45 protein-coding genes (1 of these 45 running past the window's edge) are annotated in these 51763 nt (G+C 42.6%); 23 read left to right on the forward strand and 22 right to left on the reverse strand.

Annotated features, from left to right (window positions below):
- Together NAF19_RS19435 and NAF19_RS19440 are read left to right on the forward strand one after the other, a co-directional pair.
- Window positions 1-400, forward strand: partial view of a DEAD/DEAH box helicase gene (locus NAF19_RS19435; RefSeq protein ID WP_252791998.1) — the 3' end only. Its footprint begins 902 nt before the window's first position; the window shows 400 of its 1302 coding nt (coding positions 903-1302); its start codon lies beyond the left edge, outside the window; the stop codon is at window positions 398-400.
- Window positions 401-420: 20 nt separating this feature from the next.
- The gene (locus NAF19_RS19440) at window positions 421-654 is read left to right on the forward strand and encodes a DUF1456 family protein (RefSeq protein ID WP_252791999.1); all 234 of its coding nucleotides are present in this window, start codon (window positions 421-423) and stop codon (window positions 652-654) included.
- A gap of 72 nt (window positions 655-726) precedes the next feature.
- On the opposite strand, the gene NAF19_RS19445 is transcribed toward NAF19_RS19440, so the two are convergent.
- The 11 genes from NAF19_RS19445 to spt all read right to left on the reverse strand — a co-directional run bounded on the left by NAF19_RS19445 (window position 727) and on the right by spt (window position 13611).
- Window positions 727-1278, reverse strand: a complete 552-nt coding sequence (locus NAF19_RS19445) for a CAP domain-containing protein (protein ID WP_252792000.1) — start codon at window positions 1276-1278, stop codon at window positions 727-729.
- 151 nt (window positions 1279-1429) lie between these two features.
- Entirely contained in the window at window positions 1430-2635 is a 1206-nt protein-coding gene (locus NAF19_RS19450; protein WP_252792001.1) for a hypothetical protein, read from the reverse strand.
- 251 nt (window positions 2636-2886) lie between these two features.
- Window positions 2887-3822 (reverse strand): phosphatase PAP2 family protein, encoded by a 936-nt coding sequence (locus NAF19_RS19455; protein ID WP_252792002.1) that lies wholly within the window; start codon window positions 3820-3822, stop codon window positions 2887-2889.
- A 1-nt stretch (window position 3823) separates the two neighbouring features.
- Window positions 3824-4444 (reverse strand): sterol desaturase family protein, encoded by a 621-nt coding sequence (locus NAF19_RS19460; protein ID WP_252792003.1) that lies wholly within the window; start codon window positions 4442-4444, stop codon window positions 3824-3826.
- A 188-nt stretch (window positions 4445-4632) separates the two neighbouring features.
- Window positions 4633-5343 carry a CDP-alcohol phosphatidyltransferase family protein gene (locus NAF19_RS19465; RefSeq protein WP_252792004.1) on the reverse strand — a complete coding sequence of 237 codons (711 nt, stop codon included), beginning with the start codon at window positions 5341-5343 and terminating at the stop codon, window positions 4633-4635.
- Window positions 5344-5361: 18 nt separating this feature from the next.
- The gene (locus NAF19_RS19470; RefSeq protein WP_252792005.1) at window positions 5362-7923 is read right to left on the reverse strand and encodes a DUF5686 and carboxypeptidase-like regulatory domain-containing protein; all 2562 of its coding nucleotides are present in this window, start codon (window positions 7921-7923) and stop codon (window positions 5362-5364) included.
- A 335-nt stretch (window positions 7924-8258) separates the two neighbouring features.
- Window positions 8259-8711, reverse strand: a complete 453-nt coding sequence (locus NAF19_RS19475) for a phosphatidylglycerophosphatase A family protein (protein WP_252792006.1) — start codon at window positions 8709-8711, stop codon at window positions 8259-8261.
- 130 nt (window positions 8712-8841) lie between these two features.
- Window positions 8842-10164 carry an inositol-3-phosphate synthase gene (locus NAF19_RS19480; protein ID WP_252792007.1) on the reverse strand — a complete coding sequence of 441 codons (1323 nt, stop codon included), beginning with the start codon at window positions 10162-10164 and terminating at the stop codon, window positions 8842-8844.
- Window positions 10165-10193: 29 nt separating this feature from the next.
- Window positions 10194-11180: an NAD-dependent epimerase/dehydratase family protein gene (locus NAF19_RS19485; RefSeq protein WP_252792008.1), complete on the reverse strand. Its 987-nt coding sequence runs from the start codon at window positions 11178-11180 to the stop codon at window positions 10194-10196.
- The gene (locus NAF19_RS19490; protein WP_252792009.1) at window positions 11177-12295 is read right to left on the reverse strand and encodes a GNAT family N-acetyltransferase; all 1119 of its coding nucleotides are present in this window, start codon (window positions 12293-12295) and stop codon (window positions 11177-11179) included. Before NAF19_RS19490 ends, NAF19_RS19485 begins: the two co-directional genes overlap by 4 nt.
- Before the next feature lie 110 nt (window positions 12296-12405).
- Window positions 12406-13611 carry a serine palmitoyltransferase gene (gene spt / locus NAF19_RS19495; protein ID WP_252792010.1) on the reverse strand — a complete coding sequence of 402 codons (1206 nt, stop codon included), beginning with the start codon at window positions 13609-13611 and terminating at the stop codon, window positions 12406-12408.
- 270 nt (window positions 13612-13881) lie between these two features.
- On the opposite strand from spt, the gene NAF19_RS19500 reads away from it, so the two are divergent.
- The 4 genes from NAF19_RS19500 to NAF19_RS19515 all read left to right on the forward strand — a co-directional run bounded on the left by NAF19_RS19500 (window position 13882) and on the right by NAF19_RS19515 (window position 20649).
- The gene (locus tag NAF19_RS19500; protein ID WP_252792011.1) at window positions 13882-15285 is read left to right on the forward strand and encodes a TolC family protein; all 1404 of its coding nucleotides are present in this window, start codon (window positions 13882-13884) and stop codon (window positions 15283-15285) included.
- 2 nt (window positions 15286-15287) lie between these two features.
- On the forward strand, window positions 15288-16439 hold the full coding sequence (locus tag NAF19_RS19505; RefSeq protein WP_252792012.1) for an efflux RND transporter periplasmic adaptor subunit: 1152 nt from the start codon (window positions 15288-15290) through the stop codon (window positions 16437-16439).
- 55 nt (window positions 16440-16494) lie between these two features.
- Window positions 16495-19674: an efflux RND transporter permease subunit gene (locus tag NAF19_RS19510; RefSeq protein ID WP_252792013.1), complete on the forward strand. Its 3180-nt coding sequence runs from the start codon at window positions 16495-16497 to the stop codon at window positions 19672-19674.
- A 441-nt stretch (window positions 19675-20115) separates the two neighbouring features.
- Window positions 20116-20649 carry a hypothetical protein gene (locus NAF19_RS19515; RefSeq protein ID WP_252792014.1) on the forward strand — a complete coding sequence of 178 codons (534 nt, stop codon included), beginning with the start codon at window positions 20116-20118 and terminating at the stop codon, window positions 20647-20649.
- A 173-nt stretch (window positions 20650-20822) separates the two neighbouring features.
- Here the strand turns inward: NAF19_RS19515 and NAF19_RS19520 are convergent, their stop codons facing one another.
- The gene (locus NAF19_RS19520; RefSeq protein WP_252792015.1) at window positions 20823-22016 is read right to left on the reverse strand and encodes a pyridoxal phosphate-dependent aminotransferase; all 1194 of its coding nucleotides are present in this window, start codon (window positions 22014-22016) and stop codon (window positions 20823-20825) included.
- A gap of 464 nt (window positions 22017-22480) precedes the next feature.
- Between NAF19_RS19520 and NAF19_RS19525 the strand changes: the two genes are divergently transcribed.
- From NAF19_RS19525 to NAF19_RS19540, 4 genes are read left to right on the forward strand one after another with little or no spacing between them, the layout of a single operon-like run.
- The gene (locus NAF19_RS19525; protein WP_370362895.1) at window positions 22481-23473 is read left to right on the forward strand and encodes a cation diffusion facilitator family transporter; all 993 of its coding nucleotides are present in this window, start codon (window positions 22481-22483) and stop codon (window positions 23471-23473) included.
- The gene (locus NAF19_RS19530) at window positions 23473-23913 is read left to right on the forward strand and encodes an NUDIX domain-containing protein (protein ID WP_252792016.1); all 441 of its coding nucleotides are present in this window, start codon (window positions 23473-23475) and stop codon (window positions 23911-23913) included. Before NAF19_RS19525 ends, NAF19_RS19530 begins: the two co-directional genes overlap by 1 nt.
- Window positions 23910-25175 carry an adenosylmethionine--8-amino-7-oxononanoate transaminase gene (bioA, locus tag NAF19_RS19535; protein WP_252792017.1) on the forward strand — a complete coding sequence of 422 codons (1266 nt, stop codon included), beginning with the start codon at window positions 23910-23912 and terminating at the stop codon, window positions 25173-25175. The genes NAF19_RS19530 and bioA overlap by 4 nt, the downstream gene beginning before the upstream one ends.
- Window positions 25176-25177: 2 nt before the next feature.
- A complete protein-coding gene (locus NAF19_RS19540; protein WP_252792018.1) occupies window positions 25178-25792 on the forward strand; it encodes a hypothetical protein in 615 nt (204 codons plus the stop codon).
- A 72-nt stretch (window positions 25793-25864) separates the two neighbouring features.
- Here NAF19_RS19540 and NAF19_RS19545 read toward each other — a convergent pair whose 3' ends face one another.
- The 3 genes from NAF19_RS19545 to NAF19_RS19555 all read right to left on the reverse strand — a co-directional run bounded on the left by NAF19_RS19545 (window position 25865) and on the right by NAF19_RS19555 (window position 29105).
- Window positions 25865-26500, reverse strand: coding sequence for a hypothetical protein (locus tag NAF19_RS19545; protein WP_252792019.1), 636 nt, complete (start codon window positions 26498-26500; stop codon window positions 25865-25867).
- 76 nt (window positions 26501-26576) lie between these two features.
- Window positions 26577-28676, reverse strand: coding sequence for a ComEC/Rec2 family competence protein (locus NAF19_RS19550; protein WP_252792020.1), 2100 nt, complete (start codon window positions 28674-28676; stop codon window positions 26577-26579).
- Between the two features lie 93 nt (window positions 28677-28769).
- Window positions 28770-29105: a MerR family transcriptional regulator gene (locus tag NAF19_RS19555; RefSeq protein ID WP_252792021.1), complete on the reverse strand. Its 336-nt coding sequence runs from the start codon at window positions 29103-29105 to the stop codon at window positions 28770-28772.
- A gap of 165 nt (window positions 29106-29270) precedes the next feature.
- Between NAF19_RS19555 and alaS the strand changes: the two genes are divergently transcribed.
- On the forward strand, window positions 29271-32012 hold the full coding sequence (alaS, locus tag NAF19_RS19560) for an alanine--tRNA ligase (RefSeq protein WP_252792022.1): 2742 nt from the start codon (window positions 29271-29273) through the stop codon (window positions 32010-32012).
- A gap of 55 nt (window positions 32013-32067) precedes the next feature.
- Here the strand turns inward: alaS and NAF19_RS19565 are convergent, their stop codons facing one another.
- Entirely contained in the window at window positions 32068-32697 is a 630-nt protein-coding gene (locus NAF19_RS19565; RefSeq protein WP_252792023.1) for a hypothetical protein, read from the reverse strand.
- Window positions 32698-32842: 145 nt separating this feature from the next.
- On the opposite strand from NAF19_RS19565, the gene gatB reads away from it, so the two are divergent.
- The 3 genes from gatB (at window position 32843) to NAF19_RS19580 (ending at window position 36340) form a co-directional block, all read left to right on the forward strand.
- Window positions 32843-34318 carry an Asp-tRNA(Asn)/Glu-tRNA(Gln) amidotransferase subunit GatB gene (gene gatB / locus NAF19_RS19570; protein ID WP_252792024.1) on the forward strand — a complete coding sequence of 492 codons (1476 nt, stop codon included), beginning with the start codon at window positions 32843-32845 and terminating at the stop codon, window positions 34316-34318.
- A gap of 91 nt (window positions 34319-34409) precedes the next feature.
- The gene (locus tag NAF19_RS19575; RefSeq protein WP_252792025.1) at window positions 34410-35564 is read left to right on the forward strand and encodes a redoxin domain-containing protein; all 1155 of its coding nucleotides are present in this window, start codon (window positions 34410-34412) and stop codon (window positions 35562-35564) included.
- Between the two features lie 83 nt (window positions 35565-35647).
- On the forward strand, window positions 35648-36340 hold the full coding sequence (locus tag NAF19_RS19580; RefSeq protein ID WP_252792026.1) for a response regulator transcription factor: 693 nt from the start codon (window positions 35648-35650) through the stop codon (window positions 36338-36340).
- A 78-nt stretch (window positions 36341-36418) separates the two neighbouring features.
- Here NAF19_RS19580 and NAF19_RS19585 read toward each other — a convergent pair whose 3' ends face one another.
- Complete coding sequence (locus NAF19_RS19585; protein ID WP_252792027.1) at window positions 36419-36904, reverse strand: hypothetical protein; 486 nt, start codon at window positions 36902-36904, stop codon at window positions 36419-36421.
- 270 nt (window positions 36905-37174) lie between these two features.
- Here NAF19_RS19585 and NAF19_RS19590 point away from each other — a divergent pair, with 270 nt between their 5' ends.
- The 5 genes from NAF19_RS19590 to NAF19_RS19610 all read left to right on the forward strand — a co-directional run bounded on the left by NAF19_RS19590 (window position 37175) and on the right by NAF19_RS19610 (window position 43589).
- A complete protein-coding gene (locus NAF19_RS19590) occupies window positions 37175-37492 on the forward strand; it encodes a hypothetical protein (protein WP_252792028.1) in 318 nt (105 codons plus the stop codon).
- A 98-nt stretch (window positions 37493-37590) separates the two neighbouring features.
- A complete protein-coding gene (locus NAF19_RS19595) occupies window positions 37591-38310 on the forward strand; it encodes an RluA family pseudouridine synthase (RefSeq protein ID WP_252792029.1) in 720 nt (239 codons plus the stop codon).
- 358 nt (window positions 38311-38668) lie between these two features.
- Window positions 38669-41326, forward strand: a complete 2658-nt coding sequence (locus NAF19_RS19600) for a DUF7133 domain-containing protein (protein WP_252792030.1) — start codon at window positions 38669-38671, stop codon at window positions 41324-41326.
- Between the two features lie 120 nt (window positions 41327-41446).
- Entirely contained in the window at window positions 41447-41938 is a 492-nt protein-coding gene (msrA, locus tag NAF19_RS19605; RefSeq protein WP_252792031.1) for a peptide-methionine (S)-S-oxide reductase MsrA, read from the forward strand.
- A 97-nt stretch (window positions 41939-42035) separates the two neighbouring features.
- Complete coding sequence (locus tag NAF19_RS19610) at window positions 42036-43589, forward strand: M81 family metallopeptidase (RefSeq protein WP_252792032.1); 1554 nt, start codon at window positions 42036-42038, stop codon at window positions 43587-43589.
- 71 nt (window positions 43590-43660) lie between these two features.
- Here the strand turns inward: NAF19_RS19610 and NAF19_RS19615 are convergent, their stop codons facing one another.
- Window positions 43661-44026: a hypothetical protein gene (locus NAF19_RS19615; protein WP_252792033.1), complete on the reverse strand. Its 366-nt coding sequence runs from the start codon at window positions 44024-44026 to the stop codon at window positions 43661-43663.
- Between the two features lie 289 nt (window positions 44027-44315).
- On the opposite strand from NAF19_RS19615, the gene NAF19_RS19620 reads away from it, so the two are divergent.
- Together NAF19_RS19620 and NAF19_RS19625 are read left to right on the forward strand one after the other, a co-directional pair.
- Window positions 44316-45041: a hypothetical protein gene (locus NAF19_RS19620; protein ID WP_252792034.1), complete on the forward strand. Its 726-nt coding sequence runs from the start codon at window positions 44316-44318 to the stop codon at window positions 45039-45041.
- A gap of 21 nt (window positions 45042-45062) precedes the next feature.
- Entirely contained in the window at window positions 45063-45785 is a 723-nt protein-coding gene (locus NAF19_RS19625; RefSeq protein WP_252792035.1) for a hypothetical protein, read from the forward strand.
- 187 nt (window positions 45786-45972) lie between these two features.
- Here NAF19_RS19625 and NAF19_RS19630 read toward each other — a convergent pair whose 3' ends face one another.
- On the reverse strand, window positions 45973-46473 hold the full coding sequence (locus NAF19_RS19630; RefSeq protein ID WP_252792036.1) for a lipocalin-like domain-containing protein: 501 nt from the start codon (window positions 46471-46473) through the stop codon (window positions 45973-45975).
- Window positions 46474-46695: 222 nt separating this feature from the next.
- On the opposite strand from NAF19_RS19630, the gene NAF19_RS19635 reads away from it, so the two are divergent.
- On the forward strand, window positions 46696-47712 hold the full coding sequence (locus NAF19_RS19635; protein WP_252792037.1) for a sensor histidine kinase: 1017 nt from the start codon (window positions 46696-46698) through the stop codon (window positions 47710-47712).
- Window positions 47712-48422, forward strand: coding sequence for a LytR/AlgR family response regulator transcription factor (locus tag NAF19_RS19640; RefSeq protein WP_252792038.1), 711 nt, complete (start codon window positions 47712-47714; stop codon window positions 48420-48422). The genes NAF19_RS19635 and NAF19_RS19640 overlap by 1 nt, the downstream gene beginning before the upstream one ends.
- A gap of 526 nt (window positions 48423-48948) precedes the next feature.
- Here the strand turns inward: NAF19_RS19640 and NAF19_RS19645 are convergent.
- The 3 genes from NAF19_RS19645 to NAF19_RS19655 form a co-directional block, all read right to left on the reverse strand.
- The gene (locus NAF19_RS19645) at window positions 48949-49875 is read right to left on the reverse strand and encodes an SIR2 family protein (RefSeq protein WP_252792039.1); all 927 of its coding nucleotides are present in this window, start codon (window positions 49873-49875) and stop codon (window positions 48949-48951) included.
- Complete coding sequence (locus NAF19_RS19650; RefSeq protein WP_252792040.1) at window positions 49865-50680, reverse strand: hypothetical protein; 816 nt, start codon at window positions 50678-50680, stop codon at window positions 49865-49867. The genes NAF19_RS19645 and NAF19_RS19650 overlap by 11 nt, the downstream gene beginning before the upstream one ends.
- Window positions 50677-51763, reverse strand: a 1087-nt coding sequence (locus NAF19_RS19655) for a hypothetical protein (protein WP_252792041.1), incomplete at its 5' end; no start/stop codon positions are given. The genes NAF19_RS19655 and NAF19_RS19650, both read right to left, overlap by 4 nt.

Raw genomic sequence — 51763 nt, forward strand, 5'->3', positions numbered from 1 at the left:
ACCGCATAACGAGGAAGCCTTTCTGCACCGTAACGGCCGTACAGCCCGTATGCATGCCAAAGGCACGGCCTATTTGATTTTAACTGAAGATGAAAAGCTGGGCTATATTGATAAAGCACCGGAGATTGAGGTATTGCCCGCTGATTTAAAAATCCCAGCCCCAACGCCCTGGGCCACCGTTTACATTGCCGCGGGTAAAAAGGATAAAGTTAATAAAGTGGATATCGTCGGGTTGTTGCTTCAAAAAGGCGAACTGGCAAAAGATGATTTGGGTTTAATTGAGGTGCTGGATTATTCATCGTATGCCGCCGTAAAACGCAACCGCATTGAGCGAACCGTTGACTTGCTAAAAGGCGAAAAAATTAAAAATAAAAAGGTTAAAATCGAAATTTCAGTATAATTACATCATAATAGAAAGATATGAGCAATAACGATATCATGAAAAAGCTGCGGGTAGCCATGCATTTTACCGATGATGATATTATAAAGGTACTGGAACTGGCCAATTTCCGCATCACTAAAACCGAACTGGGTGCTATCTTCCGCAAAGAAGACCACCCCAATTTTAAACCATGTGGTGACCAGATTTTACGGAACTTTTTAAACGGTCTGATAATTCACCAGCGCGGACCAAAAGAAGAAAAAAAGTCTTAAGTCGTGAGTTCTAAGTCTTAAGTCATAAACGGACATTAGACTCCCAACTTAAGACTTAGAACCTGAGACTTCCTAATTCTCTATCAACTTCGCTTTCCCGCTTTTCAATAGCTTTTGTTCTTCATCGCTAAACGGTATTCTGCCGCCAAAATCCTGTACCCAATAGTCGTTATATTTTGCTATGCCGACTTCTTTTAACTCGCGGTTCATCAAATTTTTGCAATGGCCGGGGCTTTTAAACCAACCGGCCATAACTTCGGCAATACTTATTTGCCCTTGCGCAATGTTTTCGCCAACGGCGAAACTTTTAAAGCCTTTGTAGGTATAACCAGCATTCACCATCCGTTTGTCAGAAGTGCGCCCATCGAGACTTGTGTGACTAAAATAATTGTGTTTGGACATATCCGCTGCATGCTTTAAAGCTGCAGTTGCCAAATCATCGTTCCAAACCAGCGGCGGTGCGGGCGGCATATAGGTTGCGCCGCAGTTGCAGCCCTTTTCCCGGGTGTGATTTATGTTTTCTAAAAATTCGCGTTTAAATTCAGGCGTTGCCTTCTGGGCAAATGTGGTTTGGTGAAATAATACGGACAGGATGATTAACACTACTCTAACTAAAATTCTCATGCTTATTTGACGACAGGAAAGCTTACAGGTTTAGTATCAGCGTAATAAAATAATTACCGCCTACGCCGGCGTATAATATGGCGCCAGCCACCTCTTTTGCGCTTGTAGACAAAAACAGCAATAACTATCAGCAGGATTGAGGAGGTAAGTATTATAATGTAACTACTTTCTTGCCTGATCCGTTTTTGGAGAGCTTCCTGGTATTTGAGGAGAATACTTTTTTTTTAACCTGCAGCGAGTCGGCTTTTTTCTTTTCTATCGAATCTTTGGTTGCCAGGGCGGCGGCCAATTTTGCCTCCTCCGCCTTATGAATGCTTTGTTCCAGCGAATCGCGTTTTTTTAACATTGCTTCCTCTTTCGGATAGTTTTTCATGCGGCTATACAAAAGCGCGTAATTTTTCAGCACATCGAGTTCAACTTTGCCATAATGGTTCTTCTCCGAAATTTGTATGGCTTCGTCTAAATCGCCCATTGCAAGCTTGTAGTCGGTTTGTTCGCTTTTTATTTTTGCCAGGGTTACCAGTGACGCAATAATATTTAGCTGATCGTTTTTAGCACGTGAGAGGGAGTTTGACTGGAGGATAAACCATTTTGCCTGGCTGAATTTTTTCTGAGCCATGTACACCTTGGCCAAATGGTCGAAAGTAATACGGAGCCCTGTTGTGTCGTTATAATAAGAGAACTGGTGCAATGCCAGCATAGTATAGTTTAGTGCTTTATTCTCGTAACTCGCACGCTGCATCTTGTTGCTTATGGTATCATAGTCAAGATAGCGATTGGCAATTTCGGTGTATATCTGGCCCTTGAACATATCAATGGCAGGATATTTCAACTGTAGTTTAAGACTGTCAAGGTTCATTACAGCCAGGCGTTGTTTCACGCTATCCTTATTTGCGCGGTATAGCGAAATTCTTATACTGTCCTGCCTTAACATGGCGGCTAAAAGCCTGAGGCTATCGGCATTTTTAATCCTTATTTTGTTGTTTAAATTTTCTGCCAGGTGCGAATCTGAAATGCTCAGGCTAACCGGCTTTTTTAGCAACGGCGCCAGGTTCATGCTGTCGGGATAGGTAACCGCAACCACATTAACATCTTCGTAACGTTTTGATTGTATTATTGCATTTAGTTCGCCAGGGTAATGGTTAATGGCTGCTACCCCGAAATTATTTTTATTGCTTGCTGCTATAGAAAAATCAGAAAGTGCCAAAGATTTAATATTATAAATGAGTGCAGGCGATCTAATAGTATCTTTAGCAGGGTCGGGCGGGCTAACCTTAATGGTATCAACAGACTGTATCGCGGCCGATAATTTAAGGCAGACAAGTAAAAAAATAAATAGCGTAAGTGTTTTTCTCATAAGCTATCCCGGCTCAGGGATTATAAATATACTCAGCTAATTCAAAAAACGTGCCTGTAATTTGATTTATGATGATATTCCGACTGTAATTTTCCTGGTAATAAATTTTTTATTCCCCTGTGAAAATGATAAACGCAATTTTTTGAAGTATCCGCTTGAAAACGCGCCAGCGATTGATGACCGATGCAATGCCATTTTTAAAAGTGATAAGTAATTAGTACAATTAATCCGGCTTAGCGGATTATTCCCCTTTAGCGAATGTATTGCTCGTACCGTTGGATAAACGTTTGGAAGAACGTTGTGCGGGCAAGGGCATTAAAAATTGTAATGCCAATAAATGCAGAGAGTATTCCCGCCAATACGTCAAGTATATAATGATGGCTTGCATAAACTGCGGTAAACCAAATGCCAAGCATTACTGCAACAAAAAATATATTAATCACACCCAGCCGATTTTTTAAACCATAATAAAGTACAACAACCGGGTACGATGAATGAAGTGACGGCATAGCAGCAAATACATTTGAACCTTTTGAATATATCGATTTAAAAATCCCTGCATTAAAAAAAGTATCGAACTTTGCCAGCCCTGCGGTGTTACCCGGAGTTTTTGCCTGAAATGCAAATCCATGATATTCAACATACCAGGGTGGGGCTGCAGGGTAAAGGTAATAAACCACAAAACCGATAAAGTTTATTAATACAAACGTAAGTGAGAAGTACAGGAATTGTTTCCTGTTTTTAAAAAACAGGTACCCGGCAAATGCTAGCGGTACAGGTATCCAGCACAGATAAAATATGCCCGCTGCCACGTCCATAAAAGTATTGCCGTTGGCGCGCCAGTATTCATTGGGGGTTAAAAGCTTACCGTTAAAATTTATGCCGAAGAGGTGTTTTTCAGCGTTGTATAAATCAGCAATGTGTACCGTGTTATAGTTATAGTTGGGGAATGCCTTCATATAATCGAAGATTATCCAGTAAACTATAAATATAGAAAAGCCAATAATAAATTTTCGGCTAATAGGCGACAGGAAAAATGCAGCGTTGAATATACCGGCCAAAAAAAGCTGGTCGGTTTTAAAGCCCACGAGCAATACCGAAACAAGCAGGTAAAATACGGTGATTAATAATACAATAGTTACAGACCGGGTGTTGATTTTAATCCCGTCATTAACAGCATTCGTCATGCTATTTTTTAATAAAATCTGAACGGAACACCTTATCCCAAAGCGGCGAACTTACGCCATAGCCTTTGGCCGGGTCCTGGTAGTGGTGCAGCATATGGTGCTGTTTTATTTTTTTCCAGATGTTGCCCTTAAAGTTAAAATGATGAATAGCGTAGTGCGATATATCATAAAACAGGTAGCCTAAAATAAAGGCCGGGAAAAAACCAAAAACGTAATTGGTTGGCAATATGGCATTAAATAAAAGATAAAAGCCCGTTGCCAAAGGTATGCTCATTGATGGCGGTAATACCAGGCGCTTTGCGTCACTTGGATAGTCGTGATGAACACCGTGAAACACAAAGTGCATGCGTTGTGCCCATGGCTTATCAGCGGGTTGGTAGTGAAATACAAAGCGGTGCATTATATATTCAACCAGCGTCCAGATAAAAAGGCCCGACACAAACAGTTCGGCAAAAAGCAAAGCACCCAAACCGGTTTGAGTGTATTTGTAAACACAAAAAGCGATAACGGGGACGAAAATATATAAAGGAACAGTAAAGTGAACTTTAGATAAGCCTTCTAAAAAATTACTTTTAAACATTCTCACAGACTCCTGTGAATTGGAAACATATTTCTTTTTCATAACTGATCAGGGTTTAAAATGTTTAAATTTCTCAGCCTGCTATTCGATTCCTGATTTTTTAATAATTATATCAATTTTAGCAAAGTTTTGGGAAACTGTAAACCATTTAATATAATTGTTACGAAGATATGATATTTTATATCTCCGCTCCGCAAATACTTTAAATTTTAACGTTTCCTGCTAAAATATTATTGCTGCTCCATGAGCGACTTTTTGGCATCCAGTAACCTTTTAAAGGCAGTAATATTTGTTAAAATTGCAAGTACTGCAATTGGAAAAGTAAATATGGTCATGGTTTCAAAGACGTGGAATTTAATACCAGGCACATAAAGCTTATAATCACCACCAATGTAAATTGATGCAAGGCCGCAGAGCATCGCACACAAACCTATAGTGACAACACGTTCAGGTCGCTGCATTAAACCACCTTTACACTCAATCCCCAATCCTTCAGCACGCGCCCTTACATAACTGACCATCATTGAACCTATTAAAGCTATAAATGCCGATATAGAACTTAAAAAGTAGTGGTGGCCTACGAGGTAATAGCAAATGCCCAAAAACATAATCAATTCACTGTAACGGTCGAGCACCGAATCATAAAGCGCTCCAAAGGTCGATTTCATATTGCCAAGCCTTGCCACCTGCCCGTCGAGCATATCAAACAGCCCCGCAAAAAGGATAAGCCCCCCGGCCCAGCCAACGTAACTTAAATCGCCGCGGTTACCTTCTTCGGCACCTAATATAAATATAATGGCAACCCCTACGTTTAGCACAAACCCAATTGATGTAACGGCGTTTGGTGTAAGCCCCAGTTTTATAAATACCTTAACAACAGGGTCAATTACTTTATAAATGCCCAGTTGTAAATTTGTACGTATTGATGTTTGTTGTTCCATTGTTATACTGCCGATATTTTAAAAATCAAACTTAACCCTTGCACGGATACCCCATTTTGAAACGTCAGGATGGTCTAAATACGTAAATCTTCTCACCAAGTCCACTCTCACAAATTTAAATATATTTTCAATACCCACACTACCCTCAACATAAGGGGTACTGCCTAGTCCATAAGTTATTGGCCTTCCGTCTGCCGCTACTGGAAATTGATACAATGATGGGTTAAGCGATGGATTGTTTTTATCGCTTAAGCCGCCATATATTGCTTTAACAGAAGCAACTTCGCGCCATTTTAGTTTTTTAAATAGTGGAATTTTATTGAAGAAAAATCCCACAAAGTGCTGGTCGATATTGATGCTGGCATAATGGTCGCCCACAAATTCCAAAAAGTTCATCAAGTTGTACGAATAAATATCGTAGGCATACGTTTGATTAGCCCTGAATATGTCAAGCAACGGATAAGGCACCTGCCCGAATGTTTTACCCCCTTCAATGGTAACGTCAGCATAACCTAAGATGGATAAGTAAAAACGCTTGTCCATTTGCACGTGCAGATTTTGGTAGCCATAATTACTGCTGCCAAGCACGTTTTTTAAACCGGCCGTATAATCAAGCGATAGCACAGGGTATTTGCTTGGTACAGGTACGCGGTATATTTTACCTTGGTAAAATTGTTCATTAGGCGCATAACGCAGCCTTAAGCCAACTTCGCTGGTAGTAAGGTCCTTAACAATATTTGCTGTATTATTGCCCACTGTGTTTAAGAAGTATAACGAACCTGCAGGCGCCTGTGTTAACCTTGCAAATTTAGCGTGATACGAAAAATGGTTTTCAAATTCGTGAACGTAATCAAAGTTGTAGCTCCTGTCATACAGGTATTTATCGTTTTCGCCCCGTTTAAACGACAGCAAAAAGTTGTCTTCCTGCACAAATTGCAGATTTGCGCCCGGTATATGTGTATCGTATTGGGTGCTCACCCTTAGGTAGTTCTGCGGAAACTTGTAGATAGATTTGTTATTGAGCGAATAAGTTGCACTTAAAAAGTACTTAAAACGTTCGTCCTTAAAGCCATATGCGCCGTAAGTTTCAAAATAATAACGTTTACTTAACTCGGGTGTGGTACGGCCACCAACACGTAACTTAAAGCCTTCAACAGGGTTAAAGCTGTAAAATGTATTGGCAGGGCCCAGCTCAAAACCGCCGAACCCTTTATAACCAGCCAGCAGCAATGTAGCAATATCAAGCGTACGCCTGAACGATGGCATATTACGTAGGCTATCCACGTTTTTATATACTTTCGATTCGGCGGTTGTCAGCGTATCCAAACGGTTTTCAACCCAAAACTTGTCGCTGCGATTCTGTACTTCGTCGCTTTCGGTATATTCCTTGTGCTGATAGGTACTATCCGGATGGGGTTTGTTTACAGTGTAGTTGCCATATGTAATGGTACGGATACCAAAAAGACCGCCTTTTTTGTTTTTTGTCAACCCGAAATCGGCTAGTGTGGTACTTTTGCTAACGTGAAAACGGCCATCCGAGTTTTGCTCAAACTCCTGGTTAACCCGCATGGAGTTAACAAAGTTAAGGTTGATGTTTTTGTTGATATTCAATTCAACCTTTTCAACAGCATAGTTGCCATCCAGCGTTATGTACAGTTTGCCCACAAAAAGCATATCGGTAGTATTGCGCGGTGTAAAGCTTAGCTCAACCAGCTTGGTGTTTTTATATGCAACGGTATCAGTAATAAAAAACTTATAAAATGTAGGCGATGAACCAGCAATCGGGCTTAAAAAGCTGTTCGTCATCAAAAACACTGTATTGTCGTAAATATCAACCTTGTAATACATGTGCTTAAAATAAGCCCCAAGGCCTTCACTATCAACCGATCCGCCAAAGTTTACGTTCTTTTCGCCTAATACAACTGTCTTTTCTTTTTCGGGGTTTTTGCGGTAATAATATTGGGATACCTTTTCGTTCAGGAAAATCGGCAGCAATGATTTGCCCGGAACGGTAGTGCTGTCGCGGTTATCTATAACGAATGCATATTTGCGGAAGAACTTCTTCTCTGAAAGCTTTGGTGATACGTTTGCCAAAGAGAACTGCATTTTATCATACTCTTTATACTCTACGTAGTCATAAGCTTCCGGTCGGTTTTTCTCTTTGTTTTCAATAACCTTGCGTATCAACTCAACGGCCGGGTTATCTTTATTGCGGTATTTAGGCTTTTTACCCGATTTTACTACAACTTCATCAAGTTCATTTGCTGTAGCAACCAGCTTCACATTTACGGTTTGCGTCACTCCACGCTTAACGTTCATCAAAACATCTTTATAACCAAGAAACGAAATTTTGATTTGCTTAACAGGATTATCAGTGCTGATGGTGTATTTGCCGTCGTTGTTGGTAGGCCCGCCAATGGAAGTGCCGTTAAATTTAACCGACACAAAAGGCAACGGTTCATTTGTGCGGGAGTCAATAACGGTACCCGTAACAACTGTTGATTGTGCAAATACGGTAGTAGCAGCAAGTAAAAAGAAGCTCAACAAAACCAGCTTCCGGTATAAGTATGTATAGTTCATTTATTTTGTTGCCTTCTGCAAATTCAGTATTTTAATGATGTACGTAAATACCCGTTAAAACATTTGCAATTGATATTCTCTTTTTAAAATATTTGTTATCAGTGCGTTACAATAAACAGTCCAAAAGGTTATTTTACGTAAGTAATATTCAAAATCAAACCTTGTTATGACTATTCTGCATCGTGTCATGCCACCCGGCTGCAAAGCATTTAAAGGCATCCGGAGTCCGTTTTTGTCAAGTGCCAAAGGTAAAAAAAAACCTAACAGACTATTGTGGTCAAAAAGTCAAATATGAGTGCCGATAAGGGAACAATTTAGTAAACATTACAATAGGATTAATATAAATTAAACCCTACAACGGCCAACATCAATAGGTTAGTATAGGCCCCGGCGAGGATATCATCCATCATAATTCCCCATCCGGAAGGAAATCTTTCCATCTTACGGATGAATAACGGCTTTACAATATCAAAAAAGCGAAATAATACCAGGGCGGTAATTACATATTTGGGCTCTACGGGTATAAAAAGCAGGCTTATGCACATTCCTGCAACTTCGTCAATCACTACACGACTGGGATCTTTTCCCCAAATTTTCTCAACAATTCCTGATGACCACACACCTAACAATGTTGTTACAATTGTAATTGTCAATGATAAGACCAGTGGGGGAGTGGTTCCCATCCACGCCAGGTACCAGCAAATACAACAAAATACGGCCGCAATTGTGCCGCCGCCTTTAATGTAACCTATGCCAAAAGTTGAGGTGAATATTTTGTGGAAGAGCATGGTTATGTTGTAACGGTTTGCGGAAGTTTTAAAGGTTATAAAGTAGCAATCTTTAGTTTTAACAAAGGGCTGTAAATGCTAAAACCTGTTTAACATTTACAACCCTTACACCGTTTGCAACTTTTATAAATTACAATACATCCACCAGTTCCTGGTAATAGTCAAGACCCAGGTGGGTTATTAAATCTTCGCCCATTAAGTGGCGCAGGGTGTTTTGTAATTTTATCAGTTGTTTGAAAATATCATTTTCAGGTGGCAAACCTGCTGCAGTTTGCGGCGATTTTAAGTAGAACGATAACCATTCCTGTATACCGCTCATATTGGCACGTTTTGCAAGGTCGCTGAATAAGGCTAAATCCAATGCTATTGGCGCGGCCAAAATCGAGTCGCGGCAAAGGAAATTGATTTTAATCTGCATTTTGTAGCCTAACCAGCCAAAAATGTCGATGTTGTCCCAGCTTTCCTTGTTATCGCCATGAGGCGGATAATAGTCGATACGGATTTTGTGATATAAATCGCCGTATAATTCCGGATTGTCTTCAGGTTTAAAAATGTCTTCCAGCACACCCAGTTTCGAAACTTCTTTTGTTTTAAAGTTATCCGGATCGTCCAGTACCAAACCATCGCGGTTACCTAAAATGTTTGTCGAGAACCAGCCTTTAACACCTAACGAACGTGCGGCTAAACCAGGCGCCAAAATGGTTTTCATTAAAGTCTGGCCTGTTTTAAAATCTTTACCTGCAATGGGTGATTCGGTTAATTTTGCCAATTCAATCATCGCCGGGATGTCAACTGTTAAGTTAGGCGCACCGTTTGCAAACGGGATACCTAATTTTAAAGCTGCATATGCATAAATCATACTTGGTGAAATACGTTTGTCGTCATCAACCAAAGCCTGCTCAAATTTTGCAAGTGTTTGGTGTATTTCCGATGCTTCGTAGTATATCTCGGTCGAACCACACCAGATCAAAACTATACGATCGCAGCCATTTTTTTCTTTAAAGGTTGTAATGTCGTTCATTACTTCCTGCGCCATTTCATAACGGGTACCAGTTTTAACGTGTGTACCTATCAGATTCTTAGCGTAATTTTTATCAAAAGCCGCTTTCATCGGAACAACCACTTCAAGCTCAGCTTTTACTGATTTTAATAAGTCTGCTTCAAGTACTTTTGCTTTCGTGGCAGCTTCGTAAACGTTATCAGAGTATACATCCCATCCACCAAAAACAATATCTTCAAGCTTTGCCAGTGGCACAAAGTCTTTAACTTTTGGGTAACGGTTTTCAGTTCTTTTACCAAGGCGTATGCTGCCCATTTGGGTAAGTGAGCCAATTGGTTGTGATAAGCCTTTTTTTACCGCCTCAACGCCGGCAATCATTGTGGTAGCCACAGCTCCCAATCCCGGAATTAAGATGCCTAATTTACCATTAGCCGGTGTAATATTAGTTTTCATATTTATTTATTATAGTGTACACACATTTATTATAGCCATTTATTGGCCTTATACCAGTTTAACGTTTCGGTAACCCCGGCTTTCAAATCATAAGCTGGAGTAAATTCAAGGTCGGCTTTTGCCTGCGAAATATCGCAATTCCAGTTAACCGCCATCAACTCCTTTAGCTTCTCAACATTAAGCACCGAAGCCTTATTGCTCAAAGAACAAACTTTTTCGGATATGTTTGCAATTAATTTTACAAAGTTTACAGGCAAATGAAACTTAAAGGTTTTTAAATTTAACACTTGTCGTGTAAAATCGCCTAAAGCATAACGGCTATAATAGCCGCCGTCGCTTAAATTATATGCCTGTTTATTACCTGTATGCAATGCTTTAAAAGCAACTTTTGCTAAATCAGTAACATATATAAAGGTTAGCTTTTGGTCTATATTGCCAATATACGGTTCAATGCGATTGCTTAGTTGTTTAAAAAATATAAATATGTCCTTATCGCGCGGGCCGTAAACAGCTGTGGGTCTTAAAATGGTATAATTTAAACTGTCTATGCTCTTTAGTTTTTCTTCGGCAAGTATTTTACTTCTGCCGTATGCGGTTACCGGGGTGGGGGTAGTTTCCTCGGTTATTATCCCGTCCAAACTATTTAATGGGCCAACACCCGCCAGGCTGCTTATAAGCACAAATTTTTTCAAGCCGATATTACTTTCAGCTGCTGCTTTTGCCAGGTTATAAGTATAATCAGCATTTATATGCTCATATTCCTGTGCCGACCGAGCCGTTGTAACACCGGCAGCATGGATAATATAATCGTACTTGTTTTCGGTAATATTATCTTTTAGCGCTTGCACACTGTCAAAGTTGGGGTAGGTGAATTTAATATCAAGACCTGCCAGGTGGTCAATTTTGCTGCTTTTGCGTACTGCGGCAAAAATCTCCATATTGTTATTTAGTGCTTCTTCAATTAAATGGAACCCGACAAATCCGCTTGCACCGGTTATTAAAACCCGCTGCTTCATATTTCTTTTTCGTACAGCCTGTACGTTTTATAAGGATCGCCCTTAATAGCTTTTATAGCCTCATTTATCAATACATTGTTTTCCAGTGTCCAGCCGGCTTCTGCATGTTTAAGACCGCGTTCCCGGTATTCTTTTATGATTGAGCCGTACAAACAAGCCTCAATGCCCATTTTACGATAACCATCAATCACACCAAGGGCATAAATGCGGATGCTCTGTATTTTCTTTTTACCTAATAGTAATTTAAAGATGCCTGTAGGCAGCAAGCGCCCGCGTTTTATTTTCTTAAAAATCTCGTTATAATTTGGCAAAGCAAGCCCGAAACCTACAATCTTATTATTTTGTTCGGCTACATACACGAAGTTTTCGTCCAGTATCAGCTTTAAATCCTTTGCCAGCCAGTCGAATTCCGCATCGGTAAATGGCACAAAGCCGCTATTTTGATCCCAAGCAGAGTTGTATACCTCGCGTACTTTTTCAACCTCGCTTTTAAAGTTTTTAAGGTCTACCTTACGGATAACGATGTTATTGCGCTTAAGACGCTCCTGCAAGGCTCCCAATAAGCGAATCGATTTATCGTCGTAGCCATCACCGTCCCAGTGCCAGGCAATCAGGTCCATTTGTTTTTCGAACCCGTATTTTTCAATCAAATCGGCATAGTAAGGGAAATTATAGGTCATCATCAGCATTGGAGGGCTGTCAAAACCTTTAATTAATAACCCACACGCTTCATTAGTCGAAAAATTTACCGGGCCGATCGATTTTTGGTCAACGCCTTTATCTTTTAACCATTTGGTAGCTGTATCAAAAAGCATATTGGCGGTTTCCTGGTCGTTTATACAATCAAAAAACCCCCAGAAGCCATCGTTTCTTTTATTATGCTCGTTGTGTGCGTTATTTAAAATAGCGGCAATGCGACCGGTCACTTTATTGCCGTCATAAGCCAAAAAACATTGCAGCTCATTGTGTTTATGAAACGGGTGCTTTGTTAGCAGGTCGCGCTGTGCAATAAACAACTCCGGAACATAGTTGGGGTCATCTTTATAAAGGTCGTGCGGAAAATCAATGAACGTTCCAAGCTCTTTTTTGGAGTTAACCTGTACTATTTTCTTCATCAGGTATGCAATTCTGTTATTTTGTTAAATAATAAACAAGCATCGCCTACTGTTGTCTGCGATGCTTGCTTTATTGAATTAAACTATTGCCATTTACGGCGTAATCCGGTTTATATTTTTTCTTTAATTGATGTAACACCAACATCCTTAAAGGCTTTTGCGATTTTTTCAATGGCTTCTTCAATTTGCTCGAAGGTGTGGGTGGCCATTAACGAAAAACGTAGTAAAGATGAGTCGGAAGGAACAGCCGGCGATACAACCGGGTTAACAAATATACCTGTATCCTGTAAATGCCTGGTAACCTGAAAGGTTTTCATATTATCCCTTACGTATATTGGAAGGATAGGGCTTTCAGTTGGGCCCAAATCAAATCCTTCCTCTAACAAAAGTTTCATGGCATAGTTAGTATTGTCCCAAAGCTTAGCTATGAGCTCCGGCTCCGATTCAATAATATCAAGCGCTGCAATAACACTGGCAACCGACGCCGGAGGCATGCTGGCGCTAAACATTAATGCCCGTGCGCGGTGTTTCAAATAATCAATTGTTTCGGCGTCGGCAGCAATAAATCCTCCTAATGATGCTAACGATTTGCTGAACGTGCCCCCTATAAGGTCAACTTGGTCAGTAAGGCCAAAATGTGAGGCTGTACCTGCGCCGTTGTGGCCTATTACACCCAAACTGTGTGCATCATCAACCATTATGTTGGCGCCAAACTTATCAGCAATTTTTGTAATTTCAGGAAGTTTAACGATATCACCCTCCATACTGAATATGCCGTCAACGGCAATTAATTTGACAGCTTCTTCCGGCAAAATGCTCAGTTTGCGCTGCAAATCTTCCATGTCGTTATGGGCGTATTTGATAACTTTTGAGAATGATAACCTGCTGCCGTCAATTAACGAAGCGTGGTCATACTCATCCAATATCAAATAATCGTTACGGCCGGTAATGCACGATAGCACCCCCAGGTTAACCTGGAAGCCAGTGCTAAACAAAACAGCACCCTCTTTCCCAACATAATTTGACAGCCTTTTTTCAAGCTCTATGTGGATATCAAGCGTTCCGTTCAAAAATCGTGATCCTGCGCAGCCAGTTCCGTATTTTTCAATTGCCTTTTTAGATGCTTCCTTTATCTTAGGGTGGCTTGTTAACCCCAAATATGAATTGGAACCAAACATTAGTACACGTTTGCCATCAATAAATACTTCCGTATCCTGGCCAGACTCAATAGGCCTGAAATAAGGATATAGGCCCATTTCCCGGATTAGGTTGGCATCCTGGAACTGTGCAATCTTCTCATGTAGTCTTTTAACCATGTATTAACCCTGCTTAAATTTTTTGTAAAAATACCATGAATTAGGTTATATCTTATATTTAGTTGGTAACTTTTTTTCAATTACCATAAAAGCATAGTGCTCCCATTCGGCAAATTAATTAATTTTTTTAGTTATTCGGCGACACAATTTTTGATTTTTTTCTAAAAAATGCAAAAAAGCCCCCTATTGTAGTTTTAATGACATACTTGCGTAAAATTTTTGTTGTCTTTTTTTCAGGTTATTTAAATGTGTCCATATTAGCGTATCCTTATGAAAAATAAAATTTATTGGCAACCTTTGCCTTTAACTGTTGTTACTAACCGGATGCCGCACCGTAATATGAAAAAAACCGCCTCCCTATTCATTATAAATATAGCAATAATTTTTCCGGCCATTTTGTTTGCGCAAACTAGTACCGATACCATTGTAACTTTAAAACAGTGCGTCGAGTTTGCCCTGCGCAACCAACCTGTAGTGAGGCAAGCCTCAATTGACGAACAAATTAACGAACGTAATATAAAAATCAGTCTTGCTGATTGGCTACCGCAGGTTAATGGCTCTGGCGAATACCAGCATTATTTTAAGGGGAGCCCGGCAAGCAGTTCATCAACCAAAGCCAACCAGGCTGCGGGTACACGGAATGACGAGTTCTCGTTATTGGGTTTACAGGCCAGCCAGGTTATTTATAATAATGATGTATTACAGGCGGCCAAAGCAGCTAAATATTCGCGCCAATATTATAAGGAGAATATTTTTAGCAGCCAGGTGAATGTCGTTTCAGACGTTAGCAAGGCTTTTTTTGATGTACTGCTGTCGCAAAAACAATTGGATATTTTAAATGAAGACATTGCCCGGTTGCAGCGCAGCCAAAAGGACGCCTACAACAGGTACCAGGCCGGCGTGTCGGATAAAATTGATTACAAGCAGGCTACTATATCATTAAACAATTCAATTGCCAGCCGTAAGCAAACCGCCGAAGCTATCAATAGCAAGCAAGCTTACTTGAAACAAATAATGGGAATATCGGCGGGACATAACCTCGTATTGTTGTACGATTCGTCGCGTTATGAGCAGGCTGCAATTATCGATACCAATCAAAAGCTTGATGTAAATAATCGCATCGAATTCCAATTACTGCAAACACAGAAAAATCTAAAGAACGTTAATGTAAATTATTATAAGAATGGTTTTTTACCGTCTCTTTCTGCTGTAGGCAGCTATAATTGGATCTATTTGAGCGACAGGTTTGGCAGTTTATACAATAATTCATACCCAAGCGCGTACGCGGGACTGTCACTGGCGCTGCCTATTTTCCAGGGAGGGAAACGTCTGCAAAATTTAAGTAAGGCCCGTTTGCAGGTTACACGTGCTGATTTGGATATTGAGAATTCTGCAAATACCATCAACACCGAATATGTGCAGGCGCTTGCCGGATACAAAAGCAATTATACCAGCTGGCAACTGATAAAGCAAAACGTTGATCTCGCCAAGGATGTTTACAAGATTGTTAGCCTTCAATACCGCGAAGGCATTAAAACCTATCTTGATGTAATTGTGGCACAATCAGACCTGCGTACCGCTGAGCTGAATTATTATAATGCATTGTTCCAGTTATTATCGAGCAAAATAGACCTTCAGAAAGCATTGGGCACCCTTTCTGTACAACCAAATTGAATATGAAAACAAGAGATATACTTTTAGCCGGAACGGTTTGTATTTTAATGTGGTCGGCGTGCAAAAATAAAAAGGATGCAGCTAATGCTCCGCTGCCGCCAACCCCCGTTTATGTTGCCGATGTAAAAACTGCCGAAGCCGTGTATTATGACCAATACCAGGGCAATGTTATAGCTTTAAATACAGTTGAATTGCGCAGCCAGGTTACTGGTTTTATTACCGGCATATTTTTTAACGAAGGTGAAATAGTAACCAAAGGCAAGGCTTTGTACGAAATTGACAGGCGCAAATTTCTCGACGCTTATGCACAAGCCCAGGCAAATTTGGGAAGCGCCGAGGCAAATTTAATAAAAGCCCAAAAAGATATTGACAGGTACAACATGCTGCTCAAAAACGATGCTGTGGCTCGCCAAACGGTCGACCAGGCTGAAGCAACTTTCGAGACCAGCAAAAGCCAGGTTGCCGTAGCTAAAGCTGCTGTGGCATCTGCAAAAACCGATCTTTCGTACGCAACTATCGCTGCACCTTTTACTGGTCGCATAGGTATTTCACAAGTAAAGCTTGGTACCCAGGTGTCGCCGGGCAGCACCTTATTAAATACCATTTCGAGCGAACACCCTATCGGGGTTGATGTAGTAATTAACGAGCAGGATATTAGCCGTTTTTATGAGCTTCAAAAACACAATACCGATTCAACCTTTAAGCTGCAGTTGAGCGATGGTACTACTTATAACCAGGCTGGTAAAGTTCGCGCAATTGACCGTGGTGTAAACGCAACGACAGGTACCGTTAAAGTAAGAATTGAATTTTCGAACAATAATGATGTACTAAAAGATGGTATGAGCTGCGTACTGAAGGTGTTAAACAGCCAATCGGGCAACAGGCTGCAGATTCCGTCTAAAGCTGTTACCGAGCAAATGGGTGAGTTTTTTGTATTTACAGCCCTGGATACAATTGCAAAACAGATAAAAGTAAAGCTTGGGCCGCATATAGGCAACAATGTGGTTGTTATGGATGGGCTTAAACCAGGCGATAAGGTAATAACGGATGGTTTTCAGCGCTTGCGTGATGGAGGTAAAATCACACTTGGGCCACCGGCAGTAGCACCGGGTGCCGCGGGACAGGCGCCGGCAAAAGGCGGTGCGGCTAAATAAATTTGATTGCTTGTTTTAGGATTATTCGATTCCTGTTTCTCTAAAAAGATAAAGAATGATTGCAGATACTTTTATAAAACGACCGGTTACAGCTATCGTTATTTCGTTAGTGATAGTTATAGTTGGTATAATATGTATAATAAACCTGGCTGTAGGGCAATACCCCGAAATTGCGCCGCCAACAGTTAGCATAACCGGTACCTATATTGGGGCCGACGCGCTCACGGTTGAGCAAACCGTTGCCACGCCGGTTGAGGTACAGGTTAACGGCACCCCGGGCATGACCTATTTGCAAAGTAATAGTACCAGCAACGGCCAAATGAGCATGACAGTGAATTTTGAGGTTGGTACAGATATAAACATTGCCGCGCTTGATGTACAGAACCGTGTTGGTATAGCAACGCCAACTTTACCGCAGGAGGTGCAGCGTTTGGGTTTAATTACCCGCAAACGTAACCCCAGCATATTACTACTGGTGGCCATTTATGCCCCGAAAGGAACGCATGATGTTACCTTTTTAGATAACTACACCAACGTTTTTGTACGCGATGCGCTGTTACGCTCAAAAGGCGTAGGCGACGTAATCAGCCGTGCTGATGATTTTAGTATGCGTATCTGGCTTAAGCCGGATAAGCTTGCTGCCTTAGGAATGACAGCTAATGACGTTACGAGTGCATTGCAGGAGCAGAATGCCCAGGTGGCAGCGGGCTCGGTGGGCACAACCCCGCAGGAGCAGGTGCAAGCCTTTGAGTATACCATAATAGTTAAAGGCCGTTTAACTACTCCCGAGGAGTTTGGAAATATAATTGTACGCACGCAGCCAGGTAACGGCTCGGTTGTGCATTTGAGGGATGTAGCCAGGGTTGAGCTGGGTAAATTTAACTACGCTGGTAACTCGTTTGTTGATAATAAGCGCGCATCGTACCTGCTGGTTTACCAGGCGCCAAACAGTAACGCTATCGAAACTGCTGAAAATGTTTACGCTACAATGGAGCAGCTTAAAAAGAGCTTTCCAACCGATGTTGACTATGTAGTACCGTTCGAATCAATTACTGTTGTAAAGGTGTCTGTACGTGAGGTGATTGAAACGCTGGTAATAGCATTGTTCCTGGTTATTTTGGTGGTGTTTTTGTTCTTACAAAGCTGGCGGACAACCCTTATCCCGATTTTGGCAATCCCGGTATCAATTATTGGTACGTTCATATTCTTTATCCCGTTGCACTTCACCATAAATACGCTTACCTTATTCGGGTTTGTGCTGGCCATAGGTATTGTGGTAGATGATGCTATTGTGGTGGTTGAAGCCGTGCAGCATTATATGGACGAAAAGGGCATGTCGCCCAAAGAGGCTACCGCGCACGCCATGAAAGACATATCGGCGCCGGTAATAGCCATTGCCCTGATTTTGGCCGCGGTGTTTGTACCGGTTGGTTTTATACCGGGTATTGTAGGCAGGCTTTACCAGCAGTTTGCCATCACTATAGCTATATCCGTGTTAATATCGGCGTTTGTGGCTTTATCGTTAACGCCTGCGCTGTGTACGCTGATTCTGCGCCCGCACAAGATTGATGAGAAATCAAAAGGGTTGAACAAATTCTTTTTTTGGTTCAACAGTTGGTTTACCCGTGTTACCGGCAAGTATCGCAACGGCGTTCACCGGGGAATAAAAAATCCCGCCCTTATTGTAATTATACTTGTTTGTATTGTTGTGGGCACCATACTCCTTTTTAAAGAGAAACCAACCGGCTTTTTACCCACCGAGGATGAGGGACGTGTTTACATAACTTACGATTTACCCGAAGCTTCATCAACCAAGCGAACGGTTGATGTTCTGCACCATGTTATGAGCGCGCTCGACAGTATTCCCGAAGTTTATCACTACGCGGCGCTGGGCGGGTTAAACGTAATAAGTTTTGCCAGTAAATCAAACAGTGCAACCATATTTTGCCAGCTACGACCCTGGGACGAGCGAAAAGATAAATCGCAACAAGTGGAGGCTGTAATAGCAAAGATCCAGAAAAAGTTATCAGTTTATAAAGAAGCGAATGTCGTGGTGATTTCGCCTCCGGCTGTGCCTGGCTTAGGAACATCGGCAGGTTTTTCATTTATTTTGGAAGAGAAACAGGCCGGCGGCGACATCAAAAATTTTGAGAAAGTACTACAAAATTTTACGGCAGCTGTAAACAAACGGCCTGAAATTGCAAGGGCCTTCTCATTCTTTACTGCGCGCACCCCGGCATACCAGCTAACTATCGACAGGGAAAAGGCGAAAAAGCTTGGCGTATCCATATCCGATATAAGTACCGCATTGCAAACTTATATGGGTAGTGCGTTTGTGAACGACTTTACAGTTTATGGCCGTAATTTTCACGTAGTGGCCCAGGCTGATACAAATTACCGTACCAATATTGCCGATATAGGACAGTATTTTGTGCGTAACTCGGCGGGTGGAATGGTTCCGTTAAGCACGGTAACCAGCTATAAAGTAATCGAAAATGCGCCGCTGATATCGCACTTTAACTTGTTCCGGTCTGCCGAAATTGACGGTACTGCCAAACCCGGCTATAGTAGTGGTGATGCCATAAAAGCATTACAGGAAGTTGCTGCAGAAACATTACCGCAGGGCTTTGGCTACGAATTTGCCGGCCTAAGCCGCGAGGAGATTATATCAGGATCGAAAACAGTATACATCTTTATGTTATCTATCGGTTTCGTGTTCCTGTTCCTGGCAGCATTATACGAAAGCTGGTCGGTTCCGTTTTCAGTGCTGCTGGCAGTGCCGCTGGGTGCATTTGGCGCCATCTTGTTTTTATGGTTTAAACCCGGTCTGGATAACAATATCTATGCGCAGATAGGTTTAATTACATTGATAGGTTTGGCGGCAAAAAATGCCATCCTGATAGTGGAGTTCGCCAAAGAACGTGTTGACAGGGGTATGGAACTTGAAAAGGCCACACTCGAAGCTGTACGACTTCGCCTGAGGCCAATTATCATGACGTCGATGGCGTTTATATTAGGTGTAGGGCCGCTGCTGGTTGCCTCAGGTGCCGGTGCCAAGGCAAGACAGACCATCGGTTGGACAGTATTTGGCGGGATGCTAACCGCAACATCGCTGGCTATATTTATAGTGCCGGTACTGTTTTATCTGATAACCAAATTTGCCTATGGTAAAGAAAAACTGGCCGAATTGCAGAAAACCTATAAACCTGATCCTGAAGTTGATCCGCAGGCGTGATCAGATATCAGTTAATTTGAGATTAGAGCTTACGAGAAGAACGAATCCTTTGCATTTATACATGCAAGGGCTTTTTCTTTTCTACAAATCTCCAATTAACTAATCACCAATCTCTGCTTAAGTAACCTCTCGATAGTACAATTTCGACCTTTTTACCCTGCAAAAATACTGTTACAATGTCAGTGACAACGGTTAGACTGACAGGCTGGATTATGCCAATGTTAAAAAAATGACAACTATCACTCCTAACTATTGCAGTAAAAAAGTCAGCTGATTATCAATCTTCTAAGGATTTAACAATTGTTAATAAAACTTGTTAATTAGTACGTTAAAGGCTTGTTTACATAAATCAGACATTGGTTTTGGCACACTGGCAAAGTATTTGTTTAGGGGGGAGTGTATAGAATTATCTATCAGTTCACTTAAATGATAAACACAACAATGAAAAACTCAACAAAATGGATAGCTTCGGTAGCAACTGCTGCAGCTATATTTTTCTCAGTTAACGTAAAAGCCCAAACCACGGAAAAAAGCGCATGGCGCCTGGGCTTTGGAGTTGAAGCCGGCATACCAACTGGCGCGTTAAGCACCAGTCCTGCGTATTCAAAATTCGAACTTGGCGGTACTGCCCGTTTACAATATGGTATCGAAAAAAATCTTGCGTTAACTTTTACTTCAGGTTACTATAACTTCTTCGCTACCCAGGCTGCTAAAGACGTAGGCGGCGAAAGCTTTGGTGTTGTTCCTGTAAAACTTGGTATCAAAGGTTTCCTTACCGATAATATTTATTTAGGCGGTGAAGCCGGTGCCGGTTTCGAAACCAAATACGCTAAAAACACCAAATTGATTTTGTCACCTGCTGTAGGCTGGGCTAACAAATCATGGGATGTTGGCGTTCGTTACGAAAACTTCTCAGGCCAGAGCGATAGCTACGGAGTAGTAGCCCTGCGTTTAGCTTACGGTTTTGCACTGTAAGTGTTAGTAATTCAAGCAAAAAAACGAAAGCCCTTTATCAATGCGATAAAGGGCTTTTTTGTGGATTTTTTGTAGAGACGCAATATTTTGCGTCTCGGAGCAGTGCTGGAACTTCCTCGTATGGTTTACCTTCCTTTAAGTAGAAGACGCAAAATATTGCGTCTCTACGTAGATTAAACTAATTTTCCCAATGCCCCTTTAATGCGGCTCATTGCCTCAATCAACTTATCCTCGGCTGCGGCATAGCTTATGCGGATTGATTTTTTGTCGCCAAATGAATCACCGCCAACAGTTGCCACATGGGCTTCTTCTAACAAGAATATCGCAAGCTCATCGGCATCATTAATGGTTTTGCCATTATAGCTCTTGCCGAAGAATGAAGTAACATCCGGGAAGAAGTAAAACGCGCCCTCGGGCAGGTTAACTTTTATGCCGTCAATATCTTTCAATAAACCATAAACCAAATCGCGGCGTATTTTAAATTGCTTGCGCATTTCAAGAACCGACTCCAGGCCTCCTTCATAAGCAGCAACACCGGCACGCTGGGTAATTGAACAGGTACCTGATGTGATTTGTCCCTGCATTTTATCGCAGGCATTTGCAATTTCTTTGTTCGATGCGGTATACCCTATACGCCAGCCTGTCATAGCGAACGCCTTCGACCAGCCGTTGATGATAATTACACGATCTTTTATATAATCAAACTGTGCGATCGATTCATGCTTGTCAACGAAGTTGATGTGCTCATAAATCTCGTCAGACAGGATATAAACTTGAGGATATTTTTCAAATACTTTTGCCAAACCTTCCAACTCGTCTTTACTATAAACGCTGCCGGTAGGGTTGCATGGCGACGAAAACATAAACAGTTTTGTTTTTGGGGTGATGGCGGCTTCCAACTGTGCTGGGGTGATTTTAAAATCCTGCTCAACAGGGGCATCTATAAATACACTTACACCTTCAGCAAGTTTAACCACCTCGCTGTAAGATACCCAGTAGGGTGTAGGGATAATAACTTCTTCGCCTGGGTTTACCAAACATAGCACCGCGTTGGCAATAGCCTGCTTTGCGCCGGTTGAAACCACAATTTGGCTGAAATCGTAGTCAAGTCCGTTTTCGTTTTTTAATTTGGCAACTACCGCTTTTCTTAATTCAGGGTAACCCGATACCGGGGTATAATAAGTAAAGTTTTGGTCCATAGCCTTCTTGGCAGCTTCCTTAATATGCTCAGGGGTATGAAAATCCGGCTCGCCAAAGCTTAGGCTTATCACATCAACACCTTTTGCTGCAAGTTCGCGGCCCATTTTGGCCATCTTGATAGTAGCTGATTCCGACAGGTTATTTATCCTGTTACTTAATGTACTCATATTGTTTTTTGATTATTGCGCGGCAAATATAGAAAAAGTCTTAAGTCTGAAGTAATTAGTCTTGAGTCTGGCAGTTGTTTGTTACTGTTTTTTAACATTTCCTTAATCTGTATTTTGCAAAAAAAGTAATTTTAAACGTAGTTTATATTTATTGATTATGAACTTTAAAATCAACAGGACGAATTTTGCAAAAGTGATAAAACTAAAAAATATTTAAAAGCACCCCGTAGAGACGCGATGCTTCGCGTCTCCCGCTGACAGGTAAACCACATGTTGGTGAACAATTAATAATAGTACCTGGTTTTTAAAATGGAAAATATCAACCAAGCGCAGGCCTGTCCTTCGGGAGACGCGATGCATCACGTGTCTACGACGCCACCCAAAATGTCTATGCATCAATCCTTTCATTTCTTTTTTAATTCCCTGGCCTAAATCACATCCATTTCCTAATAAAAACCATATTTTTGCCGCAAATAAGGACGGTTTTGAAAGAACAGAAAAGGATAATACTGGTTGCGTTGATAGTGGGTGTAGTCCTGATGCTGGCAAAATTCGGGGCATATTTTTTAACTGCGTCAACCTTTGTACTTACTGATGCTACCGAAAGCATAGTAAACGTGCTGGCCAGTTCCTTTGCGTTTTTTAGTATTTACCTGGCAGCACAGCCACGCGACGAAAACCACCCTTACGGTCATGGTAAAGTAGAGTATTTCTCTGTTTTTATCGAAGGCTCGCTGATTGCCATTGCGGCCATTATCATCATTGTTAAAGCTGTTTATGGTATATTTTACCCCAATGCTATACACGATCTTATAACCGGCGCCATCATTATCGGAATAACCGGCGTGGTTAACGGCGGACTTGGCTATTTTATGATTAATAAAGGCAAGTCGCTCCATTCAATAACTATCGAAGCGGACGGCAGGCACCTTATGGCCGATATGGTTACCAGCGTTGGGCTGGTAGTTGGTTTACTGCTTATTCATTTTACAAAAATATTGTGGCTCGATAGTGGCTTGTCTATCTTAGTGGCAATCTACATTTTGTATAGCGGTTACCGCTTGGTACGCCGTTCGGTTTCAGGCCTGATGGATGAAGCCGATTTTGGGGTGGTAAATGAAATTGTATCGGTACTTAATGAAAAACGCCGCGACGAATGGATTGATATCCACAATTTTCGCGCGCAAAAATATGGTCACGAGCTGCATATCGATTGCCATTTAACGCTGCCTAATTATTTTGATTTAAATAGGGTGCACGCAGAAGTTAAGTTGGTTGACGAGCTAATAAATAATGAAGTTACCAAAACGGAACTTTTTATCCATGCCGATCCCTGTTTGCCGGAATGCTGTCACTACTGCAGCATGCCGAATTGTCCCATACGCAGCGAAGCAAAAAACGAAGATATTATTTGGACGATGGATAAAATTATCCGCAACAAAAAACACTTTGAATAATGTATCCATTTAACGTACGTGTTTACGGAATTTTAATTAACGACGCAGGCCAGGTGCTGATAAGTGATGAGCAGGAATACGGCATGCGCTTCACCAAATTCCCTGGCGGAGGGTTGGAGCCGGGTGAGGGTTTGATAGATGGCCTTAAGCGCGAGTTTGTTGAAGAATGCAACTTGAATGTGGAAGTGCTAAGCCATTTTTATACTACTGATTTTTATGTGAAATCGGCGTTTAATAATTCACAGGTTATCAGTATTTATTACCTTGTTAAAAACATCGACCCGATAAACCTTAATATTAAAACCGTTGTGTTTGATTTTGATAGCGAGGGCGACACGCTGCAGGCTTTCCGCTGGGTAAACCTCAGCGACATGCACCTCGAAGATTTTATCTTTCCTACAGATAAGCGCGTTGCCGAACTTTTAATTGAAACCATATGAGCCTTGTTGAACGCGATTTAAAGGTAATTTGGCACCCATATACCCAAATGCAAACTGCTCAGGCGCCGGTGCCAATTGTGCGCGGTGAGGGTGCTTGCCTGTTTGACGAAAGCGGAAAAAAATATATCGATGCGGTTTCATCATGGTGGGTAAATATACACGGGCATGCACATCCTTACATTGCCCAAAAAGTTGCCGAGCAGTTGCAAAAGTTGGAACACGTAATATTCGCCGGTTTCACGCACGAAGGTGCGGTGGAACTGGCCGAAAGGTTATTAAAGCTGTTACCCGGCAATCAACAAAAAGTATTTTATTCGGATAATGGCTCAACCGCCAACGAAGTGGCCATAAAAATGTGCCTGCAATACTGGCACAACAGTGGCGAGGCCCGTACAAAAATACTGGCCTTTAAAAATGCCTATCACGGCGATACTTTCGGGGCCATGGCTGTAAGTGGTCGCAGTGCCTTTACTGCTGCGTTTGATTCTCTCTTATTTGAGGTTGAGTTTATTGATTTGCCAACAGAAGAAAATATACAAAGTCTTAAATCTCAAATCTCAAGTCTCAAATCTGAATTAGCCTGCTTTATATTCGAACCTTTGGTGCAGGGAGCCGGTGGGATGATAATGTACGAAGCAAAATACCTTAATGAGCTGATGAAACATTGCCGAGAGGAGAATGTCCTGATGATCGACGATGAGGTGTTTACAGGGTTTGGCCGCACCGGGAAGAATTTTGCCTGTGATCATTTAACAGAGCAACCCGATATCATGTGTTTTTCCAAGGGGCTTACCGGTGGTACCATGGCACTGGGTGTAACTACCTGCAGCACGCAGATTTACGATGCGTTTTTATCTGACGACCGCCTGAAAACGCTTTTTCACGGGCATTCGTTCACCGCTAACCCGGTAGCCTGCGCAGCGGCGCTGGCCAGCATGGATTTGTTTATCGAACCATCAACCCGTCAAAATATTGAAAGGATCGAGCAGATGCACACCTTATTCCTGCAAAAAATAAAGAATCACTCTAAAATAAAAACTGTACGCCAAACAGGTACCATACTTGCAATGGAATGGGAAACGGGTAACGACACTTCTTATTTCAGTTCGCTGCGCGATACTTTGTACAATTATTTTTTAAGGGCCGGCATCATATTGCGGCCGCTTGGTAACATTGTTTACATTTTACCCCCGTATTGCATTACCAATGATGAACTGGCCTATATTTACAGCCATGTTGAGCGTGCGCTCGATGAGATATAACTATGGAACTAAACACACTGCTGCCATCAATAATTGCTGATAACGCCTTGCATGCCAAATGGTTGAACACACTATCGTTAATGGAAAATACCGGGGCGCGTAAAATATCAGCCAGCGAGGACCCGCTAACGGTTACCTACATTATACTAAAACACGCTGCCGAAGAACACCGCCATGCATTCTATCTAAAAAAACAAATAGAAAAAACCGGCCCGGCTGCTTGTGCTACCTATGCTCCTGAATTTTTATTGGCGCCGGGATACAGCAAATACTATTTAAACCAGTTGGATATACAGGTTAGCAGGTACTTAAAACAGGCCTTAAAACTATCAGGTAAGGATTTACGCTTTGCGGCTTACCTGCTGGTTACTTATGCCATTGAGGTACGTGCCGATGAACTTTATCCGGTGTATCAGCAGGCACTTGACGATGCAGGCAGCAAGGTCAATGTCAAATCAATAATACTGGAAGAAGAAGGGCACCTGGAAGAGATGATCAGCCAGTTGAAGCAATTTTCGCCGCAATGGGAGCAGCATGCGCAAATAGCAGTTGATTATGAAACCCGGTTATTTAACGATTGGGTGAATGCACTGGCGGGCGAAATGATACCTGCCTAAAAAGTTATCAACTACAAAAAAAGCCATCCACATTAGCTGCGGATGGCTTTTTTGTGAGAGAAATATTGTTAATTATCTGCCGCCGCCAAGATCGCTCATACCAACTTTTTCAAAGTCTTTGGCAATTGCATAAGTGCCGGCAGGTGCTTTCGCATCCGATACGCTTGATATGGTAATTGGCTGCTCCTGGCCCTGCTGAAAGGCAGTAAACTGAACAGGGAAGCCACCTATTTTAGTATAGTAAAACGGTACGGCGGTTTCGGGAACGGTAATGTCGTTAGTGATCCATACATCGTATGTTTTACCGCTTTTAGCGTCTTTGGCAACTACTTTTTTACAGTTAAAACCCGATATCTGCTTGGTTTCAGTTCCGGGTGTAAATGTAAAAGTTGGCAATTGCGACATTCCTTCCTCAAGTTCAGCCGGGGTAGCAATGCCGGCTTTTTTCATGTTTGCAACAGGTACGTCCAGAACAACCGCCAGGTAATCGTGCTTGGCAGTGGTTAATATCTTGACATTAGCGGGCCCTAATGTTATCAATATTGCTGTCGAATCTGCAGTGAAATATTGTTTAACATCGGCCTGCTGACCGCGCATTTCGGTAGTGTAAGCCACCATACCCGATGTGTAATTTTTTTGCGCGCTGGCGCTCAATGTGGTTGCTGCAAGTGCTACGCCCAGGGCAACGTTAAAAAATTTAATATTCATGTTTTTTAGGGTTGTTTTTAATACAATTTAGCGTATTGTTAACTTAAATGCAAATTTTGTTTTATTGTTTATTGCGTTAGTTAGATACCGTGATCAGCGAAATGTTACGTTTCAGAACCTTAAATTTTATATTATTATTTATGGCTTCGCCCTTTAACTTGTCGATATAAGCATCGCTGTTGCTGCCATCCATTACAAGTAAGCGGTAAGCGAAGTTACTGTTTATTGCTTCAAGTTGGGTGTGCGGGTTGCCGGTAATATAAATATAATCGGCGCTTAACTTTTGGGAAAGCTCGTTATCAATGACCTGGCTGTTTAGAAGCAAAACCCTTTTATTAAAAAATTGCACCAGGCCGCCTTGTTTAGCCATCCATGGTATATTAATGTTTTTATTTAGCGGCAGTAATCGTATGTTACTTATCCTGCAGCTGTCCAAATAAGGCTGCACCGAATAACGGTAGGTTTTGGAGGTGTCTTTTAAATCGGTAAGTACAACGGTGGCGCTGCCGTTTTTAAATACTATTGCTTTGTGTTTATTGAGAGTTAGCCAGGCTATATTGTTGCTACGCCACGCATTGATTTTTTCGATGCACATACTTACGGAAAATATTAAAACGCATGTCAACGCAAGTTTAATCAGCCATTTCTTTTTATCATACAGAAAATAAAAAAGGCTGATAATAATAACGTAAAGCAGCAGGTATTCGGCAGTGGTGAGCCATATTTTTGAAATGGAGGCATAGGGCAGGTGTTCAATCCAGGTTAAAAACCTGTTCATTGCCAATATAGAATTTTCGAGCACCCAGGCTAACCCATTGGACACAAATGGTATTTGCGGTAACAGCAGGAGGAAAATACCGGAGTACATGATTATCTCTGTAGGGATAACGATAAACAAATTGCTGATTAAAAAATAAACCGGGAACTGGTGAAAGTAAAATGCGCTTAACGGAAAGGTAATGACCTGTGCAGCGATAGACACCGAGCTGGCCGACCATAATTTATCGGCCCATTTGTTTTTAAATTTGTGCCACTTATACACAATTGGCTGCAACACAATTAGCCCGAATACTGCGAGGTAAGATAGTTGAAAACCCACATCCACAATATAAAGCGGGTTATAAAACAGCAACCCCATAGCCGATGCCGCCATTATATTCAGTAAATTGATGTAGCGGCTGTAAGTTTTGCCAATTACCACCACGCTGATCATCACTGCGGCCCTGCAAACAGCCGGCGAGAACCCGGTGAGCATAGCGTAATACCAAATAAACGTTATAATTATGAGCGCCTTTAGCAGTTTACCATATTTAAACCGGTTTAAAAAGCCAAGGGCAAACGTTAATAATATGTAAACCACCGCCACATGCGCCCCCGAAACAGACAGCACGTGTATAGTCCCGGTTTTTGAATAAGCCTGTAAAACATCATCGCTTAAATCGGCTTTGTAACCTAAAATTAGTGTAGATGCTACGGCAATTGCGCTGGTGTCGTGCATGCTGCGTTTTAGTTTCTCAACCAGCACCCGCCTTTTGTGCAGCGAATAGCTGATCAATTCATTGCCCTTACCTTTTGCAAGCACGCTGTATTGTTTAGCGAATAAAAACTGCTGATAATAAATGTTCTGGTTGGCCAGGTATTGCTTATAGTTAAATTCAGCAGGGTTGAAGGGTGGGTTTACCGGGCTGTATTTTGCAGGAATGAGCAGTTCATCGCCATAGGCAAGATCGGGTGCAATGTCTTTAAGGGTGATGAGCAATGTTCCGGTTGCCGCAGTATGTTTGTCGTTATTTACAGTTTGCTCCACGGTAACCGTAAACCTGAGCCAGCCGTTTTTAAAAACGGGTTCGCTGTTAATTTTTACAACCAGGTATTGGGCTTGCACTTTTGAAAAGTGCTTTTGGTTGTTAAGCTCGTTATTATTTATAACGCTGATGTAGCCGGATAAAAGCAGGATGATAGCTAGCAAAAAGCCGCCGATCCAACGGTTTTTATAAACTGATAGTTGGGTATAGGTGAAATTTAGGGCGATGAAAATCAGGCTAATAACAACACCCAGTACAAGCAGTGAGTTAATATATTGAGGCGATGGAAAATTGATAGCCAAACCAATACCCAATACAAATGGAAATAACAGGATAAGGAAAGGGATTTCGCCTTTGTGGTTGGCTATCATATAGCCACTAATTTCACGAATTTATTCGAATTAAGAAAACACTAATTTTTACGAATTAAATCGAATTGCACGAATTGGAATTCGTGAAAATATTTATAACTGATCCCGCACCTCAATCAAAAACTTTTTAAGATTTTCGAGCGAACTGATTACGCGGTGGCTGTCTTTGGAATCAGCCATGTTGTTTTTTAAGTATTCTTTTGCACCTGTTAGCGTGTAGCCTTTATCTCGTATCAGGTGGAAGATAATTTTAAGGTTTTCTATGTCCTCAGGGGTAAAATAACGGTTGCCTTTTTTGTTCTTTTTAGGCTGCAAAATGTCGAATTCCTTCTCGTAAAATCTTATCAACGATTGGTTTACATCGAATAAAATAGCCACTTCACCCATGGTGTAGTACATCTTGCTGATTTCCCGTTCTTTATATGGCATATGCAAATGTAATTGTTTAATTGGAATATCGGAATAGGGTAATAAAATTAACAGATACTTAAGGTTGTTTATATAAACGGCCAATCGGATCCGTTAAAATCAGGAAATCTTTAAATCCTTTAATCATGGTTCAGACAATTTCGGACTAATACTTACCTTTGCGTCATGACAGCTACTCAAATTCGTCAGGCTTTTCTTGATTTTTTTGCATCGAAAGGACATACCATTGTACCCTCGGCGCCTATTGTAATTAAAAACGACCCTACGCTGATGTTTACAAACGCGGGGATGAACCAGTTTAAAGCGATTTTTTTAGGCGAGGAAACGCCGAAATTTAAACGAGCGGTTGATACGCAGCGCTGTTTGCGTGTATCGGGCAAGCATAACGATTTGGAGGAAGTAGGTATCGATACCTATCACCACACCATGTTCGAGATGCTGGGCAACTGGAGCTTTGGCGATTACTTTAAAAAGGAAGCCATTGAATGGAGTTGGGAGCTGCTGACCGAAGTATACAAGATAGACAAGGAGCGCCTGTACATTACCGTTTTTGAAGGTGACGAAAAGGAAGGTTTACCGAAAGATACCGAAGCCATCAATTTCTGGAAACAATTTGTGCCCGAAGACCACATTATTATGGGTAACAAAAAGGATAATTTTTGGGAAATGGGCGAAACAGGCCCCTGCGGTCCTTGTTCCGAAATTCACTACGATAACCGCACGGATGCTGAACGCCAGAAAGTAAGCGGTGCAAGTTTAGTAAATGCCGACGATCCGCAGGTTATAGAGATATGGAATAACGTGTTTATGCAGTTTAACCGCCTAAAGGATGGTTCGCTGCAGCCGTTGCCGGCTAAGCACGTGGATACGGGGATGGGCTTTGAGCGTTTGGTGCGTGTGATGCAGGGGGAAAGCTCAAATTATGATACGGATGTATTTACCCCGCTGATTGATTTTATCGCACAAAAAAGCGGAATAACCTACAACAGCGCCGCTAAGCCCGGCGCGGAAGGTTGGAACGAAGCCGTTGCAATGCGGGTACTAGCCGACCATATCCGCGCCATTAGTTTTGCTATTGCCGACGGGCAACTGCCATCAAACAATAAAGCAGGGTATGTTATCCGCAGGATATTGCGCCGTGCAGTTAGGTATAGCTATCAATATTTGGGATTTAAAGAACCGTTTTTAAATCAACTGGTGCCATTATTGGCTGAGCAGTTTAAGGGTGTATTTGATAATTTATATGACCAGAAAGATTTTGTGCAGAAAGTTGTTTTGGAAGAGGAGAATTCTTTTTTAAGGACATTGGAAAATGGACTAATAAGATTTTGGAATTATACGACAAACCTTAAAGATGCGGTAACTTTTCCGGAAGGAAACAAAAGTGAGAAACAGATTAGTGACTTGGCCAAGGCCACAATATCTCTACAGCAAGAGTTCACTTCCGAGAGAAGAAATAAAATAATTGCTGGACGGTTTGCATTTGAGTTATCGGATACACATGGATTTCCAATAGACCTTACAGAATTAATGGCTCGGGAAATTGGATGGACAGTAGATTTAGCCGATTACGATGCCGCACTTCAACAACAAAAAACTCGTTCCCGCGCTGCCACTGCCATCGATACTGGCGATTGGGTTGTCCTTAAAGACGACGATACCGTTGAGTTCACCGGCTACGACGAAACCGAAACCATTGCCCATATTGTAAAATACCGCAAGGTAAAAGCAAAAGGCACCGAACAATACCAGATTGTACTGGATAAAACTCCTTTTTATGCCGAAAGCGGCGGACAGGTGGGGGATAAAGGCGAACTGGTTTTCCCAGATGGTGAGGTGATTGAAGTTACGGACACTAAAAAAGAAAACGGCCTGATTGTTCATTTTACCGACAAACTGCCGGTGGATATTGATGACGCGCTAACCGCCATTGTGGACCCTGCTTTACGCAACCGTACCAACAGCAACCATAGCGCCACGCACCTTTTGCATGCTGCGATGAAACAGGTATTGGGCAGCCACGTAAACCAAAAAGGCTCGCTGGTAAACCCGGATTACCTGCGGTTCGACTTTTCGCACTTTGCTAAGGTAACCGACGAGGAACTGGCGCAGATAGAGGCAATAGTAAACCAAAAAGTCCGCGAAAACATTGCCTTAAAAGAAGAGCGGAGCGTTGTATATGCAGAAGCGATTACCAGCGGGGTTACCGCGCTGTTTGGTGAGAAATATGGCGAGTATGTGCGCGTGATAACTTTTGATGATGAGTTCAGCAAGGAGCTTTGCGGTGGTACACACGTTAAAGCCACCGGGCAAATAGGTTTCTTTAAAATAATAAGCGAAAGCGCTGTAGCTGCGGGTGTAAGGCGCATCGAGGCGATAACAGGTATTGCTGCTGAAGATTTTATTATTCAACAAAATAAACTCGTTCACCAGCTAAAAGAGCTGCTCAAAAATCCTAAGGATATTTCAAAAAGCGTGGAAAGCCTATTGGAAGAGAACGCAAAGCTTAAAAAGGAAATTGAAAAATCGGTACTCGAAAAATCAGCTGGATTAAAAAACGAGCTGGCAGAAAAGGCTGAAGTGATAAACGGCATCAATTTCATTGCCCAAAAAGTGCAGTTGCCTAATGCCGATGCCATAAAGGGCCTGGCACATCAACTAAAAGATATTGTAGATAACCTGTTCCTGGTGTTAGCTGCCGACATCGACGGTAAACCGTCGCTTACGGTAATGATTGCTGAGAACCTGGTTAAAGAAAAAGGCCTGAATGCTGGTAACATTGTACGTGAACTTGCCAAAGAAATTAAAGGCGGAGGTGGTGGTCAGCCATTTTTTGCAACCGCAGGCGGGAGTAATGTTAGCGGCCTGGATAAGGCGCTGGAAAAGGCCAAGGCTTTTATCGCATAAAAAGAGATTTGACAACTCGTTTATGAGTTGTCAAATCTTATAATCTCAATATTGATTAATGGTGTCCGTGGCCACCGCCACCACCGCCGTGTCCGCCACCACCGTGAGGTGCGCCACCGCCACCATGTCCGCCACCTCCGTGAGGTGCGCCGCCACCACCGTGTCCGCCGCCGCCGTGAGGTGCGCCACCAACACCGTGGGGTCTACCTCCGCCACCATGAGGTATTCCTCCATGTATGTTATTATGGACATTTCCACCGCGGAAATGCTCGCTTCTGCCTGGCCTGTTTATAACCCGGGTGTGGTAATGGTCGCGCACAATTGTGCCGCCCGGTCTGCCGCGAAAATGCTCATACGATCTGCGGTCGTGGCCGAAATAACGGTAGGCACGGGGCCTGTTAACAGCTACTTTGTAACCGGTAGAAATATTGTAAGATGCGTAGCGCGGCGGCAGCGAAGGCCTGAATACCCAGCTGGGGCCGTCCAGGTAAACATATTGATGTGTTGGTACATAGTAATAGGCTTCCACATCGGGTAAATAATAATAATTTACCGACGCATATTCCGGCGGAGGTGTCCATATCCCAATGCTTACACTGGCACTCACCTGCGCCTTTGTTTCGGCACTGCTTACTGCCAGCAATATTAAAGCCGTCAGCAAACTAAAAATCGATTTCTTCATCATAGTTGTTATTTAAAATATAGAAGCCAAAACGCGTGCCGATAATGTCAATTTTGTAAGCTATTTATTGAGCTGTTCGCTTTAATAACTAATAACTTTTTATATTTGGCGTTCAATTACGGTTATACCACCGCCGCATTTATTTTATATGACAAGTTTTACAGCCGGGATAGGTGACAAATACGAATTAGTTGTTGGGTTAGAGGTTCACGCACAATTATCCACTTTAAGTAAAGCATTTTCGCCGGATTCGGCAGCATTTGGCGCCGGTCCCAATGAGCACATCAGCGCCATATCATTAGGGCACCCCGGTACTTTACCAAAGCTTAATAAAAAGGCTGTTGAATATGCAGTGAAAATGGGTTTGGCCTGTAACTGCACCATTAACCTGCGCAATACTTTTGCCCGCAAAAACTACTTTTATGCCGATTTGCCCAAAGGTTACCAGATAACGCAGGACCAGATGCCTATTTGCTTAGGTGGTTCGGTGTTGGTTAGGTTAGCCGAAGGGACAAAAAATATAGCCATCCATCATATCCACCTGGAAGAAGACGCTGGCAAAAGCATGCACGACCAGCACCATGCCGATTCGCTGATCGATTTGAACAGGGCAGGTGTACCGCTGATTGAAATTGTTACCGAGCCCGATATGCGCAGCAGCGAAGAGGCCGGCCAGTTTTTAACCGAGATACGCAAATTGGTGCGCTACCTCGATGTTTGCGATGGCAATATGGAGGAAGGCAGCATGCGTTGTGATGCCAACATATCCGTGAGACTAAGAGGACAAACCACCTACGGCAACCGTTGCGAGGTGAAAAACTTAAACTCCATCCGCAACGTACAGCGCGCCATCGAGCATGAGTTTGAACGCCAGGTAAACATTATCGAAAACGGCGGCCATATCGATCAAAATACTTTAAATTTTAATGCTGATACCGGCGAAACTTCAGTGCTTCGCTCGAAAGAAATGGCAAACGATTACCGCTATTTCCCGGAGCCCGACCTTACACCGCTGGCGTTAACCAAAGAATATTTAAACACCATACAAAGCAGCATGCCCGTTTTGCCGAATGCGCTTTATGCAAAATATACGGAACAACTCGGGCTATCTGACTACGATGCAAGCGTTATCACCGCTGATAAAGATGTCGCATTGTACTTTGAGGCGTTAATTGCAAAAACTGATAACTATAAATCGGCAGTTAACTGGCTGATGGGGGCTGTGAAATCATATTTAAATGATTCGGGCGTTGCTATTGGTGATTTTACATTGAAACCTGGAACTTTGGCCGGATTAATTCACCTGGTTGATTCGGGCAAGGTAAATAATACGGTAGCCGCGCAAAAACTATTCCCCGGGCTTATAAAAAACAGCGATAAAAATGCTGCGCAGCTGGCAACGGAAATGAACCTGTTAATAAGCGCCGATACCAACGATGTTGACCGCTTTATACAGGATGCTTTAGCCAAATACCCGGATAAAGTGATTGAATATCAAAAAGGTAAAAAAGGCGTTTTAGGTTTGTTTATGGGCGAGATTATGAAAAGCTCGAAAGGGAAAATTGACCCACAGAAAACTAACCAGTTGTTGATTAAGGAGCTGGAGAAGTCCGAAAGTCAGTAAAGTCCGGAAGTCCGAAAGAGAAAATAAAAAGAGAGATTGATAGTATAGACAACCATCGCTGCCTTTCTCCGTATGTAAAGTATAAAGAAAAATGAAAAAGCATTTAATTACCCTATCCGTTATCCTGTTTTCGTTTGCCATTTATTCATGTAAAGACAAGGATGCATTTACTATTTCGGGCGAAATAAAAAACCCGGGCAGTGTTAAAAAAGTATTCCTGTTGAAGGCCGATACAAATGTGGCCGTTATTGACTCGGCAAACCTTAGCGACGGCGGAAAATTTCAATTTAAAGAACACAGTCCATATGCGGGTTTATTTAAAATTCGTCTGGGCGGTGTGATGTTTGATTTAATTGCCAAAAATGGTGACGAAATCACCTTTGCAACCAGCCTTGCCGACAAGGCAAATGCCTACCAGGTAACAGGTTCGGCAGAATCGGAAAAGATAAAGGAATTTAACCGCGTAAGTAACCAGTACAGCGAAAAACCAAATAAAGTTGCAAACGAGTTCCAGGAAAAAGCACAGTCATTAGGCGATCATCCTACCCAAAAACAACAGGATTCGTTAGTTGCAATTTACAAACCGCAGCTGGCAAAATACATGGACGAATATAGTGTTGCCATTTTGAAATTCGCCAACGATAACAAACAGTCGCTGGCCGGTTTTTATGCAATAAACGCTGTTGACTCAATCAAATATGAATCCCAATTGGTAGCATTTGCCGAAGCTATAAAACCTTATTTTAAAGACAACCCGCTGGTGCAGCAATTTATCAACAGTAAAATGTCGCTGGCGCCGGTTACTATCGGCCACAAGGCACCTGACTTTACTGTGGGCGGAATTGATGGTAAACCAATAAAGCTTTCGGACTATAAGGGCAAATATGTAATGGTTGATTTCTGGGCATCGTGGTGCGTTCCATGCCGGAACGAAAATCCAAATGTTGTAAAACAATACGCCATTTATAAACCGTTAGGTCTTAATATACTGGGCATATCGCTCGACCAGGACAAAGGCAAATGGCAGCAGGCGGTAAATGCCGACAAGCTGACCTGGGCCCATGGCTCTGATTTAAAGAATTTTGAAGGACCGACTGAACGCCTGTATCATATTTTCCAAATCCCTACAAATTACATCATCAATCCTGATGGTGTTATTGTTGCGAAGAACGTTTTTGGCGCCGACCTTGAAGAATTTTTAAATAAGACATTTAGCAAATCTCAACAAATCGTTAAAATAAAGTAACATTTAACAATTTGTTAATGTAACTTTAACCATTACGTTCATTTGCGCGCCTACTTTTACGCAAAAATTCAACTTTTACCTGTATGAGTAGTTCTAACAAACAAAAAATTCTGATAGTTGACGATGAGCCCGATATATTAGAGCTTATTGAATATAATTTGAAAAAAGAGGGCTACCAGGTTTTCCTGGCGCGCAATGGCCAGGAAGCTGTTGCTGAAGCTAAACGTTCATTGCCCGACCTGATAGTGCTGGACATTATGATGCCTAAAATGGACGGCATAGAAGCGTGCCGTATTATGCGCACCATGCCCGAGTTTAAAAATACCTTTATGGTGTTTCTAACTGCCCGCAGCGAAGAGTATTCGGAAATCGCCGGCTTTAACGTAGGCGCTGATGATTATATAGCAAAACCCATAAAGCCACGTGCCTTGGTTAGCCGTATAAACGCCATCCTGCGCCGCAATGCCCCGGCAGAAGATGTTACGGATAACAAACTTGAAATTGGCGACCTGGTGATCGACCGCGAAGCTTACCTGGTTTTCCAAAGAGGGAACAAGGTGGTTTTAGCTAAAAAAGAGTTTGAGTTGTTATACCTGCTGGCCTCAAAACCAGGCAAAGTTTATACCCGCGAAGTTATCCTTAAAAACATCTGGGAAGATTCGGTAGTGGTTACCAACCGTACCATCGATGTGCATATCCGCAAACTTCGTGAAAAACTCGGCGACGATTGCGTATCAACAGTAAAAGGTGTCGGCTATAAATTTGAAGCCAGGTAGTCCTAAACAAAAGTATAAAACAAAATAAAACAGGCCGCACAATTTGTACGGCCTGTTTTGTTAATTGATACGATCTGCTTAGTGAGTTAATGCCGCTTTCTTTTTTGTAGCAGTTGTTTTAGTCTTTGTCGCTTTTGCTGCAACGGCTTTCTTAGCAGCTGCTGTCTCAGTTTTTGCTTTCGCAGTAACTGCTTTAACTTTAGTGTCGGCCTTGGCCTTTACGTCGGCGACTGCTTTTTTAGCTTTTGCAGTTTCGTCCTTTGCTTTGGCGGTTGCGGCTTTAACTTTGGTGGCAGCTTCTGCTTTTACCTTCGCCACAGTTGCTTTGGCTTGGGTAGTAACGTCGGCAGCTTTGTTGGCGACAGTACGTTTGGTTGCGGTGACTTTACGTGTTGCAGTTGCTTTTTTTGCAGTTACGGCTTTTTTAACGTCTTCAAATTTATCTTCGGCCACCTCCTTTATATCTTCGGCTTTTTCTTTGGTGCCATCCCAAAACTCCTCAATTGTTTCTTTTACCCGCTCGAAAAATCCTTTTTCTTCAGGTCCGGTTGAATTTGTACTCATTTTATTTTTTATGGTTAGATAGATGTGTTTTAATGAGCTTAAACAAATACTATTCCAGCGGGGTTTAATGTGGGTTGGCAATAAAGATTAAGCCAATGAAGCCAGGTGAGTGTCTATTTTTAAGGTCATTTAGGTTAATTGTTTGACCTTTTGATTATAAGAAAAGTGCATTCTGCTATAGTTTTAGGTGTACTGTTTTGTAACATGTTTTTTACATATTTAGTTTTAAGCGCCTGAATAATAGTATTTTATTCAAATACAAAATTTGCCGTGGGTACCGCAACCGGGTACGATGTCAATGTACTGGCACCCCGTAAATACACCTTTGCTATACCTGCGGCAACCAGAGGAACGATAAATTATACGATGACAACAGATTTGTTTTTCTCGCAGGGTTCGGTATCGGTATTTCTTAAAGCTTTTGACAGCAATAATGTGATTGTTTCACAGAAAACCGTTGTTGCAACAACCGGGCAGAATAAAATAACTATTTTATCGGGTAACTTATTTGGCGGCTCTGGAGGCTCTGGCGGCGGTTTTGTAATAAGCGTTCCTGGATGGAGCGCACCTATAACCCAGACTTTTTAATTGATTTTGGAACGCATAACAATATAGCTGTTGTGTCTTTGGTCTTGCTTGTAAAATGAGGTTATTGATGTAAAAATATAACCGTATTTTTGCAGGCTATGAAAGTTCCAAAATTTGCCGACCTGATTTTGTTTGAGGATAATGATATCATAGTGGTTAATAAACCGCCGTTCATTAGTTCGCTGGATGAGCGCGAAGGTGGCGACGTAAATATGCTGCGCCTGGCCAAACAATATTCGGAAGATGCGCAGATATGCCATAGGCTTGATAAAGAAACATCAGGCGCCTTAATAATAGCCAAAAACCCGGAGGCATACCGCGCGGTATCCATGCAGTTTGAAAAACGGCAGGTAAAAAAAGTTTACCACGCTATTATTGACGGTACGCATGTGTTTGAAAAGCTGTTGATTGACCTGCCGATCCTGAACGTAGGCAAAGGCAACGTTACCATAAGCAGGCAGGAAGGTAAACGCGCCGAAACCTGGTTTCAATCGCTAAAATACTTTAAACATTATACATTGGTTGAGTGCCGCCCGGTTACCGGGCGTATGCACCAGATACGTATACACCTGGCTACCCAGCGTGCCTCAATAGCCGGTGATGAGATGTACAAAGGCCTGCCCGTATTTCTTTCAAAAATAAAACGCAAATACCACCTCGGCAAAGACCAGGAAGAGCAACCTATCATGAAACGCTTTGCGCTGCATGCTTATGAGGTTACCTTTAAACTACTGGATGGAAAAGATATTACCATACATGCGCCTTATCCAAAAGACTTTGAAACGCTATTGAAGCTGCTCGAGAAATTTGATTTATAAGGGTTAGAGATTAGTGGTTAGAATTTGGAGATTAGCGGCTGGTTAAAAAGAGCTGCGACGCTTTGTAAACCAAAAGCAAACCAGATCAAGGGGGCAACTTTTTTCGCGACGAAACAGTAGTTTAATCAATCCTAAAAGTAGACAAGCTGATAATCAGAATGTTTCACAGCGTTCCGGGTGTTCCGCGTGCAAAAATGGAACGCCTTGCTGCCCGGAATTTGGAAATCAGACGAGTAGGCGGTGATGGTTTTGCATACCAGACTTTACTAATTTACGGTTGTTATTGATCGATTATTTGTTGAAAGGCGAAACAATCACGATATTCACCTCCTTATAAACCCACAAATTAATAAAACCAATGTTGAAACTATCCCTTACCCTGTTAATTTTTATGACTGTCTTCGGGACATTTAAATATTATGGGGCCGCTAACCAGCAGGTTGCTAAAAACCAAATCACTGATTCTTCGGCAACTAACCATGCTGATTTTAAGAAACAGATAAAATGGCCCGAGGGCTTAACAGTCACACCATTTACTGGGCCTGATCTAACGCCTAGTCCTGCCTGCATAGCTACCGCGCCAACCGGTGAAGTATTTGTCGGCGTTGATATGATAGGTTCGCTGGGTAAAGACCCCGGAAAAGGCCGTATCATCAGGCTTGTGGACAGCGACAATGACGGCAAGGTTGACAAGCACACCGACTTTGCTGATGTGGATGATCCGCGCGGCATCCTTGTAATGGGCGATAAGGTGTTTGTACTGCATACCGTTTTTTCCGCCGGGAAGGCCAGCGGGATGAACCTGGAAGTTTTTGAAGATAAAAATAACGATGGCGTGGCCGACGGGCCGCCAAAACCGCTGATAGAGCATATAAGCAATGCCCATATGTTAGCGGAGCGCGGTACCGACCATGCCACCAACGGTATCCGCATGGGAATTGACGGCTGGATCTATATTGCCGTAGGCGATTTTGGTTTTCATGATGCTATTGACCGCAGCGGTAAAAAACTTACCATGCTTGGCGGCGGCATTGTGCGTGTACGCCCGGACGGAACCGAAATGGAAATTTTTACGCACGGTACCCGCAATATTTACGATGTGGCCATTGACCCTTACATGAATGTTTTTACCAGGGATAATACCAACGACGGCGGCGGCTGGAATATCCGGTTTTCGCACCATATTCAGTCGGGCGAGTATGGCTACCCGGTATTGTTTCAGCATTTTACTGATGAGATTATTCCCGCGCTTGTTGACCTGGGTGGTGGGGCAGGTACAGGCTCCCTGTTTATGGCCGAACCCGGCTGGCCCGAAAAATATAACAATGTGCCCATGACCGCCGACTGGGGCCGCAACGAACTTTTTATTGACCGCGTAACACCTGATGGCCCAACTTTCCAGGTAAAGGAAGAAGATTTTATCCAACTGCCCCAGATTACCGATTTGGACGTTGATGGTTCCGGCAGGCTTTACCTGTCGGCCTGGGATGGCGCGGGGTATTCCGGCAGCGACTCAAAAGGATACGTAGTGCGTGCTGTTCCTACCGGTTGGACCTATAAGGCATTCCCTGATTTGAAAGCAGCTTCGGTAGCTGACCTGGCCGGCCTGCTTCATTCGGAGAGTGCAGTGGCCCGGCTTAACGCTTCGCAGGAACTGATAACCCGCCCTGCCGATGAAGCAGCTAAAGCCGCGCTTGAAGTAGCTTCAGATGCAGGCAAACCTTTATATGCAAGGGTGGCCGGTATTTACACTTACGCCCAGATCGCCCGCGAAAAGGGCATCCCGGCTTTAATAGAACTCTCAAAGAATAACGACCTAAGGGAATTCGCCCTAAAAGCCCTTACCGACCGTAAGGCCGATCTGCAAAATGTTCCCGTCGAACCATTTTTAGCCGGGCTTAATGACGCTTCTCCACGCGTGCAGGCAACTGCAATCGTATCATTAAACAGGCTAGGGCGGATAGAAGCTGCAAAGGCTTTATTGAAAACACCGGTTCCGGCAAGTTTTGTTGCACCGGCAAAAAACGTTGAAGGGCCACATGCGACGCCTAACCAGGCCATTGTACTTCCGCACCTTGCGGTAAGGGCACTGGTAAGCTTAAACGCAGTGGACGCTTGTGTAAACGCCATCGGTACGCAGAACTCGACACTGGCCTTATGGGCCTTAAGATATATGTATGATACCAAAGCCGTTGATGGCTTAATTGCCGCTTATCCAACAGTAAAAAGCGCTAAAACTAAAAAACAAATATTGGTAACATTATCCCGCCTCTATAAAAAAGAGGCGCCTTATGATGCTTCGTGGTGGTGGGGAACGCGCCCTGATTCGCACGGACCGGTTTATAAGGGCATGACGTGGGAAGGATCGCCAAAAATTGAAAAATTCCTGAAAAAGGAATGGACAAAATCTACCCCTACAGGCAAGCAGTTTTATGCTGATTTGAATGCACGCCACCAAATGGGTATAGCGGTTTTCGGCGGTGAAGAAAAAGTTGCCGCAGCCAAAGAAGTTAAAGTTGACCTGGAGAAGATCCGCAATAAAAAAGGACAGGTAGGAAAATCGTCGATAGAGGATGTAATGCTGGCCATTGAAAAAATTAAAGGCGACCCGGCTAACGGCAAGTTGCTTTTCACCCGACAGGGCTGTATCGCCTGCCACACGCTTACCCGCAGCGAAAAGCCGAAGGGGCCTTTTATGGGGCAGATCGGCTCCATCATGACCCGCCAGCAAATAGCCGAGTCGGTGCTTAAGCCAAGCGCTTCTATATCACAGGGATTTGCTACGGTAGTAATATCGGCTAAAGGAAACAAAAGCTATACGGGCTTCATCACTGCGGAATCTGCCGATAAAATTGTGATGAGAGACATCGGCGGCAATGTTTACACCGTTAAGTCGGCAGATGTGATTAGCCGTAAGGAGCTTAAAACATCAATGATGCCAACAGGGATGGCTAATGCATTGTCGTATGAGGAGTTTGCATCGCTGGTGACGTTTTTGTCGATGCAGAAAAAATAATAGAGGATAGGAGCCTGTGAGTTTTGTTGAGAAGGCATATTGATATCAGCATTCGGTCAAATTATTTGCCTTATCGGGCATGACTCGGGATAATCAGCTATATTGGATAAAATTTATAAAATGAGTACAGAAAAAGCAATTTTAGCCGGGGGATGTTTTTGGGGAGTAGAAGAATTGTTCAGGCATTTGCCCGGTGTAATTTCAACAAAGGTGGGCTACACCGGTGTCGACGTCAGGAACGCGACATACCGTAACCACGGCACACACGCTGAAGGTATAGAGATAGTTTTTGATCCTTCGCAGTTATCATACCGTTCGCTTCTGGAATATTTTTTCCAGATACACGACCCAACTACCCGAAATAGGCAAGGCAACGATATTGGTATGTCGTACAGGTCGGCGATATTTTACCTGGATGAGTCGCAGCACGAGGCAGCCGATGCTTTGATAGCGGAGATGGATGCCTCGGGCAAATGGCCTGGAAAAATTGTAACGGCAGTTGCCCCAGCCGGCGATTTTTGGGACGCTGAAGAAGAACATCAAAACTATTTGCAAAAACATCCCTACGGCTACACCTGCCACTATGAACGGCCTGAATGGACGCTTAGTTAAGCGTCAGGCAAATTGCGGCTGAAATAATAAATGGGGCGCTTAGGTTGAGCTTTGGTTAAGAGATATAGTTTTTAAATTTGTCGCTAATCTTCCAATTATGAAGCAGTTTTCCTTTCTGTTGATCCTATTCCTGGCAGCATCAGTGGCCATGGCACAAACTAATGCACAGGTTAAACATCTGCCGCGTATTGCTATTGCAGGTATAGGCATCGAATCGAGTACGTTTTCACCGGCGCTCACCGATGAGGCCGCATTTCATGCAAGATACGGCGATACTGTTTTCTTCATTTATCCTTTCTGGGCGCCTGATTCAGCCATCCGGAAGGCAGCAGTATGGGTTCCGACAATAGATGGGCATGCACTGCCGGGCGGAGCGGTTACCCGGGTGGCTTATGAGTCGCTGGTTGGGAAAACGTTGGCTGCACTTCAAAAAAACGGGCCGTACGACGGCTTGTTTTACGATATCCACGGGGCAATGAGTGTGGTTGGTTTGGATGATCCGGAAGGAGATTTCTTAGTCCGGATAAGAAAAGTGGTGGGTAAGAAGACTATTATTTCAACAGCAATGGACCTGCACGGGAACGTATCATGGCGGCTGGCTGAAAACAGCGACCTGATTACCTGTTACCGCATGGCACCGCACGAAGACGCGGTGCAAACCAAACGTCGTGCTGTGACTAACCTGATCGACCGGCTTGAAAGCGGTAAAGGGAAACCGGCCTACAAGGCTTATATAGCCGTCCCCATTCTGTTGCCTGGTGAAAAGACCAGCACCAGGATTGAGCCGGGGAAAAGCCTGTACGAAAAAGTATGGCCGGCCGCCAAACAGGAAGGTATTGTTGATGCAGCGATATGGATAGGTTATGCCTGGGCCGACGAGCCTCGGAACCACGCGGTAGTAATGGTTACCGGTGACGACAAAGCCAAAGTGACCGGCACAGCTGAGTACCTGGCTAAAAGTTTTTGGGATGCGCGAAATGAGTTTAAGTTTGTTGCGCCCACAGGCAATTTAAAGGAATGCCTGGACAAAGCAATAGCAAGCACAAAACGTCCTTTTTATATCAGCGATTTCGGCGATAACCCGACAGCCGGAGGCGCAGGGGATGTGACCTGGACATTAACACAAATATTAAAGCGACCGGAATTTAAAACAGACAAAGGGCCATCGCTGATTTATGCCTCCATCCCGGGCCCTGAGCTCATTAAAAAGGCGATAGCGGCGGGTGTTGGCGGTCATGTGGATGGCTATGCAGGTGCGAAAGTAGATGCAAGGCTTGCCCCGCCGGTACATATTATCGGCACAGTCGAATCAATTGTGAAGGGTGATGTGGATGCTGAAGTTGAAGCATCCATAAAAATGGGCAGCGTGCACATCATCGTAACACAAAAACGGAAACCATATCACCATGAAAACGATTTTACCAGACTGGGCCTAAATCCACGGACGGCTGACATTGTTGTGGTGAAGATAGGTTATCTTGAACCTGAACTCTTTGCCATGCGCGCCGATTGGTTGTTGGCATTAACACCAGGTGGGGTAGATCAGGATATAGAGCATTTGCCCTACAAAAGATTAAAGCGGCCTATTTTTCCGTTGGATAGAAATATGAAAGATCCTGATTTGAAGGCGAAATTGGTGCCGGTACTGTGAGATTAGAGGAGGCTACACCATAGAAAAGCGTTCATGCCCCGGTTTGGGGTTGGTTAGTTTTTAGTATAAACTTATTTAATTTGCGCTATTAGCGCCATGTTTTTCGGTAGCTTATCCTTATCGGTATTCTTGCTTAGTTTCCACCTCCGGCCATCGGCATCCCGGGTTATAATCAATTCGTAATTTTTGGGTTCTCTTTTTTTATTGACTGGGCTTTTTGCTATAACCCGTTTAACTGCGTTTGTTACTAAATCGTAAATTTCCAGGGTAGTTCGGTTTGATACATGATTATAAGTTCCGGGCGGCATATCATAAATTGTATTGTCGCCTCCTTTAACCACACGAAACATCCGCTCTTTCTCCATTTCCTCGTGTAAAAGATCATAATCACCTTCGTCGTGATTATTCAATTCAAGTCTTACTGTAAAAAAGGCCATTACGTGATATTTAGGTTGCCAATTGATAACAAAATCTTATATAAAGTTAAAAAATTAAGTAACATCAACTTGAAAAAACTTTTACTCTTGGCCGCTTATTAAATTGGAAATAATAATTGCTTTTTGCCTTTATATTTTTGGCGTGTAATAAGCTTTAATATATTCATTTTCAATTAATAGATACATTATTATTTGGGTGCTACTACGTGATGATATTCAGTAGAAATACGCAGTCATATTTACTAAAGTAATGCCATATTTGATTAGCAAAAATTAAACCTTTTCAAGTATGAAAAATTTAACCACAACATCCAAACCGGCTCGGCGGAATTTTCGCCGGGGCCTGCTATTTGTGTCGCTGTTTATTGCTATAAGTTGCGGCACGCCCACAACGCCCTGCGGCACCTTTCATTTCACAGGTACGGCGCTGCCCGAAGGCGGAGGGGCCGGAATTAATATCGATTTTAATTTTGGGCCGTCAACGTGCGCATCTTCATGCAATTGTAACACCATTGCCTATGTTCAGATTGTCAGGGTAATTGACCGCAGTACCGGCGCGTTCCTTGCGCCCAACTCCGATCAGCAGGCCAGGATTGTAACCGGCACACCGCAGCCTACACTAAACGGCTGGTCGGTAGACAGGCTTGCAGGGCGCAACTGGGGTTATTATGGCCGTAATAATGACGGAACATTTGCCGGCACTTTAACACCAGGCAGCAATGCTTCCACTGCCACCTTGCGGGATCAGCCGGCTGGCTGGGGGCCTGACGACTGGCTGGATTTTGTGAGTGTTCCGGTTTGTATTGATAACAGTTCGCCCTGCGTGAGCAATTTGCTGGGCTATTGGTACTGGCTTATTATCATCGGTGCCGATGGACATAACGGCGATCCGTTTAACGAACCAGGTGTAGATTGGAACAAAGATGCCTTTGACGCATCGGTGCAAATGTGGAACCAAACTGCACCACCGCTGGGTAAAACAGTGTTTCCTACATTTACACGCATGTCTAATTAAGTACCTTTAAAACAACACATCATGAAATTACATATCCTGCGGGTTTTACCCATCATACTTATATTCCCTTGCATGTTCTCCTGTTCGCGGAAGAAACAACAAAAAGAAGAACCGAAACCGGTTGTAAGCCAGCGCGACAGTGTGCTGCTCGATGCTGATAAAAAACGCAATGCATGGGCGCAGCAATTGCAAGCCATGACCGTAAAACAGCTTACCGATCAACTGTCGAAAGAGTCGGTTAAGGGGCTGGAGCCTTTTAACTCGATGGCTTATAAAGAACTAATTTCGCGTAAATCTGTAGCTATCGATACCATTCAAAATGCGGTTATAAAAAATGCGAACCGCTCATCGCTGCTGAGTTTGCTTGCAGTGAGGAAGCTTAGCCAGCCTGTTTATCAAAAACTGGATGCCCAGGTAAAAGCCTCCGTTTATGTCGACGCCCTGCGCAGCGCCAAAACATTCAACACTTTTGGTTTGCCGCATGCCAAATGGGAGGAAGCCGCCCAGGCCATTATCGAAGCCGGCCCCGTTACCACCCGCGGACTCGAAGCCCTGCTTACCGACAAGCGTCCGGCGCCCATGTGGGGATCGGAAGATTATATGGAATATAAACTTTATAACTACCGTGTAAAGGATTATGCCTACGCGCTTATCATTGCATCGCAAAAAGGCAAGCTGCAACTACCAAAGGACTCCGACGAAAGGGATAAAATGATTGATGCGCTATCGAAGGGTAAACAATAATAGGGCTATCCACAGCAGCGCACCTGCCGGTTAAAAAACAAAATATTTCACCTGCCTATGAACAGCCAGGCCGCTCCGAAAGGGGCGGCCTGGCTGTTAGCGTTCCATTTTTGCACGCGGAACACCCGGAACGCTGTGAAACATGCTGATTATCAATGCTTCCAATTTTGCCTTTGTCCGAACCCGGTTAAGGTATCCGGCTGAAAACAGATACCGGGGTAGTACCATCCGGGCGCGGCGGTACCCGCCAGGTGAGTTTATTTCCTTCAAGCTTGAAGCCGCTTACGCGGGTGGTCTCATCCCAATTGGGGTAAGAGGCGCGCTCAGTGTGAAAAGTGATGGTGCCTTTTGTTTCGTCGACGGTATAGGTGCCGAGATGACAACTGGCACTCATGACGGCATCCCGGTATTCGTCCGGTGTGCCTTTCGCCCGGTCGCCGGAAGCGAATTTTAGGCGTTCCGACCGGAATATTTCTACCACGTAATGCCCGTCGGCTGTAAAAATGGCGATACCCCTGGGGTTAGCGCCATAGTCAGCAACCTGTTTGCCGTCAGGCAGAATTTTATCAGCCGCCGTGAGACGCCAGGAGCCCACAATCAAATTCGATTGGGAAAACACGGGGATTGATGCGAACATTAGCGCGAAAAGCAAAAAGCTCTTTTTTAAGACTGAAAATTGTTTTTTCATGATTTTGATTTTTTGATGGTCAAAGGTGTTTTTTGCCAACAGGCTTCAATAATCTTTTCGACGGGGGAGTGGCTATTCCCGATAGCACCAGACTTTTTTTCGACACCGGTATTTTTCGCGGCTTTTTGGCCGGTTGCCTGAATTTTCAGGGCAATTGCAGAGAATTACGGCCCAACCACCGGAAATACTGTAAGAAGAACTAAAAGGTTGGTATTTTTGAATATGAAGATGTGGAGGCACGCACCTGGTATTGTTCAACTTCAGCTGCTTACCTGGGTGGCCGTTTTATTGTTGATCTTTTTCTCGCTGCTGCCGATGGACGGATTTGCTAAATCGGCGATATACACCGTGGTCAACACCGCCACGTACGCAATTATCATTTATGGCAACATACGGGTACTGTATCCTGCGTTTTACCAGAAAAGAAAATTTATCTGTTACGGCTTGCTGGTGGCGCTTTTTCTGGTGGTGATCGGCATGTTGCGCGGATATGCTACCATAACACTTTACCAATATTTTTTACTAACCGAAAAAACGCCCATAACTTTTCTCAGGCTGCTTGGTTATGTGCCCGGCGGAATGTTGATCTACGTCCTGAGCCTGGTTTTTCGCATTGCAATAGCCTATTTCACTTTAAAACAGCAGACAGAGGAGATCCTGTTGCAAAAAAGCCAGGCCGAACTTAATTTGCTTAAATCGCAGGTGCAGCCGCACTTTTTGTTTAACGCGCTCAACAGCATTTATTACCGGGTTTATAAAGTTGATCCGCTGTCGGCGGGGCTGATAGAGCACCTGTCGGATATTATGCGGTATTTTGTTGACGAGAGCCCGAAGGATGCGGTGCCGGTAGCTACAGAGGTGGCATTTATTGAAAATTATATGGAGCTGGAGAGGATCCGCATCAGGCATGGTGCCACGGTTAATTTCGAGAAAGCTTATAACCCCGAACTCCGAATCCCGCCGATGTTGTTGATGACCTTTGTGGAAAATATTTTCAAACACGGCATCGACAAATCGCGGAAGCAAAACCAGGTAAGTATTTCGCTGGTGCAGCAAAATGATTATCTGCTTTTTAAAACCAGCAACCGCAAGATCGATCCCGTGGCCGGCGATCAACCGGGCGGGTTTGGGATCATTAACTTAACTAAACGACTCCGGATGCTGTACGGCGACAAATTTGAACTTACCATTGATAACGAAGGAGAATTATTCACCGCGTTTTTAAAAATCCCGCTTTAATGAATTTAAGCTGCATAATTATTGATGATGAGCCCGACGCTATCGACCTGCTGGAACTGCTGATAACGCAAAGTACAACCTGGGTGCTGAAAGCGAAATGCTATGATGCACTGGAAGCACTGGCGTTTTTAAAAACCAACCAGGTCGATTTTATTTTCCTGGATATCAATATGCCCAGGCTCACCGGGATGGAACTCGCGACCTTATTGCCGCCGCGCACCAAAATTGTTTTTACCACGGCCTATTCCGAATACGCTGTTGAAAGCTATGTTTTCCAGACCATAGACTATTTGCTGAAACCCATCACTTTAAAACGTTTCCTGGCCTCGGTGCAAAAAATTGAGCAGTATTTCTCAAAGCCCGAACCGGAACAGCTGCCAAATACTGAACCCGAACAGGAGTTTTTCTTCGTGAAATCGGGAAAGGTATTCAGGAAGATTGTTTTGAAGGACATCCTGTATTTTGAAGGCGAGAAAGATTATGTACGGCTGGTGACAGCCCATGAACAAATGCTGGTATACCGCCGGTTAAGGGATATTGAGGAGCAATTGAAGTTGCCGTTTATAAGGGTGCATAATTCGTATATTATAAATTACGGGCAACTCAGTAAAATTGAGGATAACCATATTTATATCGCCGATAAACGCATACCCGTTAGCGAAAAGTTCAGGGAGCGGTTTATGGAGGTGGTTAACAGGAATAAGTTTTGATAATGCTACCCGCATAAAAAGGGGAGGGCACACCCCGCGCAAGAACGGGATGGCAGGTTGCACGCAGGTAAAGCGTTCCATTTTTGCACGCGGAACACCCCGAACGCTGTGGAACATGTTGATTATCAGTGTTTTTATATTTTATTCAAATGTAAGTTGTTGATAATCAAGTGTTAAATGATTTGTGCTTTTTGGACGGGTTTGTGTAATTTGTTTATAATCAGTGTGTTCCGATTTTTTGGGTTGATTAAAAATGATGGTTCTGGCTGTTCCACACTGAAAAAGTTTACACATTTTAGCGGATAATCCTGTTTTGAGTTTATACTGGCGTCAGGGGGGAGGTTGTGGCTTGCATCATCTCCACGCGTCATTGCGAGGAACGAAGCAATCTCTACACAGGACAATCAAGGAACGGGATGTTCTGGGTGACTAAGTAGACAGCCCTATGGTGGCTACATAGCATGCATGGCAGTAGCCCACCTCTTTTGGCCTGCCCGGATACCTCACGCCAGAAGAGAAAAATCCACTAAAGTGTAACTAAGGCATTTTGGCAAATTTCAAATATTACTGTTGGTATTTTTGGAATATCTACAATACACGGAATAACACCATGCTTAATACATGATTCGATTATATCAGTGCTTGCAGTACCAGGAGTAAGTAAGGCGACACCATAAGGCATCATACGATAGAATTTTTGTTGTTCGTACCAAATATCCATCTGCCTTAGATATGGAAAAACATCGTCTTCAAGAGATCCCGGTGACATACCTATGGTGAGAAAAATTTGCCGACGAAAAAATTCAAAGAAATGATCTTTCCAATAATCAGTACCACTTAAAAGGCGATCTAAAAACTCTTCTTTGGAAAAAATCAAAAAATCAGAGTCCTTTCCGTATTTCGAGTCGTGGGGAAGGTAGCCGTGTATATGAGTGATATTTACATCACTAGCACGGAATAGTAGTTGATCTTTAGTAATCGTATTTACGTCTAGGCCGATAACATCTAAATACCATTCAAGTACACTGTCAAAATTATAAGTAATGATATTCGAAACATTCCCTCTTTTTTTGCTGATTAGTAAAGAAGAGATGGCAATAAGTAAATCTTTTGATGCCAATTTAAAGTCGAAATCGACTGGTTTATACAAATGTTCTTTTACAGCTTCCCAATATTTAAGAGGATCATTTATTTTATCTTTAGCTTGTTGGGTCAATTTTTTTAAATCATCTGTTGAAAATTTTTTCTTCTTGGGAGGAATGGAACTAGGGTTCTCTGCTTTACACAAATCAAGAACAAGTTTTTCCCAACCGGGTAATTTAAAATCTTTAGAAACACCAGCTCCTAATAACAAACCAAGATAGCCACTGTTTAAATATTTAGACAATAAGGCAGTACATTGTGGGATGTCATTCGCTACATCTTCAAGTGGAAAACCAAAATCATTTTTCATCCTCTTCTAGCATTGTACGTGTATTGACAAAAGTACTGTCTTCTAATGCATTTATTTCCGAAAAGAATTGCAGGGTTGGTTGTATAAGAGGGATAATATTACTTTGTCCATTTCTATAAAGCCAAAATCTGAAATTTCCTAACCTATCAATTGCTAAGGGTAAAGAGTTCGTAATTCCTTCAGAAGATGTCTCAGTACATTTTAATTTCAATGAGACAGGTTCAATAGTTATCCCTTCTGTGTTATTTAAGACATCAAAAATTTTAGATTGAAGTGGATTCTTTCCGATGATATTTATTTTGTTAGCGTTTGATTCTTCTTTAACATCTGCGGCGTATCTAGTAATCGAAATCAATAAACCCTCTTTTTCTTCTGCCTCATAACCTTTTTCTATTCTTTGGTTCATGTATTGCAATAGTGCATTTATTTTTGCTTTGTAAACAGTTTTTATTATACCCCTTTTTGCAAAACAGTCATCGATATATTTGCCAAGTTTACTGTACAAATAACATATAAAATATAATGGCTTCCCATTGATTATTTGAATACCTAAATAGAAATCGTACGTATAAAGTTTTTTTCCATCTTTATCTAGATGTAGATTAACCTCTAGTAAGCTTTCACTCCCATATGCCTTTTCAATTTCTACTTGAAGATGGACAAATTGATTGGATGAAGTTATTATTGGTGCACTTTCCTTCGAATCATCAATTAAATCGATGATTTGATCGACGTTTTTAATCTGTTGAGATTCAAAGCACAGGATGTAAAAATGATGGGAAGAATCTAAAATCGAACTTTTCATTTATTATGAGTACTTAATGACAATAATAACCATGCTGAAGTTTTTTCAATTAAATCGTCCGTTTCCTCCACTTCCTTTTTTCGAACAATTTGACGCCCTAATTGATCTAATAAAAACCTGACTTTGCTCTTAATTTCTTCACCTCGAAACGAATTGGTATCTATTGCATAAGACATTGGATTTCCATCTTCGTCCATGTAATCTTTGTCAAGTCTATTATTATCATCATTATCAAGATGAGTTTCCAATTTACCAACAAAAAAATTATAAACCAAATCACCTAAAACGATACAATTGTAGAAACGGTTCTTCAAGTCGGTATCATCATCTGTATTTCCAAGCGTGTGTAGGATTTTTTCAAAAATTATTTCTTCAGGATATTGCTCGGAAATCTTCTTCACCATTAATCGAAATTCCTCTTTCACTCGTCCGTATCGGATTGTAGAAACCCCCTCTACTGTAAGACCTACAACAACCAAAGACCTAGTTATATAGTGTTTAAGATCATTAGAAACTGCTGGTACGGTTGACCACGATGCCCAAATTGATTGAATATATGTTTCAACATCACGTTTATATATATAAGAAAAATCGATTACGTGAACGAATATTTCAGTAATATCCTTGTTCAAGTGAGTAATTAATTCTCTTATATCAAGGGATGGTGGTAATATAAAATCATATGTTTTAGTAGGGTCGGCGCGCAAATCAGCCAGCCTTTTCTTATCATAAGGTATGCTTAACGAACCATAAAAGCTTGTATTTAAAACAAATTTGACAACCGTAATCACGAAATATTCATAATACTTAATATCGGTTGTTTCTCTTTTGTCTTTGTAATTCTCGAAAATCTTAAAAAGTGAGCCACGGAATTTTTCTATCCAAATTTCATAAGTTTCCTTTCTTTTAGAAGTCGGAATTGTAATAAAATGGTGGATATTCCGCTGATATTGACCACCTGATTCCGGGATAGGTTGACACCCGATTCCGCTGCAAATTGACCACCCCATTCCGGGCAAATTGACCAGGGTATTCCGGGCCAAACTGACCACCCTTCGAACGGGCAGCTTGTGCTGTAGAAGC

It is taken from the genome of Mucilaginibacter flavidus (assembly GCF_024055575.1).
GTDB classification, from domain to species: Bacteria; Bacteroidota; Bacteroidia; order Sphingobacteriales; family Sphingobacteriaceae; genus Mucilaginibacter; species Mucilaginibacter flavidus.

Excerpts from the sequence above, each read along its gene's own strand:
- NAF19_RS19440 (WP_252791999.1), top strand. The coding sequence starts at position 421 with ATGAGCAATAACGATATCATGAAAAAGCTGCGGGTAGCCATGCATTTT.
- NAF19_RS19445 (WP_252792000.1), bottom strand. The coding sequence starts at position 1,278 with ATGAGAATTTTAGTTAGAGTAGTGTTAATCATCCTGTCCGTATTATTT.
- NAF19_RS19450 (WP_252792001.1), bottom strand. The coding sequence starts at position 2,635 with ATGAGAAAAACACTTACGCTATTTATTTTTTTACTTGTCTGCCTTAAA.
- NAF19_RS19455 (WP_252792002.1), bottom strand. The coding sequence starts at position 3,822 with ATGACGAATGCTGTTAATGACGGGATTAAAATCAACACCCGGTCTGTA.
- NAF19_RS19460 (WP_252792003.1), bottom strand. The coding sequence starts at position 4,444 with ATGAAAAAGAAATATGTTTCCAATTCACAGGAGTCTGTGAGAATGTTT.
- NAF19_RS19465 (WP_252792004.1), bottom strand. The coding sequence starts at position 5,343 with ATGGAACAACAAACATCAATACGTACAAATTTACAACTGGGCATTTAT.
- NAF19_RS19470 (WP_252792005.1), bottom strand. The coding sequence starts at position 7,923 with ATGAACTATACATACTTATACCGGAAGCTGGTTTTGTTGAGCTTCTTT.
- NAF19_RS19475 (WP_252792006.1), bottom strand. The coding sequence starts at position 8,711 with ATGCTCTTCCACAAAATATTCACCTCAACTTTTGGCATAGGTTACATT.
- NAF19_RS19480 (WP_252792007.1), bottom strand. The coding sequence starts at position 10,164 with ATGAAAACTAATATTACACCGGCTAATGGTAAATTAGGCATCTTAATT.
- NAF19_RS19485 (WP_252792008.1), bottom strand. The coding sequence starts at position 11,180 with ATGAAGCAGCGGGTTTTAATAACCGGTGCAAGCGGATTTGTCGGGTTC.
- NAF19_RS19490 (WP_252792009.1), bottom strand. The coding sequence starts at position 12,295 with ATGAAGAAAATAGTACAGGTTAACTCCAAAAAAGAGCTTGGAACGTTC.
- spt (WP_252792010.1), bottom strand. The coding sequence starts at position 13,611 with ATGGTTAAAAGACTACATGAGAAGATTGCACAGTTCCAGGATGCCAAC.
- NAF19_RS19500 (WP_252792011.1), top strand. The coding sequence starts at position 13,882 with ATGAAAAATAAAATTTATTGGCAACCTTTGCCTTTAACTGTTGTTACT.
- NAF19_RS19505 (WP_252792012.1), top strand. The coding sequence starts at position 15,288 with ATGAAAACAAGAGATATACTTTTAGCCGGAACGGTTTGTATTTTAATG.
- NAF19_RS19510 (WP_252792013.1), top strand. The coding sequence starts at position 16,495 with ATGATTGCAGATACTTTTATAAAACGACCGGTTACAGCTATCGTTATT.
- NAF19_RS19515 (WP_252792014.1), top strand. The coding sequence starts at position 20,116 with ATGAAAAACTCAACAAAATGGATAGCTTCGGTAGCAACTGCTGCAGCT.
- NAF19_RS19520 (WP_252792015.1), bottom strand. The coding sequence starts at position 22,016 with ATGAGTACATTAAGTAACAGGATAAATAACCTGTCGGAATCAGCTACT.
- NAF19_RS19530 (WP_252792016.1), top strand. The coding sequence starts at position 23,473 with ATGTATCCATTTAACGTACGTGTTTACGGAATTTTAATTAACGACGCA.
- bioA (WP_252792017.1), top strand. The coding sequence starts at position 23,910 with ATGAGCCTTGTTGAACGCGATTTAAAGGTAATTTGGCACCCATATACC.
- NAF19_RS19540 (WP_252792018.1), top strand. The coding sequence starts at position 25,178 with ATGGAACTAAACACACTGCTGCCATCAATAATTGCTGATAACGCCTTG.
- NAF19_RS19545 (WP_252792019.1), bottom strand. The coding sequence starts at position 26,500 with ATGAATATTAAATTTTTTAACGTTGCCCTGGGCGTAGCACTTGCAGCA.
- NAF19_RS19550 (WP_252792020.1), bottom strand. The coding sequence starts at position 28,676 with ATGATAGCCAACCACAAAGGCGAAATCCCTTTCCTTATCCTGTTATTT.
- NAF19_RS19555 (WP_252792021.1), bottom strand. The coding sequence starts at position 29,105 with ATGCCATATAAAGAACGGGAAATCAGCAAGATGTACTACACCATGGGT.
- alaS (WP_252792022.1), top strand. The coding sequence starts at position 29,271 with ATGACAGCTACTCAAATTCGTCAGGCTTTTCTTGATTTTTTTGCATCG.
- NAF19_RS19565 (WP_252792023.1), bottom strand. The coding sequence starts at position 32,697 with ATGATGAAGAAATCGATTTTTAGTTTGCTGACGGCTTTAATATTGCTG.
- gatB (WP_252792024.1), top strand. The coding sequence starts at position 32,843 with ATGACAAGTTTTACAGCCGGGATAGGTGACAAATACGAATTAGTTGTT.
- NAF19_RS19575 (WP_252792025.1), top strand. The coding sequence starts at position 34,410 with ATGAAAAAGCATTTAATTACCCTATCCGTTATCCTGTTTTCGTTTGCC.
- NAF19_RS19580 (WP_252792026.1), top strand. The coding sequence starts at position 35,648 with ATGAGTAGTTCTAACAAACAAAAAATTCTGATAGTTGACGATGAGCCC.
- NAF19_RS19585 (WP_252792027.1), bottom strand. The coding sequence starts at position 36,904 with ATGAGTACAAATTCAACCGGACCTGAAGAAAAAGGATTTTTCGAGCGG.
- NAF19_RS19595 (WP_252792029.1), top strand. The coding sequence starts at position 37,591 with ATGAAAGTTCCAAAATTTGCCGACCTGATTTTGTTTGAGGATAATGAT.
- NAF19_RS19600 (WP_252792030.1), top strand. The coding sequence starts at position 38,669 with ATGTTGAAACTATCCCTTACCCTGTTAATTTTTATGACTGTCTTCGGG.
- msrA (WP_252792031.1), top strand. The coding sequence starts at position 41,447 with ATGAGTACAGAAAAAGCAATTTTAGCCGGGGGATGTTTTTGGGGAGTA.
- NAF19_RS19610 (WP_252792032.1), top strand. The coding sequence starts at position 42,036 with ATGAAGCAGTTTTCCTTTCTGTTGATCCTATTCCTGGCAGCATCAGTG.
- NAF19_RS19615 (WP_252792033.1), bottom strand. The coding sequence starts at position 44,026 with ATGGCCTTTTTTACAGTAAGACTTGAATTGAATAATCACGACGAAGGT.
- NAF19_RS19620 (WP_252792034.1), top strand. The coding sequence starts at position 44,316 with ATGAAAAATTTAACCACAACATCCAAACCGGCTCGGCGGAATTTTCGC.
- NAF19_RS19625 (WP_252792035.1), top strand. The coding sequence starts at position 45,063 with ATGAAATTACATATCCTGCGGGTTTTACCCATCATACTTATATTCCCT.
- NAF19_RS19630 (WP_252792036.1), bottom strand. The coding sequence starts at position 46,473 with ATGAAAAAACAATTTTCAGTCTTAAAAAAGAGCTTTTTGCTTTTCGCG.
- NAF19_RS19635 (WP_252792037.1), top strand. The coding sequence starts at position 46,696 with ATGAAGATGTGGAGGCACGCACCTGGTATTGTTCAACTTCAGCTGCTT.
- NAF19_RS19640 (WP_252792038.1), top strand. The coding sequence starts at position 47,712 with ATGAATTTAAGCTGCATAATTATTGATGATGAGCCCGACGCTATCGAC.
- NAF19_RS19645 (WP_252792039.1), bottom strand. The coding sequence starts at position 49,875 with ATGAAAAATGATTTTGGTTTTCCACTTGAAGATGTAGCGAATGACATC.
- NAF19_RS19650 (WP_252792040.1), bottom strand. The coding sequence starts at position 50,680 with ATGAAAAGTTCGATTTTAGATTCTTCCCATCATTTTTACATCCTGTGC.